This window comes from Aeromonas sp. s9, assembly GCF_040907765.1.
Lineage (GTDB): Bacteria > Pseudomonadota > Gammaproteobacteria > Enterobacterales > Aeromonadaceae > Aeromonas > Aeromonas caviae.
Genome location: NZ_JBFOCK010000031.1, coordinates 1 through 56,682, shown reverse-complemented (window position 1 = coordinate 56,682; position 56,682 = coordinate 1). Strand labels below are relative to the sequence as shown.

General features: G+C 61.2%; 56 protein-coding genes and 1 other RNA gene (1 of these 57 only partly in view). 32 read left to right on the top strand and 25 right to left on the bottom strand.

Annotated elements, in window-relative coordinates:
• The 12 genes from AB5Y54_RS05765 to AB5Y54_RS05710 form a co-directional block, all read right to left on the bottom strand.
• Positions 1-1,369, bottom strand: the 5' portion of a protein-coding gene (locus tag AB5Y54_RS05765) for a transcription antiterminator (RefSeq protein ID WP_368153362.1). It extends 536 nt beyond the left edge of the window; 1,369 of the gene's 1,905 nt are visible here — the first part of the coding sequence; the start codon lies at positions 1,367-1,369; the stop codon falls past the left edge of the window.
• Positions 1,370-1,473: 104 nt separating this feature from the next.
• Complete coding sequence (locus tag AB5Y54_RS05760; RefSeq protein ID WP_368153361.1) at positions 1,474-2,214, bottom strand: KDGP aldolase family protein; 741 nt, start codon at positions 2,212-2,214, stop codon at positions 1,474-1,476.
• Positions 2,214-3,329: a DgaE family pyridoxal phosphate-dependent ammonia lyase gene (locus tag AB5Y54_RS05755; protein ID WP_124812729.1), complete on the bottom strand. Its 1,116-nt coding sequence runs from the start codon at positions 3,327-3,329 to the stop codon at positions 2,214-2,216. The genes AB5Y54_RS05760 and AB5Y54_RS05755 overlap by 1 nt, the downstream gene beginning before the upstream one ends.
• Positions 3,313-4,452 carry an amidohydrolase/deacetylase family metallohydrolase gene (locus AB5Y54_RS05750; protein WP_324045149.1) on the bottom strand — a complete coding sequence of 380 codons (1,140 nt, stop codon included), beginning with the start codon at positions 4,450-4,452 and terminating at the stop codon, positions 3,313-3,315. Before AB5Y54_RS05750 ends, AB5Y54_RS05755 begins: the two co-directional genes overlap by 17 nt.
• Positions 4,453-4,594: 142 nt before the next feature.
• Entirely contained in the window at positions 4,595-5,245 is a 651-nt protein-coding gene (locus AB5Y54_RS05745) for a DUF4310 family protein (RefSeq protein WP_041211843.1), read from the bottom strand.
• A gap of 11 nt (positions 5,246-5,256) precedes the next feature.
• Positions 5,257-6,033, bottom strand: a complete 777-nt coding sequence (locus AB5Y54_RS05740) for a DUF4311 domain-containing protein (protein ID WP_368153360.1) — start codon at positions 6,031-6,033, stop codon at positions 5,257-5,259.
• A gap of 25 nt (positions 6,034-6,058) precedes the next feature.
• Positions 6,059-6,355, bottom strand: a complete 297-nt coding sequence (locus AB5Y54_RS05735; RefSeq protein WP_368153359.1) for a DUF4312 family protein — start codon at positions 6,353-6,355, stop codon at positions 6,059-6,061.
• Positions 6,355-6,720 carry an SFCGS family glycine-rich protein gene (locus AB5Y54_RS05730; protein ID WP_010675860.1) on the bottom strand — a complete coding sequence of 122 codons (366 nt, stop codon included), beginning with the start codon at positions 6,718-6,720 and terminating at the stop codon, positions 6,355-6,357. The genes AB5Y54_RS05735 and AB5Y54_RS05730 overlap by 1 nt, the downstream gene beginning before the upstream one ends.
• Positions 6,721-7,083 carry a transcriptional regulator gene (locus tag AB5Y54_RS05725; RefSeq protein ID WP_103259449.1) on the bottom strand — a complete coding sequence of 121 codons (363 nt, stop codon included), beginning with the start codon at positions 7,081-7,083 and terminating at the stop codon, positions 6,721-6,723.
• Between the two features lie 307 nt (positions 7,084-7,390).
• Positions 7,391-8,518 (bottom strand): outer membrane-stress sensor serine endopeptidase DegS, encoded by a 1,128-nt coding sequence (degS, locus tag AB5Y54_RS05720; protein ID WP_010675858.1) that lies wholly within the window; start codon positions 8,516-8,518, stop codon positions 7,391-7,393.
• Between the two features lie 89 nt (positions 8,519-8,607).
• Complete coding sequence (locus tag AB5Y54_RS05715) at positions 8,608-9,966, bottom strand: Do family serine endopeptidase (RefSeq protein ID WP_029314844.1); 1,359 nt, start codon at positions 9,964-9,966, stop codon at positions 8,608-8,610.
• Positions 9,967-10,047: 81 nt separating this feature from the next.
• Positions 10,048-10,428 carry a YhcB family protein gene (locus tag AB5Y54_RS05710; protein WP_010675856.1) on the bottom strand — a complete coding sequence of 127 codons (381 nt, stop codon included), beginning with the start codon at positions 10,426-10,428 and terminating at the stop codon, positions 10,048-10,050.
• 139 nt (positions 10,429-10,567) lie between these two features.
• On the opposite strand from AB5Y54_RS05710, the gene zapE reads away from it, so the two are divergent.
• From zapE to AB5Y54_RS05670, 8 genes are all read left to right on the top strand, one after another.
• Positions 10,568-11,662: a cell division protein ZapE gene (zapE, locus tag AB5Y54_RS05705; protein WP_039040483.1), complete on the top strand. Its 1,095-nt coding sequence runs from the start codon at positions 10,568-10,570 to the stop codon at positions 11,660-11,662.
• 266 nt (positions 11,663-11,928) lie between these two features.
• Positions 11,929-12,357: a 50S ribosomal protein L13 gene (gene rplM, locus AB5Y54_RS05700; protein WP_005336289.1), complete on the top strand. Its 429-nt coding sequence runs from the start codon at positions 11,929-11,931 to the stop codon at positions 12,355-12,357.
• A gap of 14 nt (positions 12,358-12,371) precedes the next feature.
• Complete coding sequence (gene rpsI / locus AB5Y54_RS05695; protein WP_005336286.1) at positions 12,372-12,764, top strand: 30S ribosomal protein S9; 393 nt, start codon at positions 12,372-12,374, stop codon at positions 12,762-12,764.
• Between the two features lie 299 nt (positions 12,765-13,063).
• The gene (gene petA / locus AB5Y54_RS05690; protein WP_010675854.1) at positions 13,064-13,654 is read left to right on the top strand and encodes a ubiquinol-cytochrome c reductase iron-sulfur subunit; all 591 of its coding nucleotides are present in this window, start codon (positions 13,064-13,066) and stop codon (positions 13,652-13,654) included.
• A gap of 2 nt (positions 13,655-13,656) precedes the next feature.
• Entirely contained in the window at positions 13,657-14,874 is a 1,218-nt protein-coding gene (locus tag AB5Y54_RS05685; protein WP_010675853.1) for a cytochrome bc complex cytochrome b subunit, read from the top strand.
• Entirely contained in the window at positions 14,871-15,605 is a 735-nt protein-coding gene (locus tag AB5Y54_RS05680; protein WP_039040484.1) for a cytochrome c1, read from the top strand. The genes AB5Y54_RS05685 and AB5Y54_RS05680 overlap by 4 nt, the downstream gene beginning before the upstream one ends.
• Before the next feature lie 87 nt (positions 15,606-15,692).
• Entirely contained in the window at positions 15,693-16,322 is a 630-nt protein-coding gene (sspA, locus tag AB5Y54_RS05675) for a stringent starvation protein SspA (protein WP_039040485.1), read from the top strand.
• Complete coding sequence (locus tag AB5Y54_RS05670; RefSeq protein WP_029314842.1) at positions 16,319-16,750, top strand: ClpXP protease specificity-enhancing factor; 432 nt, start codon at positions 16,319-16,321, stop codon at positions 16,748-16,750. The genes sspA and AB5Y54_RS05670 overlap by 4 nt, the downstream gene beginning before the upstream one ends.
• 43 nt (positions 16,751-16,793) lie before the next feature.
• Here the strand turns inward: AB5Y54_RS05670 and dolP are convergent, their stop codons facing one another.
• Genes dolP through AB5Y54_RS05650 form a run of 4 tightly spaced genes read right to left on the bottom strand, consistent with a single transcriptional unit; the run spans position 16,794 to position 20,080 of the window.
• Positions 16,794-17,372 carry a division/outer membrane stress-associated lipid-binding lipoprotein gene (dolP, locus tag AB5Y54_RS05665; RefSeq protein ID WP_010675849.1) on the bottom strand — a complete coding sequence of 193 codons (579 nt, stop codon included), beginning with the start codon at positions 17,370-17,372 and terminating at the stop codon, positions 16,794-16,796.
• Positions 17,373-17,376: 4 nt separating this feature from the next.
• A complete protein-coding gene (locus AB5Y54_RS05660) occupies positions 17,377-17,967 on the bottom strand; it encodes an SIS domain-containing protein (RefSeq protein WP_010675848.1) in 591 nt (196 codons plus the stop codon).
• A gap of 9 nt (positions 17,968-17,976) precedes the next feature.
• Positions 17,977-18,372 carry a YraN family protein gene (locus AB5Y54_RS05655; RefSeq protein ID WP_080770042.1) on the bottom strand — a complete coding sequence of 132 codons (396 nt, stop codon included), beginning with the start codon at positions 18,370-18,372 and terminating at the stop codon, positions 17,977-17,979.
• Positions 18,290-20,080: a penicillin-binding protein activator gene (locus tag AB5Y54_RS05650; RefSeq protein ID WP_233466711.1), complete on the bottom strand. Its 1,791-nt coding sequence runs from the start codon at positions 20,078-20,080 to the stop codon at positions 18,290-18,292. Before AB5Y54_RS05650 ends, AB5Y54_RS05655 begins: the two co-directional genes overlap by 83 nt.
• Positions 20,081-20,279: 199 nt before the next feature.
• Here AB5Y54_RS05650 and rsmI point away from each other — a divergent pair, with 199 nt between their 5' ends.
• The 21 genes from rsmI (at position 20,280) to mutT (ending at position 44,386) form a co-directional block, all read left to right on the top strand.
• Positions 20,280-21,113: a 16S rRNA (cytidine(1402)-2'-O)-methyltransferase gene (rsmI, locus tag AB5Y54_RS05645; protein WP_368153358.1), complete on the top strand. Its 834-nt coding sequence runs from the start codon at positions 20,280-20,282 to the stop codon at positions 21,111-21,113.
• Between the two features lie 62 nt (positions 21,114-21,175).
• Positions 21,176-21,562, top strand: an RNA gene (gene rnpB / locus AB5Y54_RS05640) — RNase P RNA component class A.
• 446 nt (positions 21,563-22,008) lie between these two features.
• Positions 22,009-22,467: a division/cell wall cluster transcriptional repressor MraZ gene (gene mraZ / locus AB5Y54_RS05635; protein WP_039040489.1), complete on the top strand. Its 459-nt coding sequence runs from the start codon at positions 22,009-22,011 to the stop codon at positions 22,465-22,467.
• Positions 22,468-23,406, top strand: coding sequence for a 16S rRNA (cytosine(1402)-N(4))-methyltransferase RsmH (rsmH, locus tag AB5Y54_RS05630; protein ID WP_143238144.1), 939 nt, complete (start codon positions 22,468-22,470; stop codon positions 23,404-23,406).
• 3 nt (positions 23,407-23,409) lie between these two features.
• Entirely contained in the window at positions 23,410-23,724 is a 315-nt protein-coding gene (gene ftsL, locus AB5Y54_RS05625; protein ID WP_010675842.1) for a cell division protein FtsL, read from the top strand.
• Positions 23,721-25,487, top strand: coding sequence for a penicillin-binding transpeptidase domain-containing protein (locus AB5Y54_RS05620; RefSeq protein WP_368153357.1), 1,767 nt, complete (start codon positions 23,721-23,723; stop codon positions 25,485-25,487). The genes ftsL and AB5Y54_RS05620 overlap by 4 nt, the downstream gene beginning before the upstream one ends.
• Before the next feature lie 95 nt (positions 25,488-25,582).
• Positions 25,583-27,067, top strand: a complete 1,485-nt coding sequence (gene murE / locus AB5Y54_RS05615) for a UDP-N-acetylmuramoyl-L-alanyl-D-glutamate--2,6-diaminopimelate ligase (RefSeq protein ID WP_325784687.1) — start codon at positions 25,583-25,585, stop codon at positions 27,065-27,067.
• Positions 27,064-28,419, top strand: coding sequence for a UDP-N-acetylmuramoyl-tripeptide--D-alanyl-D-alanine ligase (gene murF, locus AB5Y54_RS05610; protein ID WP_368153356.1), 1,356 nt, complete (start codon positions 27,064-27,066; stop codon positions 28,417-28,419). The genes murE and murF overlap by 4 nt, the downstream gene beginning before the upstream one ends.
• On the top strand, positions 28,413-29,495 hold the full coding sequence (gene mraY / locus AB5Y54_RS05605; protein ID WP_010675838.1) for a phospho-N-acetylmuramoyl-pentapeptide-transferase: 1,083 nt from the start codon (positions 28,413-28,415) through the stop codon (positions 29,493-29,495). Before murF ends, mraY begins: the two co-directional genes overlap by 7 nt.
• A gap of 3 nt (positions 29,496-29,498) precedes the next feature.
• The gene (gene murD, locus AB5Y54_RS05600) at positions 29,499-30,782 is read left to right on the top strand and encodes a UDP-N-acetylmuramoyl-L-alanine--D-glutamate ligase (protein WP_010675837.1); all 1,284 of its coding nucleotides are present in this window, start codon (positions 29,499-29,501) and stop codon (positions 30,780-30,782) included.
• Positions 30,779-31,963: a cell division protein FtsW gene (ftsW, locus tag AB5Y54_RS05595; protein ID WP_010675836.1), complete on the top strand. Its 1,185-nt coding sequence runs from the start codon at positions 30,779-30,781 to the stop codon at positions 31,961-31,963. Before murD ends, ftsW begins: the two co-directional genes overlap by 4 nt.
• Positions 31,960-33,027 (top strand): undecaprenyldiphospho-muramoylpentapeptide beta-N-acetylglucosaminyltransferase, encoded by a 1,068-nt coding sequence (gene murG, locus AB5Y54_RS05590; RefSeq protein ID WP_113978314.1) that lies wholly within the window; start codon positions 31,960-31,962, stop codon positions 33,025-33,027. The genes ftsW and murG overlap by 4 nt, the downstream gene beginning before the upstream one ends.
• A 110-nt stretch (positions 33,028-33,137) precedes the next feature.
• Positions 33,138-34,592, top strand: a complete 1,455-nt coding sequence (murC, locus tag AB5Y54_RS05585; protein ID WP_041211792.1) for a UDP-N-acetylmuramate--L-alanine ligase — start codon at positions 33,138-33,140, stop codon at positions 34,590-34,592.
• A 97-nt stretch (positions 34,593-34,689) separates the two neighbouring features.
• A complete protein-coding gene (locus AB5Y54_RS05580; RefSeq protein WP_257707083.1) occupies positions 34,690-35,442 on the top strand; it encodes a cell division protein FtsQ/DivIB in 753 nt (250 codons plus the stop codon).
• On the top strand, positions 35,423-36,682 hold the full coding sequence (gene ftsA, locus AB5Y54_RS05575) for a cell division protein FtsA (RefSeq protein WP_010675832.1): 1,260 nt from the start codon (positions 35,423-35,425) through the stop codon (positions 36,680-36,682). The genes AB5Y54_RS05580 and ftsA overlap by 20 nt, the downstream gene beginning before the upstream one ends.
• Before the next feature lie 39 nt (positions 36,683-36,721).
• Positions 36,722-37,873 carry a cell division protein FtsZ gene (gene ftsZ / locus AB5Y54_RS05570; protein ID WP_005305686.1) on the top strand — a complete coding sequence of 384 codons (1,152 nt, stop codon included), beginning with the start codon at positions 36,722-36,724 and terminating at the stop codon, positions 37,871-37,873.
• 102 nt (positions 37,874-37,975) lie between these two features.
• Positions 37,976-38,899, top strand: a complete 924-nt coding sequence (gene lpxC, locus AB5Y54_RS05565) for a UDP-3-O-acyl-N-acetylglucosamine deacetylase (RefSeq protein WP_010675831.1) — start codon at positions 37,976-37,978, stop codon at positions 38,897-38,899.
• A gap of 140 nt (positions 38,900-39,039) precedes the next feature.
• A complete protein-coding gene (locus AB5Y54_RS05560; RefSeq protein WP_039040495.1) occupies positions 39,040-39,945 on the top strand; it encodes a M23 family metallopeptidase in 906 nt (301 codons plus the stop codon).
• A 57-nt stretch (positions 39,946-40,002) separates the two neighbouring features.
• Positions 40,003-42,723 carry a preprotein translocase subunit SecA gene (gene secA, locus AB5Y54_RS05555; protein WP_041211791.1) on the top strand — a complete coding sequence of 907 codons (2,721 nt, stop codon included), beginning with the start codon at positions 40,003-40,005 and terminating at the stop codon, positions 42,721-42,723.
• A 65-nt stretch (positions 42,724-42,788) separates the two neighbouring features.
• Positions 42,789-43,973, top strand: a complete 1,185-nt coding sequence (locus tag AB5Y54_RS05550; protein WP_368153355.1) for a tetratricopeptide repeat protein — start codon at positions 42,789-42,791, stop codon at positions 43,971-43,973.
• 8 nt (positions 43,974-43,981) lie between these two features.
• Positions 43,982-44,386, top strand: a complete 405-nt coding sequence (gene mutT, locus AB5Y54_RS05545; protein ID WP_174213873.1) for an 8-oxo-dGTP diphosphatase MutT — start codon at positions 43,982-43,984, stop codon at positions 44,384-44,386.
• 57 nt (positions 44,387-44,443) lie between these two features.
• On the opposite strand, the gene yacG is transcribed toward mutT, so the two are convergent.
• The 9 genes from yacG to AB5Y54_RS05500 form a co-directional block, all read right to left on the bottom strand.
• Complete coding sequence (yacG, locus tag AB5Y54_RS05540) at positions 44,444-44,638, bottom strand: DNA gyrase inhibitor YacG (protein WP_039040499.1); 195 nt, start codon at positions 44,636-44,638, stop codon at positions 44,444-44,446.
• Positions 44,639-44,648: 10 nt separating this feature from the next.
• On the bottom strand, positions 44,649-45,371 hold the full coding sequence (zapD, locus tag AB5Y54_RS05535) for a cell division protein ZapD (protein ID WP_010675825.1): 723 nt from the start codon (positions 45,369-45,371) through the stop codon (positions 44,649-44,651).
• A gap of 37 nt (positions 45,372-45,408) precedes the next feature.
• Positions 45,409-46,023, bottom strand: coding sequence for a dephospho-CoA kinase (coaE, locus tag AB5Y54_RS05530; RefSeq protein WP_109111851.1), 615 nt, complete (start codon positions 46,021-46,023; stop codon positions 45,409-45,411).
• Between the two features lie 18 nt (positions 46,024-46,041).
• Positions 46,042-46,917 (bottom strand): A24 family peptidase, encoded by an 876-nt coding sequence (locus AB5Y54_RS05525; RefSeq protein ID WP_042880167.1) that lies wholly within the window; start codon positions 46,915-46,917, stop codon positions 46,042-46,044.
• Between the two features lie 77 nt (positions 46,918-46,994).
• On the bottom strand, positions 46,995-48,236 hold the full coding sequence (locus AB5Y54_RS05520) for a type II secretion system F family protein (protein ID WP_010675822.1): 1,242 nt from the start codon (positions 48,234-48,236) through the stop codon (positions 46,995-46,997).
• 127 nt (positions 48,237-48,363) lie between these two features.
• The gene (gene tapB / locus AB5Y54_RS05515) at positions 48,364-50,070 is read right to left on the bottom strand and encodes a PilB family type IVa pilus assembly ATPase TapB (protein WP_104454847.1); all 1,707 of its coding nucleotides are present in this window, start codon (positions 50,068-50,070) and stop codon (positions 48,364-48,366) included.
• A gap of 3 nt (positions 50,071-50,073) precedes the next feature.
• The gene (gene tapA, locus AB5Y54_RS05510) at positions 50,074-50,523 is read right to left on the bottom strand and encodes a type IVa pilus major pilin TapA (protein ID WP_324806168.1); all 450 of its coding nucleotides are present in this window, start codon (positions 50,521-50,523) and stop codon (positions 50,074-50,076) included.
• A 310-nt stretch (positions 50,524-50,833) separates the two neighbouring features.
• On the bottom strand, positions 50,834-51,697 hold the full coding sequence (gene nadC, locus AB5Y54_RS05505; RefSeq protein ID WP_041213995.1) for a carboxylating nicotinate-nucleotide diphosphorylase: 864 nt from the start codon (positions 51,695-51,697) through the stop codon (positions 50,834-50,836).
• A 3-nt stretch (positions 51,698-51,700) separates the two neighbouring features.
• Complete coding sequence (locus tag AB5Y54_RS05500; RefSeq protein WP_104454846.1) at positions 51,701-52,171, bottom strand: TIGR02281 family clan AA aspartic protease; 471 nt, start codon at positions 52,169-52,171, stop codon at positions 51,701-51,703.
• Positions 52,172-52,299: 128 nt separating this feature from the next.
• Between AB5Y54_RS05500 and ampD the strand changes: the two genes are divergently transcribed.
• From ampD to aceE, 3 genes are all read left to right on the top strand, one after another.
• Positions 52,300-52,872 carry a 1,6-anhydro-N-acetylmuramyl-L-alanine amidase AmpD gene (gene ampD / locus AB5Y54_RS05495; RefSeq protein WP_368153353.1) on the top strand — a complete coding sequence of 191 codons (573 nt, stop codon included), beginning with the start codon at positions 52,300-52,302 and terminating at the stop codon, positions 52,870-52,872.
• Between the two features lie 276 nt (positions 52,873-53,148).
• A complete protein-coding gene (pdhR, locus tag AB5Y54_RS05490) occupies positions 53,149-53,913 on the top strand; it encodes a pyruvate dehydrogenase complex transcriptional repressor PdhR (RefSeq protein ID WP_010675815.1) in 765 nt (254 codons plus the stop codon).
• 83 nt (positions 53,914-53,996) lie between these two features.
• The gene (gene aceE / locus AB5Y54_RS05485; protein ID WP_368153352.1) at positions 53,997-56,657 is read left to right on the top strand and encodes a pyruvate dehydrogenase (acetyl-transferring), homodimeric type; all 2,661 of its coding nucleotides are present in this window, start codon (positions 53,997-53,999) and stop codon (positions 56,655-56,657) included.
• Positions 56,658-56,682: the final 25 nt, after the last annotated feature.

Sequence of the window (56,682 nt, the reverse complement as noted above, 5' to 3'; positions counted from 1 at the left end):
CGGCCTTGACGGTGCTGATGACGAAGTCCTGCTCGATCCGCGCCAGCCCTTCGTAATCCCGCACCGACTCCAGCATGGTCAGCTGCAACTGGGGATACTCCCGCTTGATGCGGGCCTCCAGCACCCGGAAGGTGGCATTGCCCGCATCGCACAGCAGCAGCGCCTGGGGACGGCGGGTGTAACCGATGTCGTAGTGGCGCTCCAGTCCGACCCCGATGTGGATCACCAGATAGCCTATCTCGTGGTGGGTTAGCCGATAGGGAGTCTGCCTGATCCACTCCGAGATGGCCGCCAGCGTGATGTCGTAGGCGAGGGGATAGTACTGCTTGATGTGGTCCGCCAGCGGATTGTGGCTGCCGATCTGATATTTGACCCGCAGCAGCATGGCGCTGATATGGGTCTGCAGGTCGGCCCGCAGTTGCAGATCGCCGCGCAGGTCATAGGGGTAGTGCTGGTGGATGTAGGCCAGCAGATGTTCCACCAGCTGTTCGCTCTCGGCCGCCATGGCCGGGCTGAGCTGGGGGGCATCGGCGGTGAGGCGGGCCTGGATCTGGATGGCGAGACAGGCTATCTCCTCCTCCCCCGGCGGAGTCAGGGTCGGCAGCTCGCCATAGATGTCGCGGGCGACCACTGCCAGGGGCGGGGTGATGTCGTCGCTGGCAAACTGGCGCAACTCGTGGCCAGACGCCTGGCGAAGCAGGGCGACGGCACAGTAGACGGTGACTTGCTGCAGGCTCTCGTCGGCCAGGCGTAGCTGATGGCGACCGAGTTGCTCGTGAATGTGGTTGCCCACTACCTCCAGCGTCTTGCTGGGGCAGAGGGTGGGCAACAGGCTCTGGAGCGGATGCTGGTGCAGCAGCTCCTGGCAGAGCAGTTGGGTGAGGCAGGCGCGGATCGCCATCTCGCTTCCCGCAATGCGCATCCCCACCCTGGGTTTGCTGTCGATGGTGAGCCCGAAGTGGGCGAGCCGCTCCCGTACTTCCGCCATGTCCCCCTGCAATGCCGCCCGGCTCAGATACCAGGTGTCCGCCAGCTCGTCGAGTTTGATGCCCTGCTCTGCCGTCAACAGCAGGATCTGCAGGTGCAGCACCCGCTCGCGGCTGGTGCGGGGCAAGCCGCTCTCCTGCTCCTGGGCCGCCAGCAGCGCCTCGAACAGTTCCTGATTGTAGATCTTGAGCTGGTAGCCGCTGCCGCGCTGGTGGATCAGGTGGGCGCCCCGGGTGGTGATGAGTTCGTTCAGGGTCGCCACGTCGGTGCGCACGGTGCGGGTGGAGACATTGAGGCGGCGGGCCAGCTCCTCCTGCGGCAGCGGCTCGGCGTGGAGCAGGGTGAGCAGTTGATGGAGTCTGGGGTGGGGCAGCTTGATCATGAGGGGGGAACGGACTCCTGTCGCGGAATGAAAAATCGATGTTAACAAGCGGGTCATTAACAAGCCAGGCACCGGTGAGTGATCGGACCGGTGCCTGAGGGCTGTCAGGCCAGCAGCCGCTTCACCGTGGCCAGCAGGGTACGCACGTCCTCGGGACGGGTCTGACCGCTCGCGCTGTCGATGATGGAGCTGTAGATGTGGGGGATCACCTTCTCGATCCCGGCATCCAGCGCAATCCGCACTATCTCCTCGAAGTTGTCGAGATCGATGCCGCCGGTGGGCTCCAGCCAGAAACCGTGGCGAGCGCAGGCCTCGGCCACCGCCTGATATTCGGCGCGGCAGGTCAGCCCGCCCATGGGGAAGAACTTGACCGAGCTGCCGCCCATGTCCTTGAGCAGGGCGATGGCGGTGTCGATGGGGACGATGCCATCGGGCTGCTGACTACTGAGGTGGCCGGTGGAGATCTTCACCATCCCCGGGGTGCCGGTGGGAGAGACAAGTCCATTGACGAGGGTGTCAGACTGGCCGAGCAATGCCCGGCTGGCGCCGACGCCGGTGAATACCTGGTTGACGTGCTGGGGCTGCAGTTGGCGAGCCAGCTCGGCCACCATGGCGGACTGGCGCGGATCGCCGGCCCCCAGCCCGATGGAGAGGGCGTTATCGATAAGCTTGGCGTAGGCCTGCATGTCGGCGACGGCAGAGGGAATGTCCGGGTAGTTCTTGGAGAGCACACCGACCAGGACGTGGCCCTCGGCAGCCTCATAAATGTCGACGGCATTCTCTTTGGAACCTGCCAGCACGTTGAGGCAGACCCGATCGCGGTAGTAATTGGGGGTAAGAGACATCAGTTGTTCTCCTGAACGAGGTGGGCAATGGCGGAGTGGATCTGGTCGAGCTGGGGCAGGGTGACGCTGCGCACGTCTATCTCGATGTGCCCCTCGTTGGCCTTGTAGCCGCGGCAGTAGACGGCGGGGGTACCCTGTTGCAGACGAGAGACCACTTCCGCCGTGGTCATGCCGATCTGCTGGTGGTCGAAGGCGATGTCGGTGCGGGCGATGTCGCGCCCGGCGCTGTCCCACACCACCTTGGCGCTGACGCCGGGCAGCTGGTTGAGGCGCTCGATGAAGGGGGTCATCTTGGCGACCATGGCGGCGCCGCTCTCCTTCTCTTTGGCCAGGTAGCGCTCGATGGCGTGGGTCAGGCCGAGGATCCCCTCCTTGCCCACCTTCATGGCGCGGCCTATGCCGCCAGCCTGCTGCTTGACCCACTCCACATACTGACGTCTGCCGATCACCAGGCCGCTGGTGGGCCCTTCGATGGCCTTGGCGCCGCTGTAGATGACCAGATCCGCACCCTGGTTGTAGTAGAGACGCAGATCCTCTTCGGCCGCTGCATCGACGATGAGCGGGATCCCGTGGGCCTTGGCCACCTCGGCCGCCTCGGCCACCGACAGAATGCTCTTCTGCACGCAGTGGTGGGACTTGATGTAGAGGATGGCGGCGGTATTGGCATGGATGGCGGCGGCCAGCTGGGCGGGTGAGCACTCGTTGGCGTAGCCTGCCTCCACCACCCTGCCGCCCCCCAGGTTGACCATGGTGCCGACGGGGGCACCAAAGTTCACGTTGTGGCCCTTGGGCAGCACGATGTCGCTCGGCACGTCGTGGGCATGAGCATGCAACTGCTCGAGGCGATAGGGGTCGCCGCGCACTATCACGGCGGCCACCGACTGGGCGATGCCGGCGCTGGCGCAGGAGACCACCACCGCATCTTCAACGCCCAGCAGATCGGCCAGGTAGGCGCCGGTCTTGTTGACCAGATCCTTCACCTCGAAGTAGTGGCCGAGGCCGAAGTTGACCGCATCGACCACCTCCTGCTCGGGGGTGGAGACGCCGAGGATGGTCATGCGCCCGGAGGCGTTGATCACAGGTTTGAGCCGGTATTTCTCATACACAGAAGGCATGGTGTGATTTCCCGTAGTGAGTCAGAACCAGTTCGCCGCCCACCAGGGCGGCGAGAGGGAGCAGTTGCCGGTCACCGTTGCGGGTGCCGGCCTCGGTATCGGTAAAGAGAGTGGGGCCGCAGCTCACATCGAACAGGGTGATGTCTGCATCGGCGCCCACCTCGAGTCGCCCCTTGCCGGGCAGGCGCAGGGCATCGGCGGCCTGGTGAGTGACGCAGGCGAGCACCTGCTCCAGGGTCATGCCGATGGCGAAGAACTTCGACATCACGTGGGCAAGGCTGTAGACGGGCCCCTTGATGCGGTTCTTGCAGTAGATGTCTGAACTGATGGTGTGGGGCAGGATCCCCTGGGCAATGGCCAGCTCCGCCACTTCGAAGCTGAAGCTGGCGCCGCCGTGGCCGATGTCGAGCAAGAGTCCCCGCCACATCGCCTCGCGCACCGCCTGGCGCAGTTCACCCGCCGGGGTCAGGATGCGGTTGGGCTTGCCGTTGAAGCAGTGGGTCAGCAGATCGCCCTCCCCCAGCAGGGCGACGATCTCGTCCAGATCCGGCGGCGTGTTGCCCACGTGCACCATCAGTGGCAGGTTGCCATTGGCCTGCTGGATCTGCTTGGCCATGCGCAGGGGGAGCAGACCGTTCTCACCCACCACGCTGCCGCTCATGCGAGCCTTGATGCCGACGATGAAGCCGGGATGGCGCCGGATGGCCGCCTGGGCGAGGGCGGGATCGATGTCTGCCGGATCCGCCAGCTCGTTCTGGCGCAGCAGGCCGATGCGGGAGATGTTGAGCAGGGCGTGCACCCGGGTCTTGCAGGTGGCGGCTATGCGCTGGAAGTCGTCCACGTCGTCGGCCCCGGTACTGCCGGCGTCGATGACGGTGGTGACACCGGACGCCACCCCCACCTTGTCCGGCTCATCGTGATAGAGGGGGGAGGCGGGGTAGCAGTGGGTGTGGCCGTCGATCCAGCCGGCGCTCACATGGACCTGCCCGCCCAGAGTGAGGGTTTGCTTCGCCTCCGTGCTCTCTGGCAGCGAACCCAGCGCCGCTATCTTGCCATGCTTGATGGCGACGTCGACAAGCTGCCCGTTTCCCAGGCGTCCCGCCCTGATGATCATGTCGTACATGCTGATATCCCTCTTGGAACCTGCTTGCGCTCTTACTGCGAGGCCGCTTCCAAGGCTCATGTGCTGCTCTTCACCTTGCTGACGACCTCTCGCGACAGAGCGCAAACAGGTTCTTGAATGCCGCCCAAGAGACGGCCTTGGATTAAGCCAGGGCGATGGGGAAGAAGGTCCCGAACAGCATGGCCCCCAGAATGGCACCGCCCGTGATGGGCTTCTCCCAGATGTAGAACAGCAGGGCACCCAGCAGGGAGCCTATCCCGATGGGAATGGAGGCGCCCATGGCGGAGAGGATGATGAGGGGACCGAGGAAGCGGCCCGAGCTGTTGCCAGCCCCCATCATGACGTCTGCGCCGTAGGTGGAGTTGCTCTGGTTGATGGTGAACTTGCGCGCCAGGATGATCACGTAGCCGATGGCCATCCCAATCCCCATGCCGGTGATCAGGGAAGCGGTGAAATTTTCCACCGGATAGACGATGCCGGCCCCCAGCAGCAGGGCGGGCACCCCGAGGCCGACTCCGGTCTGGATGGCGCCGCCGATGTCGAGGATGCCCACCAGGGAGCCCTCGATGATGCGGGCGAACAGGAAGCTGGCACCGAAGGCGGCGACTGCACCATAGGCTCCCGTGTCCATGCCGGCTTTCAGCATGGCGACGAAGGCCACCTCGTTGAAGGCGCCGACCCCGTAGAGGTAGAACATGTGGGTACCGGCGAAGACGCCGGAAGAGAGCAGACCGACAAAGATGGGGAAGGACCAGTCGGCATACCAGAAGTTGTTTCTCAGTTTCTCATCCATGGTGTGCTTCCTTATTTGCCGCTCATGAGGTTGTGGACGTTTTCCAGCCACAGGGGAACGCCCAGGTGGAAGGATTCAATGAGTTTCATGTCAAAGCCGCGGAAGAAGCCGCTCAGCACGAACAGCAGGACGATGGCACTCATCATCACCTTGGTGACGTGGTTCCAGCCGCTCTCCTCCACCCCCTTGCCGATCAGGATGCCAAGCACCAGGCCTGGTACCGCGTTGCCCATGATGAGCTGGGCCAGACCGCCGAAGATGGTGGCCCAGAAGCCGGACTTCTTGCCTGCCTCGATGGCGGCCAGCCAGAAGATCACCGGCATGACGGTGTTGACCAGCAGGTTGGCGGCGGGCACCAGTACCTTGACCGCGGTGACCTGCAGGGCGGCTGGCACGGCGGCGGCCGTGCTGTTGAGGAAGGCGACCACGATGGCACCTATGATGCCGCAGGAGATGGCCATCTTCTTCGGGTCATGGAGGGTGGTGGCGAGATCCCGGTTCTTGATCATCAGGGCCGCTGCACCCCAGTTCGGCAGGATGCGGTGATCCACGTCCTGGGTGAAGGCGCCGGCCGCGACCGTGGAGGCCCAGGCGTTGAAGAAGAAGCCAAGGCCGAACGAGAAGTGGGAGGCGGGGTCCCCTTCGCAGGAGTTGAGCTCGCCCAGGGTACGGAACGCGCCCATCCCCTGCACGGTCGGGGCGTGGAACATCCGCGCCGCGCCAGCCCCCACCCCGACGCCTACCAGGCCGCCGATGATGAGTGACTTCATCAAAATGATTAGAAACATCCAACTTGTCCTTTTGGTTGTGGGGTCAGGCCCGGGTGAAATCCACCTTGTCGACATCCAGGCTGGTGACCTTGACGGTGATCGCCAGCTGGACCCGGAACTCATGGCGCTGGCGTGGCAGGAAGAAGAACAGGAACTTCTCCACCCGTACCGACTCTTCGGCCTCGAGCACCTCGACTTCGAGGGGTTCGAGGCGCAGCATCACCTTGGGGCTCTCCTTGAGCAGGCTGGGTTGCACCTGGCTGAGGGCGGCGGCGAACGCCTGCTGGCGAGTCGCCCCCTTGCCGTTGACCGTGATCCGAGTGGTGAAGTGTTCTTTCATCAGGCGCGTCCGTGTTTCTTGGCGAAGGCTTCGATCAGCTTCTGGCCCAGCTCTTCCTTGTCCATGAAGCCGAAGCCCAGTACCACGCACCCCTCGTTGATGGCGGTGACACCCTCCTCGATGGATCGCATGCCGTAGCGGCACTTGTAGCCGTACTTGGTCTGGGCCGTGATGGCGCCCGCGCCACCGCTGCCGCAGAAGGAGATGCCAAGGTCGGCCTGCTCCTTGTTCATCACATCACCGAGCTTCATGTCGGCGGCCATGCCGGGGATGACGGTCACGGTGGCGCCGGCGGCTTCTGCGCCCGCCCCCACTTTCTGACCCTTGCCGAGACGATCTCCAATCACGAGTTTGATGGCAGTCATTTAGCGTTCTCCTTTTACTGAGCTGAGTTCGTTTTCTTTGGCCACTTCAAAATGGACGGACAAGAGGTGTGCCTCCTCGTAGGCGAGGCGGTCGAGCCAGGCAACGACCTGCTCTGCCAGGCGCAGGGAGAGGGGGGAGATCTCCTCGAACAGGCTGAGGTCGACCTCCGGCAGGGATTCCCCGCTGTAGGAGCGCCACACCATGGCCTTGACGTGGGAGGCCAGCATCTGTTGCTGCACGTCGTTGGGGCATATGCCCTGATCCGCCAGCAGGTTGTGAATGCGGGCCAGGGTCAGGTCGGTCTTGCGCAGCAGTGCCGGGCTGTCCGGGGTCAGGGGGGCGTCATGGGTGTCGGTATTCAAGGTCTGCTCTCCAGGCTGGCAGAAAAGATGGGATCACCATAAAGCGGAGGAGAGTGCGGGAGGAGGCAGGTTTTTTCCGATTCGAAGTGGAAATCCGGAGGGAAAGGCATCAAAAGAAGCCCTTTTGGCGATCAAGAAGAGGAAAGGAGCGGACTGGCGGCAAGGGAGTGTGATCGGTGGCGGGTTTTGACGGCGCTTTCGCCCGATCGTTTATTGGCGCAATGTGTGAGCTGTCTCACGCACAAGCGGGGCCGGAGGAAAGCGGGCACAAAAAAGGGCCCTGTCGGGCCCTGCGAGGATCCGCCTCTCAGGTGGCGGGTGCCGCACTGCTGGTCGGCAGGGTCTGATTCTGGTAGCGCAGGTCCTCTTCGATGATGACATCGACGTCCAGCGGCTTGCCGTTGCGGATCACCGAGATGGTGAGCTTGGTGCCGGGGCGGCTCTCTACGATCTTGTCCATGACGGGACGCACGCCGGTGATGGCCTCTCCGTTGATCTTGAGCAGCACATCCCCACGTTTGAGACCGGCCTTGGTGGCTGGGCCATTGGGATCCAGGCTCTCCACCACCAACCCCTGCAAGTCCCCCAGGTTCAGCATGCGCGCGACGATGGGATTGATCTCGACGCTGGAGATGCCGAGGTAGCCGCGGATGACCCGACCGTTGGCGATCAGCTCGTCCATGATGCGCTTGGCCAGCTTGTAGGGGATGGCAAAACTGATGCCATAGCTCTCTTGATTGCCGTTGAGGTGGTAGGCGGCGGTATTGATACCCACCAGATCGCCACGGCCATTGACCAGGGCGCCTCCGGAGTTGCCCTCGTTGATGGCGGCATCGGTTTGCAGCAGATCCTGTCTGCCATTGCTGTCCGGCCCCATGCTGGAGAGGCCGATACGCCCGGTGGCGCTGATGATGCCCTGGGTGATGGTCTGGCCGACGTTGTAGGGGTTGCCGATGGCGAGCACCACGTCTCCCACGTCCGGCAGACGATCCGGGTCCTGAGGGATCACCGGCAGGTTGTCCGATTCGATGTAGAGCACCGCCAGATCGGTCAGTTTGTCGGTGCCGACCAGCTCTGCACTGAACACCCGACCATCTTGCAGGGCGACGATGATCTGGTCCGCATCGGCGATGACGTGATAGTTGGTGAGCACGTGACCGCGCTGGTTCATGATGACGCCGGACCCCAGCCCCTGGGGTCTGAGTTCGGCTTTTTCACCGCGATTGCCGGCGAAGCTGCGGGTGTAGATGTTGACGACGGCAGGGCCGGCGCGATGGGCCGCGTAGGAGAAGCTCAGCTCGCGGGCGTTGGTGATGAGGCCCGGCAGGGGAGCGCCGCCTCGAAAATTGGGAAACACCAGCAACAAAAGCGCAGCCATGGCGAGGCCAAAGCCGACGGACTTGCCCAAGTAGCTGATCAGAGGTGGGATTTTCATGTCTTTCTCGTCCGTACAGGCTGCGGGCAGAGAATAACATTATCGATGGATAAAAATCACCCGCGGCGGTTGCCGCGGGTGTGAGGGGCTTAACGGATCACCAAATAGAGCGAGGAGTCGCCGCGCTGAATGTTCAGCGCCAGGACTTCCGGCTTGTTTTTCAACACCTTGGTCAGTTCACCCATGGAGTTGATGCGCTGGCGGTTGACTCCGATGATGATGTCACCCTTCTGCAGGCCGGAGGCGGCTGCCGGTGAGCGGGGATCGATGTCGGAGACTGCCACGCCGGTCACGGGGTCCGTGATGGTGCTCAGCTTGGCCCCTTCCAGGGCCGGATGCAGGGCGCTGGCCAGGATCTCGCTGTCATCCGCCTTCTTCAGGGTGACCTTGACGGTCTGCTCCTTGCCGTCACGAATGAGGCCGAGCGAGACCTGCTTGTCGGCCCCCATGGTGGCGATTTTGGCACGCAGCTCGCCGAAGGAGCGGATGGGCTTGCCATCGATGCTGATGATGATGTCGCCTGCCTTGATGCCTGCCTTGGCGGCGGCGGAGTCAGGCATGACCTGGTTGACGAAGGCACCGTCCTTCTTGTTGTAGCCGAAGGTCTTGGCGATTTCGCTGGTGAGCTCGGTGCCGGTAATCCCCAGCTGGCCACGGCGCACTTCGCCGTATTTCACGATCTGCTCGGAGAGATCGCGCACCATGTTGGACGGGATGGCAAAGCCGATGCCGATGTTGCCGCCGTTGGGGCCCAGGATGGCGGTGTTGATGCCGATCAGCTCCCCGCGCAGGTTGAGCAGGGCGCCGCCCGAGTTGCCGGAGTTGATGGCCGCATCGGTCTGGATGAAGTTCTCCAGATTTTCGATGTTGAGGCCGCTGCGACCCAGGGCGCTGACAATGCCGGAGGTGACGGTCTGGCCCAGGCCGAACGGGTTGCCGATGGCCAGCGCGTAGTCACCGACTCTCAGCTCGTCGGAGTCGGCGAACTTGATCTGCACCAGATCCTCGGCCTTGATTTGCAGCAGGGCGATATCCGACTGTTTGTCTTCCCCTATTTTCTTGGCCGCATACTCACGGCCATCCTTCAGGTTGACCTTGATCTCGTCCGCCTCGTGGACCACGTGGGCGTTGGTGATCACGTAGCCTTTCTTGGCATCGATGATGACGCCGGAACCAAGCGCCTGGAAGGGCTGCTCGCTCACCTGCTCGTCAGGCATGTTGGGGCCGAAGAAGAAGCGGAATTGTTCCGGCAGGCGTTGGCGGGTGATCTTCTTGCCAGAGACGGAGATGTTGACCACGGCAGGGGTCACCTGCTCGAGGACGGGGGCCAGGCTCGGCATCTCCTGGTTGTTCGCCATCAGGGGCAGTGCGGCCTGCGCCGGTGCTGAGGACATGGCGATACCGACACTGAGGGCTAAGACACTGAATACAGAAAGAGATTTACGCATATGAGAAACAGCTCCCAGAAAAAGTTGCAGTGCAATCGTCAAGGTCTGACCACGATAAAGCGTAATTAGTTCAACCGACGATCAGCCCGGCTGCTTGAGCAGGCCGGACGCACCGGCGTAATCGCGGGGAGGAAGGCCCGGCTCCTCGCTGTTGGCGGCATCGCCTGTTTCTTCCACTTCGGGTTCGCGGAACAGTGGTTCCTGTACCTTGGCCAGGAACTTGCTCTGTTCCGCCATGTGGCGATAAAGGGTCTGGTACTGTTCGGCCAGTTGCTCCATCAGGGCGGCGCTGTCGGCGAAGTGGGTGGTGATCTGCCCCTGGTAGCTTTCCAGCTCCTTGTGGGCTTTTTTCAGCTCCTGTTCCAGGCGTCCGGCATCCCGGCTACGGACAGAGAAGCGGCCGATCAGCACGCCGATGATCAGGGCGGCGATCGCCAGCAGGATCCCGTTAAACAGAGTCATAGAAGCTCCTTGTTACAGCTAACACGATGAATTTGAAGCGGTCGGATGGACCGCAACGCCTCGTTGGCACTATACCGTGCCCCCCGAGAGCGTGATACCATTTTGTCCCTCATTCAGGGACTTGGAGGCGGTTTACAGGATGACCCCGCAGCAAAAATATCAGCAGGATTTGCAGCGCCCCGGCTTTGTGGCCGATCCGGCCCAGGCCATGGCAGTCGCCCGCCTGGAGCGACTCTATCAGGATCTGTGCGCAAGCCCGACTCCGACCAGATCCCGTGGCCTGCTAGGTTGGCTGCAAAAGCCGAAAACCCGTGACCCCGTCCAGGGGTTATATATGTGGGGCGGTGTGGGCAGAGGCAAGACCTGGCTGATGGATACTTTTTTTGAGAGCCTGCCGGGGGAGCGCAAACTGCGCATCCACTTCCACCGTTTCATGCACCGGGTGCACGATGAGCTCAAAGGGCTGACCGGTCAGTCCGATCCGCTCAAGCTGATCGCCCGCAAGCTGGCCGACGAGACCGACGTCATCTGCTTCGACGAGTTTTTCGTCTCGGATATCACGGATGCCATGCTGCTCGGCACTCTGTTCCAGGAACTCTTTGGCCATGGCGTGGTGCTGGTGGCCACATCCAACATCCCCCCTCAGGATCTCTACCGCAACGGGTTGCAGCGTGCTCGCTTCCTGCCTGCCATCGCGCTTATCGAGCGCCACTGCGAGGTGATCAATGTCGATGGCGGTGTCGATTACCGGCTGCGAACCCTGGAACAGGCAGAGATCTATCACTTCCCGCTGGATGATCAGGCCAGGAGCAACCTGGATCGTTATTTCAGCCAGTTGACCGGGATTGGGCAGGTGACTGCCGCCGCACTGGAAATCAACCATCGCCAACTGAGTGCACTGGGCGTGGGGGAAGGGGTGCTTTATATGGAGTTTGAACAGCTGTGCTGTACTCCACGCTCCCAGGGCGACTACATCGAATTGGCCCGTGAGTTCCACACTGTCCTGCTGGCCAATGTGCAACCCATGGGCAGCGGCACGGATGACGCGGCCCGCCGCTTCATCGCCATGGTGGACGAGTTTTATGAACGGCATGTAAAGCTCATCATATCGGCGGCGGTCCCCATGACCGGGCTCTATGGCGAAGGCTTGCTGAATTTCGAATTCAAGCGTTGCCTTTCACGGCTTCAGGAGATGCAATCGCACGAATACCTTGCCAGAGTGCACCTTCCTTAGTCACAATACCGCGCCTGCCAGTCGGATGGGCATCTGCGGCAGGTAGGGCCGGGCGACATTTGCTAGCTTCATGGCAGTGAAATTAGCAGGTGATATTTAAGGCAACTTCACTTATAATCGCCCGGCCCACGTTACAGCTGTCGATAAGACAGCAATACTTTAAGCTTTACTTGTATTCGAAGGGGTACAGGTAGGCCATCGTTTGTTGTTTGTGGGAGAGCCCCCATAAGCAATTGGGTCTGTAACAGGTAATTGGGTTTAACTTAATGAAAACTTTCGTTGCCAAGCCAGAAACCGTAAAACGTGACTGGTACATTGTGGACGCAGAAGGTAAAACTCTGGGTCGTATCGCAACCGAGATCGCTGCTCGTCTGCGTGGTAAGCACAAAGCCGAGTACACTCCGCACGTTGACACCGGTGACTACATCATCGTTGTAAACGCTGAGAAGGTACACGTAACCGGTAAGAAATTTACCGACAAAATGTACCACGCTCACTCCGGTTTCCCGGGTGGTATCAAGTCCATCAGCTTCGACAAGCTGATTCAGCGTAAGCCGGAAATGGTAATCGAAGCTGCCGTCAAGGGCATGCTGCCGAAGGGTCCGCTGGGCCGTGCCATGTTCCGTAAGCTGAAAGTTTACGCAGGCGCAGAGCACGCTCATGCTGCTCAGCAACCTCAAGTACTGGATATCTAACGGGAACTGGCAACATGGCAGAAAATCAATACTACGGTACCGGCCGTCGCAAAAGCTCCACTGCTCGCGTATTCATCAAAGCGGGTAGCGGTAAAATCGTAATCAACCAGCGCTCCCTGGAGCAATACTTCGGCCGTCCGACTGCCCGCATGGTAGTTCGTCAGCCGCTGGAACTGGTCGAGATGACCGAGAAACTGGATCTGTACATCACCGTTAACGGTGGTGGCATCTCCGGTCAAGCTGGTGCGATCCGCCACGGTATCACTCGTGCTCTGATGCAGTACGACGAGACCCTGCGTTCCGAACTGCGTAAAGCTGGCTTTGTTACTCGTGATGCCCGTAAGGTTGAGCGTAAGAAAGTCGGTCTGCACAAAGCGCGTAAGCGTCCGCAGTACTCCAAGCGTTAATTCGCTTTTGGTACGCACTCTCAGGAGTGTCAAAAAAGCCTGGCAATTTGCCAGGCTTTTTTTATTGGTAATGTTACATGTGACAATGCTAAGCATACGTCACAAAAGACAAAAAATTGTGTATTTATTGTTTTTGCCCATCGACTCCCTTTCTTGTCAAATTGTTATCTTTTCTTTAAAATTTCCATGGTCTTTCTGTGTCAATTGCCACTCCGCTTCCATCGCAGTTGTCAGAGGGAGAGGAGAAGTAAACAGGGACACTATAAGAATGAGCGGAGTCCACATGGGAGAGTTTTTGGATGAGCAATGCGCCAGTTGATACCGGTCGCCGCAGATTTCTTACCTGGTCAACGGTTGCCGTTGGCGGTGTAGGAGCTGCTTTTACCGCAGTGCCGTTTATTAAGTCATGGAATCCGAGTGCCAAAGCCAAGGCGGCAGGCGCCCCGGTTGAAGTGGATATCAGCAAGCTGGAGCCGGGTCAGCTAATCCGCGTCGAGTGGCGTGGTAAACCGGTCTGGGTGGTGAAGCGTACCAAGCAGACGCTGGATGCTCTGGCTGCACACGATGACAAGCTGCGGGATCCTGCGTCAGACGAGCCACAGCAACCGGACTATGCCCACAATGGCTACAGATCCATCAAACCGGAAATCTTCGTGGCCGTTGGCATCTGCACTCATCTGGGATGCTCCCCTTCCTATTTGCCCGACAGCTTCGGCGAGCAGGTTCAAGGGGTAACTTCCGGCTTCTTCTGCCCCTGCCATGGCTCCAAATTCGACATGGCTGGTCGAGTGTTCCAGGGCGTCCCCGCACCGCTGAACCTGGTCATTCCGCCATACCAATTTCTTAGCGACACCACCATTCTGGTCGGTGCCGACGGCAAGGAGGCCTGACCATGTTTGCCAAACTCATGGGCTGGATCGATGATCGTTTCCCGCTCACGGCCATGTACAACGACCATATGGCCAAGTATCCGGCGCCCAAGAACCTGAACTTCTGGTACTTCTTCGGCTCGCTTGCCATGTTGGTGCTGGTCAACCAGATCATCACCGGCATCTGGCTGACCATGAACTACAACCCTTCGGCGGAAGGTGCCTTCGCTTCCGTGGAATACATCATGCGGGATGTGGATTACGGCTGGCTGCTTCGCTACATGCACTCCACCGGGGCATCCGCCTTCTTCATCGTGGTCTACCTGCACATGTTCCGCGGCATGATCTACGGCTCTTACCAGAAGCCACGGGAACTGCTGTGGATCTTCGGCATGCTGATCTTCCTGGTGCTGATGGCCGAGGCCTTCATGGGTTACCTGCTGCCCTGGGGGCAGATGTCGTTCTGGGGGGCCCAGGTCATCATCTCGCTGTTCGGTGCCATCCCCGTTATCGGTGACGATCTGACCCTGTGGATCCGGGGGGACTATGTCATCTCGGGTGCGACCCTGAACCGCTTCTTTGCGCTGCACGTCATCGCTCTGCCGCTGGTACTGGTGATGCTGGTGGCCATGCATATCCTGGCGCTGCACGAGGTGGGCTCCAACAACCCAGATGGCATCGACATCAAGAAGCACAAGGACGAGAACGGCTGGCCACTGGATGCGGTCGCGTTCCACCCCTATTTCACCGTGAAGGACATGATCGGGGTAGCCGGTTTCCTGTTCTTCTTCTGTGCCATCATCTTCTTCAAGCCGGATATGTGGGGCTATTTCCTCGAGAAACCGAACTTTGAGGTGGCCAACGGCCTGAAGACACCGGCGCATATCGCTCCGGTCTGGTACTTCACCCCCTTCTACGCCATCCTGCGTGCGGTGCCGGACAAGCTGCTGGGGGTCATCATGATGGGCCTCTCCATCGTGGTGCTGTTCCTGTTGCCCTGGCTGGATCGTTGCAAGGTGCGCTCGGTGCGTTACCGCAGCACCCTGCACAAGCTGAACATCGCCCAGTTCGTGGTCTGCTTCATTATTCTGGGGGTGCTGGGTGTGCTGCCATCAACCCCGACCCTGACGCTGATTGCACAACTCTGTACTCTGGGTTATTTCGGGTTCTTCGTCCTGTTGTTCTTCTACAGCAAGAATGAAAACACCAAGCCGCTGCCGGAGAGGGTGACATTCAAATGAAAAGAATAATTTTTGCAGTGCTGGCCCTGCTGCCTGGTCTGGTGTTGGCCTCTGGCGGTGGCTTCCCCCTCGACAAGGCGGAGTACGATCTGAGTGACAAGGCATCCCTGCAACGGGGGGCCGCCACCTTCATGAACTACTGTGCCGGCTGTCACTCCACCCAGTACCAGCGTTATAACCGGGTGGCGGCCGATATTGGCATTCCGGACGATCTGATGAAGGAGAACCTGGTCTTCACCGGCGCCAAGATCGGCGATCTGATGAAGAGTGCCATGTCCGAGAAGGATGCTGCGCGCTGGTTCGGCGCGCCGCCCCCCGACCTGACCCTGGTTGCCCGGGTGCGTGGTGCAGACTGGATCTACACCTATCTGCGATCCTTCTACGTGGACGAGACCCGTCCATTCGGGGTGAACAACGCCGTCTTCCCGTCCGTGGGTATGCCCCATGTGCTGGAGCCGTTGCAGGGGACGCCCCGCGCCGAGTTCGAGACGCACACCCTGGATGGCGTGGAGATGCAGCAAGTCGTCAGCATCAAATCTGACGGCAACGGTGAAATGAACAACGAAGAATATGATCAGACGGTACTGGATCTGGTAAACTTCTTGGTCTACTCGGCTGAGCCGGTGCAGCAGGAGCGCGAACGCATGGGCTTCTGGGTACTCGGATTCATCGCTATCTTCTTCATCTTCACTGTGCTGTTGAAGAAGGAATTCTGGCGCGACGTTCACTAAGCGACCAGATCGGAGTAATATGACGCACGGCAATGAAGACAGACATGCTTCATTGCCGTTTCTGCTTTTTAATGACGGGAGGGTTCAATGGCTGTAGCTGCCAATAAGCGTTCGGTAATGACGCTGTTTTCCGGTGCCAACGATATGTTCAGCCATCAGGTGCGTATTGTCCTGGCGGAGAAGGGTGTTAGCGTGGATATCTGCCAGGTTGATCCTGCCAACCTGCCGGATGAGCTGGCCGAGCTGAACCCGTACAACACTGTACCGACTCTGGTGGATCGCGAGCTGGCGTTGTACACCTCGCGCATCATCATGGAGTATCTGGACGAGCGTTTCCCGCATCCGCCCCTGATGCCGGTTTATCCGGTCGCGCGCGGCAACAGCCGTCTGATGATGCACCGCATCGAGCTGGACTGGTACTCTCTGGCCGACAAGATCATGGCGGGCACCGATACCGAAGCCGCCCGTGCCGAGTTGCGCGACAACCTGCTGGCCATCGCCCCCATCTTCGGCGAGATGCCCTACTTCATGAGCGAAGAGTTCGGTCTGGTCGACTGCTACATGGCGCCGTTGCTGTGGCGTCTGCCGAGCCTGGGCATCGATTTCACCGGCCGTGGCGCCAAAGAGCTGAAGGCTTACATGGTGCGCCTGTTCGAGCGTGAATCCTTCCAGGCTTCCCTGACCGAGGCCGAGCGCGAGATCCGTGCCGGCGTATGAGCATGGAACCGACAATGACACCCAGTCGCCCGTATCTGCTGCGGGCGTTTTTTGACTGGTTGCTGGATAACGATCTGACCCCCCATCTTGTGGTCAATGCCAACATTCCCCATGTGATGGTACCGATGCAGTTCGTGCAGGATGGCCAGATTGTTCTGAACATCGCCCCCCGGGCCGTGGGCCAGTTCCACATGGACAATGACGCTGTCAGCTTCAGCGCCCGTTTCGGTGGCGTATCGCAGCAGGTCTATATCCCCATGGCGGCCGTACTGGCCATCCATGCCAGAGAGAACGGAGTGGGGACCCTGTTCCCGCCGGAGCCCGGGTATGACCTCTGGCTGGAACAGGCACAGACACCCACGTCGGTTGACCCCGAGCCGGAACCACCGCGCCCGAGCGGTCGCCCGACTCTGAAAGTCATCAAATAAAAAACGCAGCCTGAAGGCTGCGTTTTTTCATCCTGCCAGATGGTCAATTCTGGGCAAACTCGAAGGCTTTGATCACCTGCTTAACGCCGCTGACGTGGCGGGCGATTTCCACGGCTTGATCCCCTTCCTGGCGGGTGACCAACCCAATGAGGAACACCTCGCCATTCTCGGTGACAACCTTCACCTTGGCGCTATCGAAGTTCTTGGTGCCCAGCATGTCGGCCCGCACCTTGGAGGTGATCCAGGTGTCATTGCTGCGCACGCCGATACTGACTGGTTTGCCAAGGCGCAGCTCGTTGTAGACATGGCGAACCCCTTCAATCCGGCTCACGATTCTGCCCGCTTCCTGTTTGTAAGCGTCAGAGGGTGTCTGACCCACCAGCAGCACACGGCCGTTGTTGCTGTAGACACTGATCTTGCTGGCGGCGCTCAGGGGCTTGTTGTCGGCCAACAGGTTGGCGGCTTTCAGCTCTATGGTCTGATCGTCCCACTGGGCACCCAGGGTGCGGCGATCGCCGCTCGCCTTGGCGGTGCCAGCCGCGCCACCGACCACCACGGCAGCACAGCCTTGCAGCAGCAGGACGCCGGTCAGCAGGGCAAGAGCGAGAATAGGCTTCTTCATGGTTTCAGTCTTCCTGTTGCGGGAAAAGTGTCTGGTCGATGAGATCACAGAGACAGTGCAGGGTCAACAGGTTCACTTCCAGAATACGAGGACGGCGAGCGGAAGGAACGCGGATCTCCACGTCATTGGGGCCCAGCAGACCGGCGATCTCTCCCCCGTCTCCGCCACCGAGAACAATGATGGTCATGTCGCGGGAGAGGGCGGCCTCCGCAGCCTTGATGAGGCTGCGGCTGTTGCCTGTCGTGGTGATGACCACCAGGATGTCGCCTGGTTGTCCCAGAGCACGTATCTGTTTGGCATAGACCTCTTCGAAACCGTGATCCGTGGCGATGGCGCTGATGGTCGCCATGTCGGGCGTCAGGGCGAGACCGGGCAGGGAGGGGCGAGGAGTTTCATAGCAGTTCACCAGTTCGGAAATGAACAGCTGTGCCAATGCCGAGGAAGGACCATTGCCACATGCCATCACCTTGTGGCCATTGAGCAGGCAGATGGTCAGCATCTGGGCTGCCGTATGGATGGCATCCGGCAGTGCTTCGGCGGCAGCTATCTTGGTCTGGATGCTTTCGGTGTAATTCTCTTTGATGGGATCAGTCATGGGGTCCTCTTAAAACGCGTTCTGGATCCAGTCCGGCTGGTCGCCCTCGAACGCGATCACATCGAATCGACAGGCCTGGTTGGCCTCATTGATGGCATGTTGCTTGAAATAGTGGCGCGCGGCCAGCACGATCTTGTGCTGTTTGCGCCGGGTGACCGAGCTGGCTGCACCGCCATGGGTGGCGTTGGCGCGATATCTCACTTCAACGAACACCAGGGTCTCTCCCTGGCGCATGATGAGATCGATCTCGCCGCCACGGCAGCGGTAGTTGCGGGTCACGGGTTGCAGGCCGCGGGCCTGCAACCAGCGTTCCGCTATTTGCTCAAAGTGTTGTCCCTTGCTCGTCGCTGCCGACGGCAACAGGTTCAACCACTGCTGGTGAAGTTGTGTCAGTAGCCTCTTCATGAGTCGCATCCTCCAGCTGGGGGGCGGCGCTGTCGCTGACCAGCTTGCCATTCTGGTAGGTGGCCCAGTCCAGCATGCGCACTATGTTGCCCTGGGGATCCACGCTCAGCTGGCCACTCATGCCGGGTTGCTGCATGGCATTGACCTTGCGCATTTGCGGCAGGTTGCCTGCCAGGCTGACGGCATCGTAGCCGAGGGCGAACAAGCGCAGCAGGTCGCCCTGGGTCTGGGGCCAGAGCAGGGCAATCTGTTCACGCTGCGTCTCGAAGCCACCCAGCAGCAGTGGCATGTCGGAGATATGCATGCCGTTGAGCTCGGATGCTACCTCGGTCGTCCCGCCGTCGTATCCCCGCGAGCTGCTGTAGATGGGCAGGCTGCCCATGGGGTTGACCGAGATGTCCACATAGGGCTTGATCATCCGGGTCTCCAGGCTGTTGGCCACCACATAGACGGCGTCGATGCTGCGCGGCGCGGCATCGGACAGCTGGACAATCTCCCCGGCTCGTGCGGTGGAACGGCCGCTCAGAGCGTTCTTGACCATGCCCTGCACTTCGTTGCGCGCCCCGAAGGTGGCAACCACGGGCTTCTCCTGGCTGACGCCGGCCCAGGCCTGCTCAAACGCCTTGATACTGCTGTAGCCAATCCGGCCTTGTGCCGCGATCAGCAGCGGCTTGCGGTAGCCCTGACCATAGAGGTACTGGGCCGCCTGGCTCGCATCGGCAGCGGCGGAGAGCGAGAAATAGAAGGTGTTGTCGTTGACGATCGGCTTGTCCAGCTCGTTGAGCGCCAGCACCGGCACGGTCGGACTCGACTTGAGCAGCTCCTCCACCTGATCCTTGAGCAGGGGGCCGATGATCATGTTGGCCCCTTCCTGAATGGCCTGCTTGTAGAGGTCCCCCATCGCCTTGCCCTGGGTATCATAGAAGTTCAGGGTGAACTGGCTCTGATTTTCTTTGTAGGACATCAACATGCCGTTGCGGATGGCGGCGCCCTGGGCTTCCAGGTTGCCGGAGAGCGGCAGGAAGACGGCGATCTGCTGCAGCGAACCGTTGTCCGTAGTAGCGAGATCCCCAAGGCCGGCCGGCATGTCGCTCTGGGCAGGGTGGTTAGGGAAGCTCTGCTTCCAGCCGGCAAGCTGGCGGGCCAGCTGGCTCGGCTGTGCCCCGAACTCGTTCACCAGCGCCGCCAGTCGCAGCCAGCCGGTGGTGACATCGGGAGCTGGCTCCTCTTCGAGCGCCTGCAGGGTGGAGGGGGTCATGCTTTTCAGCAGTGACCAGATCTGCTGGTGATTGGTGGCCAGCTCATTCTTGGCCAGATAAGGTTCCAGCAGGATCAGCGACTTGGCCGCACCAAACTTGTTGTTGATGTCGAGCTGCAGCACCACGCGCTGGCGGTACCAGTCCTTCTGGGTATCGGCATCCAGCACCACATCCGGCTTGCCTTCCAGCAGGATCAGCGCCTGGTTGGCGTTGCCCTGGGCGAGCAGCAGGTGTGCCTGCAGCAGTTGCAACTGCGCCTGCTGCACCGGGCTCTTCGCCTGCTTCTGCAACTGCTGATACAGAGCGGCAGCCGGTTTGGCCTGGCCGAGCGCCAGATAGCTGCGCGCCGCCATCATCTGCCACACGAAGGCCTCTGCCGGTTTGGCGGGATCCACTTGCTCCAGATACCACTGGGCATTCTTGGTCAGATCCGAGAAGGCTGACGGCATGCCGGGTTGTCCGGAAGATTGATTGGGCTCCGACGCACAGGCGGCGAGCAGGACTGCCGCGAGTAGGATGCCGAAGAGTCGTGATACACTTAGCTGCTTTATAACCCGGTTCAAGTTCATTCCCCGACCAGTGTTGAAATTCTCCATAGTGTAAACGGGCCAATATGGTGACACAATTGTCGGGACACTCGGAGCTCCCATGAGTGACATCCCAACCCTGTATATAGTCCCCACTCCGATCGGCAATCTGGCCGACATCACCCAGCGAGCACTGGACGTGCTGCGCAGCGTCGATCTGGTGGCCGCCGAGGATACCCGGCATACCGGGATCCTGCTCAGCCACTACCAGATCTCGGTATCGACCTTTGCCCTGCACGATCACAACGAGCAGCAAAAGGCGGATGTGCTGATCGCCCGCATCAAGGAGGGCAAGAGCGTGGCCCTGGTCTCCGATGCGGGGACGCCGCTCATCAGCGACCCCGGTTATCACCTGGTCACCCGTTGTCGCGAAGCCGGGGTCAAGGTGGTGCCGCTGCCCGGTCCCTGCGCTGCCATCACGGCGCTGTCCGCCGCCGGGCTGCCCACCGACCGCTTCGCCTTCGAGGGTTTCCTGCCGGCCAAGGCCAAGGGGCGGGATGATCGCCTGCAAGCCGTCATCGAAGACACCCGCTCTCTGGTGTTCTACGAATCGCCGCGCCGGGTGCAGGATACCGTGGAAGCGATTGCTCGCATCCTTGGCGAGCGCCAGGTGGTGGTGTGCCGCGAGCTGACCAAGACCTTCGAGTCCATCCACGGTCTGCCCGCCTCCGAGATGCTGGCCTGGCTCGGAGAGGGCGATAACCGTTGCCGCGGGGAGATCGTGCTGGTGGTCGCCGGTGCCAGCAAGGTGGATGACGAGTTGCCTGCGGAGGCGATCCGCACCCTGGGCCTGCTGGTCGGCGAGCTGCCCCTCAAGAAGGCTGCAGCCCTCACCGCCGAGATCCACGGGGTGAAGAAGAACGCCCTCTACAAATACGGTCTTGAGCACTATTAATTGCCGTAAACCGGAATTGACGGTTTACCCCGTCCGTCTCGCGAGGCTATAATCCGCGCCTCGGAGTTGGCTGGGCAATCGCTGCTTCGTCGTTGTGTCCCTCGGGACAGACGGGCGGAGGGGAGGAAAGTCCGGGCTTCACAGGGCAGGGTGCCAGGTAACGCCTGGGGGGCGCGAGCCTACGACCAGTGCAACAGAGAGCAGACCGCCGATGGCCCGCAAGGGATCAGGTAAGGGTGAAAGGGTGCGGTAAGAGCGCACCGCGCGACTGGCAACAGTTCGTGGCACGGTAAACTCCACCCGAAGCAAGACCAAATAGGCCCCTATTGGCGCGGCCCGCGTTGGGGGCGGGTAGGTTGCTTGAGCCAGCGAGCGATTGCTGGCCTAGAGGAATGATTGCTACCCGGGGCAACCCGGTACAGAACCCGGCTTACAGGCCGACTCCGACCTCTTTCCTGAAGAGCCTTGCGATTTATCGCAAGGCTCTTTTTATTAACCATAAAGTACTGCCTCGGTTGACTCGTGATATTTACTGTTGGGCTAGCTATGTTTAACAAATGTATTTTATATCAATCTGTTATGTGGAATTTTTCCATGTTCTGAATATCGTGATGGCGCTGGAGAAGCGCGGCCTGTATGGCTGATGTTTATTCGTGCAATTTGTCAGTTTTTTAATTGCTGAAAATTAATCGAGTTGCGGGTAACACAAATAACTTGTGGAAAATCAATTCATTTAATCGGTAGTCCCATCACGCTGCGTCAATATGTTCCCCATGCCCGAGATCCTTGCTTGAAAAGCCCCCTGCTCGTCCTTAAACTTCATGGTGGAGAAAAGTGGATCAAAGTGGTTTTATTGGGCATCTAGCCCCCATAACTCACCTTCGGGGACTGCAATTTGTTGCGTGGCGCTCACGCCATCAGCCTGGACAGCAAGGGGCGGTTGGCGATTCCGACCAAATTTCGTGATTGGCTGCGCGACGAATGCGACGGCCAGCTGGTCTGCACCATCGACATCGCCCATCCCTGTCTGCTGCTTTATCCCCTGAATGAATGGGAAGAGGTGGAGCGTAAGCTGAAGACCCTTTCCAGCACCAACCCGGCGGAGCGCCGCCTGCAACGTCTGCTGCTCGGCCACGCGGCCGAATGCGAACTGGATGGCAATGGCCGTCTGCTGCTTAGCCAGCCGCTGCGCAGCCATGCCGGGCTGGACAAGAAAGTCATGCTGGTGGGCCAGCTCAACAAATTCGAGCTGTGGGATGAAGCCCGCTGGCAACAACAGATCAACGACGACATCCTGGGCCTGCCCGAGGACGACTGGGCAAGTTCACCACGACTACAGGATTTTTCTTTATAAATGACCCAAGCCGCTGAACACATCACAGTGCTGTTGCACGAAGCCGTCGAAGGGCTGGCCATCAAGCCGGACGGTATCTACGTCGACGGTACCTTTGGCCGGGGTGGTCACTCTCGTCTCATTCTCCAGCATCTGGGCCCGAACGGTCGTCTGATCGCCATCGACCGGGATCCCCAGGCCATTGCCGAGGCGGCCAAGATCCAGGATCCTCGTTTCGAGATCGTGCACGGTCCCTTCTCCGGCATCACCCGTTATCTGACCGAGCGCGGCCTGCTGGGCAAGGTCGATGGCTTCCTGCTGGATCTCGGTGTCTCCTCCCCCCAGCTTGACGATGCCGAACGTGGCTTCAGCTTCATGAAGGACGGCCCGCTCGACATGAGGATGGATCCCACCTCCGGTCAGAGCGCCGCCGAGTGGCTGGCCCGTGCCGATGTGGACGACATCGCCTGGGTGCTGAAAACCTTCGGTGAGGAGCGCTTCGCCAAGAAGATTGCTCGCGCCATCGTGCACGATCGGGTGACAGAGCCCTATGTGCGCACCCGCCAGCTGGCGGAGATGATTGCCCGGGTCAACCCGAGCAAGGAGAAGGGCAAGCACGCGGCGACCCGCAGCTTCCAGGCCATCCGCATCTATATCAACAGCGAGCTGGACGAGATCGAAATCGCCCTCAACGGCGCGCTGGACGTGCTGGCTCCTCACGGTCGTCTCTCCGTCATCAGCTTCCACTCTCTGGAAGATCGGCTGGTGAAGCATTTCATTCGAAAGCATGAGAAAGGTCCGGAAGTACCCCACGGCATCCCCCTGACCGAAGCCCAGCTTGCCGGTGGTCGCAAGCTGAAGTCGATCGGCAAGGCGCTCAAGCCTTCCGACCACGAGGTCAATGAAAACACCCGGTCCCGCAGCTCGGTGCTGCGGGTCGCAGAGCGTCTTGCGGAGTAAACGATGAGCGATGTGCGCGTTCACCTCGCCAGGGAGATCGTTGCGGATCTCTGGCGCCACAAGTTGCAGGTCCTGTTGACCGTCGCCGTGCTGGTCACCGCCTTTGCGGTGATCCTGGTGACCAACATGACCCGGGGTCTGACGGCCAAGCAGAACGATCTGATGGCGGAGGAGGACAGGCTCAACATCGAGTGGCGCCACCTCTTGCTGGAACAGGGCACACTGGCTGAGCACTCCCGGGTGGCGAGTCTGGCCATGGACAAGTTGCAGATGGCTCGTCCCCTGGTGACCACTGAAAAGGTAATTACACAACCATGACACGCAAGGCCGCCACCAAGGCTCCGGCAAAGGACAAAGCCAAGGCGAAAGCACCCTCACTCTACCCGTGGCGCTTTCGTACCCTGGTTTTCTTCATCGGCATCGCGTTTGCGGGGCTGATCCTGCGGCTGGCCTGGATCCAGGTGATCGATCCTGACAGACTGCGCCAGGAGGGGGACATGCGCTCCCTGCGCACCACCTCCACCCAGGCGGTGCGCGGCATGATCACGGACCGCAATGGCGAACAGTTGGCGGTATCCGTACCGGTCGAAGCGGTCTGGGCTGATCCCAAGACGGTGCATGAGTCCGGTGCCATCCACAACGAGCGTGCCTGGCTGGCACTCTCCGCCGTGCTCAAGCTCGACATCAACACCCTCAAGCATCGCATCGCCAACCCGAGCAAGCGCTTCGTCTATCTGCAGCGGCAGGTGACGCCTGCGGTGGCCGAGTACATCAAGGGGTTGAAGCTGGGGGGCATCTATCTGCGCCCCGAGGCGCGCCGTTTCTACCCGACCGGCGAGATAAGCTCCCACCTGGTGGGGGTGACCAACATCGATGGCAGCGGCATCGAGGGGATTGAGCGCAGCTACAACGAGTGGCTGACCGCAACCCCTGGCGAGATGCGAGTGCGCAAGGACAGGCAGGGCCGCGTCATCGAGCGCCTAGGCCTGGTGAAAGAGGGCAAGCACGCCAACGATCTGCAGCTGAGCATCGATCAGCGGGTGCAGGCGCTGGCCTATCGCGCCCTCAAGCGGGCCACCGACGAGAACAAGGCGACCTCCGGCTCCATGGTGATGCTGGACGTGAAGACCGGCGAGGTGCTCGCCATGGTCAACACCCCCTCCTACAACCCGAACAACCGCGGCCAGTACCAGAGTTTCCGGGTGCGCAACCGGGTGGTCACCGACACCTACGAGCCTGGTTCCACGGTCAAGCCTTTGATTTTGTTGAGCGCCCTGCAGGCCGGCGTCACCAGCTGGAAGGATTTCATCCCGGGTGGGCCGCTCTTTATCGGGGCCAAGCAAATCCGTGACGTGAGCATCCACAAGGCGACCAACCTTTACGACATCCTGCGCTACTCCTCCAACATCGGCATGTCGCGCATCGCGCTGCGGATGCCGGCCCAGGAGATGATCAACACCCTGAGCATGGTGGGCTTCGGCATGGACACCGGCAGCGGCCTGATGGGGGAGAGCAGCGGCATGCTGCCCCAGCGTCGCCGCTGGTCCGACATCGAGCGGGCCACCCTGTCGTTCGGCTACGGCCTGCGGGTGACCCCGCTGCAGCTCGCCTCCGCCTACGCCACCCTGGCCAACAAGGGCAAGCGGGTGCCACTCTCCATCATCAAGGTGACCAAGCCGCCCAAGGGCGAGCAGGTCATCGACCACAACAACGCGGCCGCCATGTTGCAGGCGCTGGAGTACGTGGTCAGCAACGCCATTCCCAAGGCCCAGATCCCGGGCTACCGGGTCGGCGGCAAGAGTGGTACCGCCAAGGTCGCCGTGGCGGGGGGCTATGGCAAGGATTACATGGCCTGGTTTGCCGGCTTCGCCCCGGCCAGCAATCCCCGCTTCGTCATGGTGGTGGTGATCAACGAGCCCAAGGGGGATGCCTACTACGGCGGCGCCGTGGCGACGCCGCCCTTTGCCGAGGCCATGGGGGGCGTGCTGCAGCTCTTCAACATCCGTCCCGACGCGATCCCGCCCGAGGTGCCCACCAAGCTTGCCCGCACGGAGGCCACCAATGGCGCACCGCGTACTTGACGGGCATCCGGCTTTTTCCATCGGCCCCGCCGCTGTCGGGGCATTTTCCATGGTGCCCGTGTGCGCCCGCATTCCCGCATTTTCGGAGGCTGCCCATGCCGTCCATCTCACTTGATCAACTGATGAGCCGCTTCGGCATCACTGCCCCGGCGCTTCCCCTCACCGACCTCCAGCTCGACAGCCGGCGGGTCGGTCCCGGCTCTCTCTTCGTGGCGATCCGAGGCCATCAGGTGGATGGCAGGCGTTTCATCGAACAGGCGGTGGCTCAGGGAGCGACCGCCGTGCTGTTTGAGGAGGATGGGGAATTCGTCCCTCCTGTGGCCCAGATCCCCTGCATCGGCATGCAGGATCTGCCCGCCCGCCTCTCCGAGCTGGCCGGCCACTTCTACGATCATCCGGGGCAGAAACTGCAACTGGTGGGTATCACGGGCACCAACGGCAAGAGCACCACGGCCCTGCTGGTGGCGAACTGGCGCACCCTGCTGGGAGGCAAGGCCGGGGTGATGGGCACCATAGGCAACGGCCTGTTCGGCGAGCTGGTGGAAGCAGAGAACACCACCGGCAGCGCCGTGCAGGTGCAGGCCAATCTGGCCGCCTTGCAGCAACAGGGGGCCGATCTGGTGGCCATGGAAGTCTCCAGCCACGGTCTGGTGCAGCACCGCGTCGCCGCCCTGCCATTTGCCGCAGCTGTCTTCACCAACCTGAGCCGGGATCACCTGGACTATCACGGTTCCATGGAGGCCTATGCTGCCGCCAAGGAGGAGCTGCTGAAGCTGGTTGACGAACCCTGCGCCGTCATCAATGCGGACGACCGCCTGGGGCGGCAGTGGCTGGCGGCCTATCCCGGTGCGGTGGCCTTCGGCGTCAATGGCCCGATTGAAAACCATGCCGGACGACAGCTGACGGCGCAGGATCCCCATTTCCATCAACAAGGTTTTGACACGCGCATTAACTCCAGTTGGGGGAATGGTGTATTATCCGCCCCCTTGCTCGGCCGCTTCAACGTCAGCAACGTGCTGGGCGCCATGGGGGCCATGCTGGTGCTCGGCTACGATTTCGACGCCCTGCTGGCCACCGCGCCTCAGCTGCAGCCGGTGACCGGTCGCATGGAGTGCTTCGGCGGAGGCGATGCGCCGCTCGCCGTGGTCGATTACGCCCATACCCCGGACGCGCTGGAGAAGGCGCTGCAGGCCCTGCGGGTGCACTGCCACGGTCGCCTCTGGTGCCTGGTGGGCTGCGGCGGCGATCGGGATCGCGGCAAGCGGCCCATGATGGCCGCCATGGCGGAGCTGCATGCGGACTGCGTGATCCTGACCGACGACAACCCCCGTACCGAGGAGCCGGCCCGGATCATGGCCGACATGGTGGCGGGGCTTCGCGATCCCGGCGCCGTGCAGATCGAGCACGACAGGGTCAAGGCGATCCGGCTGGCGCTGAGTCAGGCTAGTAAAGAGGACATCATCCTGGTGGCCGGCAAAGGCCACGAGGATTATCAGATCATTGGAACCGACAAGCGGCACTACAGCGACCGGGAAACCGTCGCGGCCGCCTTGCACACATTAATGGAGTCATTCAGATGATGACCCTCAGGCTTGCCGACCTGGCGCAGGTGCTCGATGCCCGTCTGATCGGGAGCGACCATGAGATCACGGCGGTCAGCACCGACACCCGTACCCTGGGCGAAGGGGCGCTGTTTGTCGCCCTGCGCGGCGAGCGTTTCGACGCCCACGATTTCTGCGACCAGGCGGTGGCCGCCGGCGCCAGTGCCCTGCTGGTGGAACGCGAGCTGCCCCTGGCCATACCGCAACTGGTGGTGGCCGACAGCCTCAAGGGGCTGGGGCGTCTGGGCCGGCTGGTGCGCGAGCGCATCAACCCGAAAGTGCTGGCCATCACCGGCAGCTGCGGCAAGACCACGGTGAAGGAGATGGCCACCGCCATCCTGCGCTGCGAGGGGGAGGTGCTGGCCACCGCTGGCAACTTCAACAACGAGGTGGGGGTGCCGCTCACCCTGCTGCGCCTCGAGCCGCAGCACCAGTTTGCGGTGATGGAGCTGGGGGCCAACCACCCGGGGGAGATCGCCTGGACCACGTCGCTGGCCAAGCCCGATGCCGCCATCATCAACAACGTGGCGGCGGCCCATCTGGAGGGCTTCGGCTCCCTGGAGGGGGTCTTCCATGCCAAGAGCGAAATCTTCGAAGGCCTGCGCGAGGGCGGCAGCGCCATCGTCAATGCCGACAACGAATTCTGGCCCAAGTGGCGTGAGCAGGGCATCCGCTGCGCCTTCTCCCTCGAGGATCAGAGCCAGCCGTTCCATGCCCGCGACATCGTGCTCAACGAGCAGGGCTGCGCCGGATTCGTGATGGTCACCCCGCAGGGTGAGGTGGCGTTGACCCTGGCCATTCCGGGCCGCCACAACGTGGCGAACGCTCTGGCCGCCGCCGCCGGGACTCTGGCGCTCGGTGCTTCTCTGGCCTCGGTCAAAGCCGGTCTGGAGCAGATGGCGCCGGTCAAGGGCCGCTTCTGCGTGCAGCGCTGGGGTGGTCTCACCCTGGTGGACGACACCTACAACGCCAGCGTGGAGTCCGTGCTGGCGGGTATCGATGCCCTGACCGCCATGAACGGCTACAAGGTGCTGATATTCGGTGACATGAAAGAGTTGGGTGAGGAGTCCGCCGCGCAGCATGCCCGGGTCGGACACCACGCCCGTGAGCAGGGCCTCGATGCCGTGCTGACCGTAGGGGAACAGAGTCGCCACACCGCAGATGCCGCGGCTGGCCGACATTTCGATAACAAGGCGTCGTTGTTTGAAGTGCTTGCGCAAATGATAAAGACACATCAGGAAATTTCGATTCTGGTCAAGGGCGCCCGTGGCTCCCGCATGGAAGATATCGTCGAGATGGTCAAGGGCCATCAGGAGTCAGCCACATGCTAGTCTGGCTGGCGGAACTGCTCACCCCGCACTTCACCTTCTTCAACGTCTTCTCCTACCTGACGTTTCGCGCCATCCTGTCGATTATCACCGGTCTGGTGGTGGCGCTCTGGATGGGGCCGCGCCTCATCCGTCGCCTGCAGATCATGAAGTTCGGCCAGGTGATCCGCAACGACGGTCCCGAATCCCACCTCAGCAAGAAGGGCACCCCGACCATGGGCGGCCTGATGATCATCGCCGCCATCTTCACTTCTGTGCTGCTCTGGTGTCGCCTCGACAACCCCTATGTCTGGCTGGTGCTGTTCGTGCTGGGGGCCTATGGCGCCATCGGCTTTGCCGATGACTATCTCAAGGTGGTGCGCAAGAACACCGACGGCCTCATCGCCCGCTGGAAGTACTTCTGGCAGTCCGCGGTCGCGCTGGGTGTGGCAGTCTTCCTCTACGCCACGGCCACCCACGATGGTCAGACCCAGCTGGTGGTCCCCTTCCTCAAGGATGTGATGCCCCAGCTCGGCCTGATGTTCATCCTGCTGACCTACTTCGTCATCGTCGGTACCTCCAACGCGGTCAACCTGACCGATGGCCTGGATGGCCTCGCCATCATGCCCACCGTGATGGTGGCGGGGGGCTTCGCCCTGATCGCCTGGGCGACCGGCAACGTCAACTTCGCGAACTACCTGCACATTCCCTACGTGCCCTACACCTCCGAACTGGTGATCGTCTGTACCGCCATCGTGGGCGCGGGCCTGGGCTTCCTCTGGTTCAACACCTACCCGGCCCAGGTCTTCATGGGGGACGTGGGTTCCCTGGCCCTGGGCGGCGCGCTCGGTACCATAGCCGTGCTGGTGCGCCAGGAGTTCCTGCTGGTGATCATGGGGGGCGTCTTCGTGATGGAGACCGTCTCGGTGATCCTGCAGGTCGGGTCCTACAAACTGCGCGGCGTGCGGATCTTCCGCATGGCCCCCATCCATCACCACTATGAGAAGAAGGGCTGGCCGGAGCCGCGCGTCATCGTGCGCTTCTGGATCATCACCCTCATGCTGGTGCTGCTTGGCCTCGCCACCCTGAAGGTGAGGTAAGCCATGGTCATCATCATCGGACTCGGCAAAACCGGACTCTCCTGCGTCGATTACTTCCTCGACCGCGGCGTCACGCCGCTGGTGATGGACACCCGTGCCAACCCGCCGGGCAAGGACGAGCTTCCCCCCGAGGTGGAGCTCATCCACGGGCTGGACGCGGAGCGGCTCAAGCAGGCGCACATGATAGTGGCGAGCCCGGGCATCGCCCTGGCGACCCCGGAGTTGAAGGCCGCCGCCGAGTTCGGGGTGCGCATCGTCGGTGACATCGAACTGTTCGTGCGTGAAACCCAGACGCCCGTCATCGCCATCACCGGCTCCAACGGCAAGAGCACGGTCACCACGCTAGTGGGTGAGATGATCGCCGAGGCGGGGCTCAAGGTCGGTGTGGGGGGCAATATCGGCACCCCGGCGCTGTCGCTCCTCAAGCAGCCCATGGATCTCTGCGTGCTGGAGCTCTCCAGCTTCCAGCTCGAGACCACCTGCAGCCTGCGGGCCGCCGCCTCCGTGGTCTTGAACCTCAGTGAAGATCATATGGATCGCTATGCCGGCATGGCGGATTACCGCGCCGCCAAGATGGAGATCCATCAGCACTCCCAGCACATCCTGATCAATCGCGACGATCCCCAGACCCTGCCCGATGTGGGTCAGGTGTGGCAGAGTTTCGGCCTCGACTGCAACGGCTACGGTCGCTGCGAGCTGGAGGGCCGTCACTGGCTGACCTTGCACGGCGAGCCGCTCCTGGCGGTGGACGAGATGAAGATAGTGGGTGCCCACAACCAGGCCAATGCCCTGGCGGCCATGGCCCTGTGCGATGCGGTGGGCATTCCCCGAGAGGCACAACTTGCCGTGCTGCGCCGCTTTGAAGGCCTGCCTCACCGTGCCCGCTTCGTGCGGGAGGTAAATGGGGTGCGCTGGATCAACGACTCCAAGGCCACCAACGTGGGGGCGACCCTGGCCGCCGTGGCCGGGGTGCGTGAAGCGGTCAAGGGCCGCCTGCTGCTGCTGGCCGGTGGCCAGGGCAAGGGGCAGGACTTCGGCCCGGTGCAGGCCCTGCTCGGCAGCCAGATCGATCACATGTACTGCTTTGGTCAGGATGCCGAGGTGCTGCTGGCCCTGGGCGAACAGACCGAGCGGGTTGCCGATCTTGACGCTGCTGTCGCCAAGGCGGCGGCCGACGCCAGGCCCGGAGACTGGGTGCTGCTGGCGCCGGCCTGCGCGAGCCTGGATCAGTTCAAATCCTTTGAAGCGCGCGGCGATCGCTTCACCGAACTGGTGATGGGCTTATGAACGCCCTGCGCGTGGTTGCGGGATTCTTGCAGCGCTGGTTGCTACCGGCGCGCCCCGCCGGTCTCTACGATCGGCAACTGGTGGTACTGGCCCTCGCACTGATGGGCGTCGGGCTGGTGATAGTGGCGTCCGCTTCCATTCCGGAGGGGATCGCCATCAACAACGATCCCTTCATGTTCGTGAAGCGCCACGGCATGTTCCTGGTGATGGCGCTGGGTATCTCCTGGTTCGTGTTGCAGGTGCCCATGGCACGCTGGCAGCACTACAACGGCCCCATGTTGTTGCTGGCCATCGTGCTGCTGGTGATGGTGCTGCTGGTGGGGCGCAGCGTCAACGGCTCGGTACGCTGGCTGCCGCTGGGCCCCTTCAACCTGCAGCCGGCCGAGTTCGGCAAGCTGGCGCTGTTCGTCTATCTGGCGGGTTATCTGGTGCGTCGCCAGAGCGAGGTGCGCGAACGCTTCATCGGTTTCATGAAACCCATGGCGGTGCTGTTCGTGGTGGCCATCCTGCTGCTGGCCCAGCCGGATCTCGGGTCAGTGGTGGTGATGTTCGTCACCTCCCTCGGGATGCTGTTCCTGGCCGGTGCCCGGCTGGTGCAGTTCATCGGTCTCATCCTGGTGGGGGTGAGCGCCGTGGTGACCCTGATCATCGCGGAGCCCTACCGGATGCGGCGGGTGACCTCCTTCCTCGACCCCTGGGCAGATCCCTTTGGCAGCGGCTATCAGCTGACCCAGTCCCTGATGGCCTTTGGTCGGGGGAGCTGGTTTGGCGAGGGGCTCGGCAACTCCATCCAGAAGATGGAGTACCTGCCGGAGGCCCACACCGACTTCGTGTTCGCCATTCTGGGCGAAGAGCTGGGCTACGTGGGGGTGCTTGGCGCACTCTTCCTGATTTTTGCGCTGGCGGTGAAGGCGCTCAAGCTGGGTCACCAGGCGCTGGTGGCCGAGCGGCTCTATGAAGGTTATCTGGCCATCGGCATCGGCATCTGGTTCAGCTTCCAGACTTTCGTCAACGTCGGTGCCGCCAGCGGCATGATGCCTACCAAGGGGCTGACCCTGCCACTGGTCAGTTATGGCGGCTCCAGTCTCATCATCATGATGGTGGCGGTGAGCATGTTGATTCGTATCGATTTCGAGTTGCGCCAGGCAAGTGCCCAGGCGCGCGTGCGGGAGGTTGCGTGAGCAAGACGTTACTGGTGATGGCGGGTGGTACCGGGGGCCATGTGTTCCCCGGCCTGGCCGTCGCCGATCGCCTCAAGGCCCAGGGCTGGACCATCCACTGGCTCGGCACTGCCGACCGGATGGAGGCGGAGCTGGTGCCTGCCCATGGTTATCCCATCTCCTTCATTGACATCCAGGGGGTGCGTGGCAACGGCATCAAGCGTCTGCTCGCGGCGCCCTACCGTGTCATCAAATCCGTGCTGCAGGCCCGCCAGGTGCTCAAGACCATCCAGCCCGATGTGGTGCTGGGCATGGGGGGCTTCGCCTCCGGCCCGGGTGGCGTGGCCGCCTGGCTGTCCGGCATTCCGCTGCTGCTGCACGAGCAGAATGCCGCCGCCGGCCTGACCAACAAGCTGCTGGCCCGTATCGCCAGGCGGGTACTGATGGCCTTCCCGGGTGCCTTCGCCCCCAATGCCCGTACCGCCGTGGTGGGCAACCCGGTGCGCCCCGAGGTGGTGGCGCTGCCGGATCCCCAACTGCGCAGCAGCAGCGATCCTCTGCGCCTGCTTGTGGTTGGTGGCAGCCTGGGGGCCCGGGTCCTCAACGAGCAGGTGCCTCCTGCGGTTGCAGCTGCCGGTGTGCCCATCGAGGTGCGTCACCAATGCGGCAAGGGCAACGAGGAGGCCGTGGCTGCTTCCTATGCCGGGCTGGGGGTCGAGGCCGAGGTGAGTGAATTTATCAAGGACATGGCGGATGCCTATGCCTGGGCGGACCTGGTGGTGTGCCGCGCCGGCGCATTGACCGTCTCCGAAGTGGCCGCTGCCGGTGTGGCCGCCATCTTCGTGCCCCTGCCCCATGCGGTGGACGATCACCAGACCCGCAACGCCTTGACCCTGGTCGACGGCGGTGCGGCCGAGTTCCTGCCCCAGTCCGAGCTGACGCCGGCGGCGCTGGCGTCGCGCCTATCCTGGCTCGCCGGGCGCAGGGAAACCCTGTTGAACATGGCCCAGGCCGCGCGCCGGGTCGCCATCATCGATGCTGCCGAACGGGTTGCCGATGAGTGCAAACGGCTCGCCACCGGCTGAGCCAAACGAGATGGAAGGCCCAGATGTGCCGCCAAGGCCCCGCTTCTGTCTTCGAACTGATGAATGTCGCCGAATGAAAATGGCCTGTGGCCGCGAATTGAGAAAGAACTATGACCAAGGTTGAACTGGCAAAACTGCGTACCGTTATCCCCGAAATGCGCCGCGTGCGTCGCATCCACTTCATCGGCATCGGTGGCGCCGGTATGGGCGGTATTGCGGAAGTGCTTGCCAATGAAGGGTATCAGGTGACCGGCTCGGATCTGGCCCGCAACGGGGTGACCGAACGCCTGGCCTCTTTGGGCGCACACATCTTTGTCGGTCACAGTGCCGAGCATGTAGACGGTGCCAGCGTGGTGGTGGTTTCCACCGCCATCAAGCAGGACAACCCCGAGCTGCTGGCTGCCCGCGAGCTGCGTATTCCCGTGGTGCGCCGCGCCGAAATGCTGGCTGAGCTGATGCGCTTTCGTCACGGCATCGCCATTGCCGGGACCCACGGCAAGACCACCACCACCAGTCTGGTGGCGAGCATCTATGCCGAGGCGGATCGCGACCCCACCTTCGTCATCGGCGGTCTGCTTAACAGCGCCGGCACCAATGCCCGCCTGGGCAGCAGCCGTTATCTGATTGCCGAGGCGGACGAGAGCGACGCCTCCTTCCTGCATCTGCAACCCATGGTCTCCATCGTGACCAATATCGAAGCGGATCACATGGACACCTATGGTGGCGATTTCTCCCGGTTGAAGGCCACCTTCATCGATTTCCTGCACAACCTGCCGTTCTACGGCCTGGCTGTAGTGTGCGTGGATGACCCGGTGATCCGCGGCATGCTGCCGGAGATCGCCCGTCCTACCCTCACCTACGGTCTGAGCGATGATGCCGATGTGCAGGTGCTGGACTTCGTGCAGACCAGCAATCGCAGCCGTTTCCGGGTGCGCCGTGCGGGGGCGGGTGAGCTGGAGGTGACCCTGAATCTGCCGGGCATCCACAACGCCCTCAACGCCGCCGCCGCCATCGCGGTGGCAACCGAAGACGGCATCGGCGACGAGGCCATCATCCAGGCACTTTCCAAGTTTGAAGGGGTGGGGCGCCGCTTCCAGCAATATGGCGAGTTTGAAACCGGCCGTGGCAAGGCCATGCTGGTGGACGATTACGGTCATCACCCGAGCGAAGTGAAGGTGACCATCAACGCCGCTCGCGCCGGCTGGCCCGAGAAGCGGCTGGTGATGGTGTTCCAGCCGCACCGCTACAGCCGGACCCGGGATCTCTACGAAGATTTCGCGGATGTGCTTTCCAAGGTGGACGTGCTGGTGATGCTGGAGGTCTATGCCGCCGGTGAAGAGCCCATTCCCGGTGCCGATGGCCGTGCCTTGTGCCGTTCCATCCGCTCCCGCGGCACCCTGGAGCCCATCTTTGTCGCAACGCCGGACGATGTGCCCGCGGTGCTGGCCGACCTGATTGGCGAGGGGGATCTGGTATTGACCCAGGGGGCGGGTAACGTCGGTGCGCTGGCCCGTCGTCTCGGCGAGATGAAATTGAGCGTGGATAGCATGAAATCCGGTGCCTGAGGGCCCAATGAGTATTTTGACCGCCAAGCCGAGGCCTATATAATGGCGAACCGGTCTGCAAGTGGCCGGCATGGCGCGTTTTACGGGGATCGATCGGGTGGAGGCAAGGGCACAAGGGCGCACCAAGGGGGGCTTCATCGCCGGGGTGGCATTTTTCATCCTGGTCATGTGGGGGCTCTACCAGACTGCGCTGGATGTTAAAGACTGGCTGACGGATGCCAGTCGGTTGCCCATGAGCGAGCTGTTGCTGCAGGGGCAACACGAATATTTGAAGGCCGATGAGTTGCGTGCTGCCGTGCTGGATGGTGCCGAACTTCGCAACTTCTTCGAGCTGGATGTGAACGAATTGCAGGCGCGTCTGAACGCGCTGCCCTGGGTGGCCCAGGTCTCGGTGCGAAAGAAGTGGCCGAACAAGATCAAGGTCTTTCTCACGGAACAGGATGTGGCGGCTCGCTGGAACGGCAACCGCTTTGTCAACACCAAGGGTGAGGTATTCAGTGCCCCGGACAGGGTGAAGAAGCCCCTGATGCAGTTGTCCGGGCCCGATGATCAGGCCGCCAAGGTGCTGGAAGCCAGCCATCAGTACGAAACGCTGCTGGCGGCCAAGGGATACAAGTTGCTGGGGGTGAATCTGACCCCCCGCCATGCCTGGGAACTGACCCTGGATGGCAACATTCAGCTGTTTGTGGGGCGCTCGGATATCGCGCTTCGTCTGCAGCGGTTTATCGATGCCTTTCCGGTCATCGAGCCCCGTGAGCGGGTTGCTTACGTGGATCTTCGATACGACACCGGGATGGCAGTTGGCTGGAAGAAAAGCGAAGAGAAAGTGAATGACCAACACCGCAGATAGAAATTTGATTGTCGGACTGGATATCGGCACGACCAAGGTGGCGGTACTGGTTGGCGAAGTATTGCCTGATGGCGAACTCAATGTCATCGGCATGGGCAGCCACGCTTCTCGCGGGATGGAGAAGGGCGGGGTCAATGACCTCGACTCCGTGGTCAAGTCCCTGCGCCGCGCGGTGGAAGAGGCCGAGATGATGGCAGACTGCCAGATCAGTTCCGTCTATCTGGGGCTGTCCGGCAAGCACATCGATTGCCGCAACGAGACCGGCATGGTGCCCATCTCCGACGAAGAGGTGACCCAGGAGGATGTGGACAACGTCATCCACACCGCCAAGTCGGTGCGGTTGTCTGACGAGCTGCGGGTGCTGCACGTGCTGCCTCAGGAGTTCGCCATCGACTATCAGGAAGGGATCAAGAACCCGGTCGGCCTCTCCGGCGTGCGGATGGCAGCCAAGGTGCATCTCATCACCTGCCACAACGACATGGCGCGCAACATCGAGAAGTGTGTGGAGAAGGTGGGTCTGCGGGTGGATCAGCTGATCTTCTCCGCCCTGGCCTCCAGCTACGCCGTGCTGACCGAAGACGAGAAGGAGCTGGGTGTCTGCGTGGTGGACATCGGTGGCGGCACCATGGACATGTCGCTCTTTACCGGCGGCGCCCTGCGCCACACCAAGGTGATTCCCTATGCGGGCAGCACGGTGACCAGCGACATCGCCTATGCCTTCGGCACGCCGCCGCTGGATGCGGAGGCGATCAAGGTGCGCTATGGCTGTGCCCTCGGCCGCCTGGTCAGCAAGGAAGACAATATCGAAGTGCCCAGTGTCGGCGGTCGCCCGGCACGCAGCCTGCAACGGCAGACACTGGCGGAAGTGATTGAACCCCGTTACACCGAGTTGCTCTCCATGGTGAATGACGAGCTGGTGCGGGTGCAGAGCGAATTGAAGGCACAGGGGGTCAAGCATCAGCTGGCCGCCGGTGTGGTCTTGACCGGTGGCGCGGCCCAGATCGAAGGCATTGTGGAGTGCGCAGAGCAGATCTTCCAGAGCCAGGTCCGGGTAGGCGAGCCCATGAATATCCGGGGATTGAGTGACTACGTACAGGCACCGGTGTACTCGACTGCGGTCGGGTTGTTGCAGTACGGCCGCACCAACCAATCCACCGGCAGTAACAAGGAATATGCCGCCAAGGCAAGCGTAGGTGGGCTGGTCAAACGGGTCAGCAACTGGTTGCGTGGCGAGTTCTAAAGATTTTGCTGAGTCAGGCAAATAAAGCGGAGAGACAACATGTTTGAATTTATGGATAGCCACACTGACGAAGCCGTCATCAAGGTGATAGGTGTGGGTGGCGGCGGCGGCAACGCAGTCGAGCACATGGTTCGTCAAAACATCGAGGGTGTCGAGTTCATCACCGTGAACACCGACGCCCAGGCACTGCGCAACTCCAGTGCCAATACCACCTTGCAGATCGGCGGTGGCATCACCAAGGGTCTGGGTGCCGGGGCCAACCCGGAAGTGGGTCGTGACGCCGCCATGGAAGACAGGGAAGCGCTGCGCGAGCTGCTGACCGGTTCCGACATGGTGTTCATCGCTGCCGGCATGGGTGGTGGTACTGGTACAGGTGCTGCCCCGATCGTGGCCGAAGTGGCCCGCGAGATGGGTATCCTGACCGTTGCCGTCGTGACCAAACCGTTCTCCTTCGAAGGGAAGAAGCGGATGGGCTTCGCCGCTCACGGCATCGAAGAGCTCTCCAAGAACGTCGACTCCCTGATCACCATCCCCAACGATAAGTTGCTGAAGGTGCTGGGTCGCGGCATCTCCCTGCTGGACGCCTTCAAGGCGGCCAACGACGTGCTGCTGGGTGCAGTACAGGGCATCGCCGAGCTGATCACCCGCCCGGGCCTCATCAACGTCGACTTCGCGGACGTACGTACCGTGATGCGCGAGATGGGTACCGCCATGATGGGTACCGGCTCCGCCTCCGGTGACGACCGTGCCGAAGAAGCGGCCGAGAAGGCCATCTCCAGCCCGCTGCTGGAAGACGTGGATCTGGCCGGTGCCCGCGGCATCCTGGTCAACATCACTGCTGGCATGGACATGACCATCGAAGAGTTCGAGACCGTGGGTAACGCGGTCAAGGCCTTCGCGTCCGAGAACGCTACCGTGGTGGTGGGTACCGTAATCGACCCGGAAATGCACGACGAACTGCGCGTTACCGTAGTGGCGACCGGTATCGGTGCCGAGCGCAAGCCCGACATCACTCTGGTCAAGAACAACATGGTTCAAGAGCGTCCGGCCCGTCAGCCCCTGATCAGCGAAGCCCTGCAGTCTCGCGTGATGGAAGAGGCCCCGGCCAAGGTGGTGAACGCCGAACCGCAAGCTCGTCGCGAACCGGATTATCTCGATATTCCTGCGTTCCTGCGCAAGCAGGCAGACTAAGCCTCTGATGGCTCTGGTTTGTTTGTTGCTTAAGGATTGTGCTAAGATGGCCCGGCAACGACCATCTGGTCAGGAATTTGAGCTGTTAAAGCGGATACGCCCATGATTAGACAAAGAACCTTGAAAACGAGTGTCCAGGCCACCGGTGTGGGCCTGCATTCGGGCCGGAAAGTCACTATGACGTTCCGTCCGGCGCCTGTTAACACAGGGATCGTTTACTTGCGTACCGATCTGAATCCTGTGGTCGCGCTGCCAGCCAACGCCGATCAGGTGCGTGATACTGTGCTTTGTACCGCTCTGGTGAACGAAGCCGGTGTTCGCGTGTCGACCATTGAACATCTGTCTGCCGCTCTGGCCGGGATGGGGATCGACAACCTCTATGTCGAGGTTGATGCCCCCGAGATCCCGGTAATGGACGGCAGTGCGCATCCGTTCATCTATCTGCTGCAGGAAGTGGGTATTCGTGAACAGAACGCGCCCAAGCAGTTCGTGCGGATCAAGCAGAGCATCCGGGTTGAAGACGGCGACAAGTGGGCGGAATTCCACCCCTATCGCAACGGCTTCAAGATGGATCTCGAGATCGATTTCCAGCATCCGGTGTTTGAAGGCCGCAACCAGCGTTGCGTGCTGGACTTCTCCGGCAGCTCCTTCGTGAAAGAGATCAGCCGTGCCCGTACCTTCGGCTTCATGCGTGATATCGAGTACCTGCGTTCCCAGAACCTGGCACTGGGCGGCAGCCTGGAAAACGCCGTGGTGCTGGATGACTACCGGGTGCTGAACGAAGATGGTCTGCGCTACGAAGACGAGTTCGTGAAGCACAAGATGCTGGATGCCATCGGCGATCTGTACATGTGCAATCGCAGTATCATCGGTGAATTCCGTGCCTACAAGACGGGCCATGCCCTGAACAACAAGCTGCTGCGTGCCCTGCTGGCCCAGCAGGAGGCCTGGGAACTGGTGACCTTCGAGGGTGAGGGCGACAAAGCGCCTATCGCTTACTACGACAACGGTCTGGTTCTGGCCTGATAGCTGTGCAACAGGACGTCGGTCATCTCTCCGCACCGACGTCCTGTCATTTGTTTATTCCATCCTTTAATACCGATTATCTCCCGGTTTTATTGCCCGTGCAGGCCCTTGGCCTCACCTGACCGAGAAGACAGATTTCTATGAGTATTACCCTGATCCTCCACGGTAAGCAGCGCCGCAGGTTGCACTTACCCAAACAACGTCTGGCCTGGGTCGGCGGTATTCTCTTCACTGTATTGGCCTTGGGGGGCGGCTGGCTCTGGCAGAGCTGGCAGCAGAAAATGGAGGCGCTGGAAGTGGCGCTGACCCTGGCGCAGCAGCAAAAATCCACGCAAGGGGCCGATGAAGCCCGCGAACAGCTTGCCATGCTGGCCGCCCAGGTGGGCACCATGCAGGGACAACTGGGTCGCCTCAACGCCCTCGGCGAGCGCCTGACCGAGAAGGCGGACCTCGATCCCGAGGAGTTCAACTTCAAGGAGCTGCCCCCGATGGGCGGCCCTTCCTACGATGCAGACCTGGAAGTCAGCCTGGGTGAACTGCAAGATTCCATGGAACACCTCAGCCGTCAGCTCAGCAGCCGCGAAGAACAGCTGTCGGTACTTGAATCCTTCATCATGAACCACCATATCACCGATGCGGGTTTCATCCCCGGCTCACCAGTCAAGCAGGAGCGTGTCTGGATCTCCTCCGGTTTCGGTGGGCGGGTCGATCCGTTCAACGGTCGCGCCAAGATGCACAAAGGGGTGGATTTCCGCGGCAGGCCCGGCACCCCCATCCTGGCGACAGGCAAGGGGATTGTCAGCTGGGCGGGGCGCCATCCGGAGTTTGGCAACATGGTGGAGATTGACCATGGCAATGGTCTGGTCACCCGCTATGCCCACAATTCCAAGTTACTGGTGGATGTGGGCACCCTGGTCGATGAGGGCCAGAAGATTGCCCTGATGGGGCGAACCGGTCGTGCAACCGGAGTTCATTTGCATTACGAAGTGTTGAAAGATGGTCGTCAGGTCAACCCCGCGCGCTTTCTGAATGCCAGACGGGGTTAGGTTTTTTCTTCAGGTTCCAGTGACGGAACGCTTATATAACCAAAACAGTTGGTACCCATGATTAGCACACTGCTCACCAAGATTATCGGCAGCCGGAACGACAGAACGCTCAAGGCTTTGCGCAAAATTGTAAAACAAATCAATGCGATGGAACCTCAATTCGAGGCACTGTCCGATCAGGAACTGCAGGCGAAGACCGCCGAGTACCGTCAACGTCTGGAGCAGGGCGAAACACTGGAGCAGTTGCTGCCGGAAGCGTTCGCCACCGTCCGTGAAGCCTCCCGCCGTGTGTTCGGCATGCGTCACTTCGACGTCCAGCTGATCGGCGGCATGGTATTGAACTCCAACCGCATCGCCGAAATGAAGACAGGTGAAGGTAAAACCCTGACGGCCACGCTGCCGGCCTACCTGAACGCCCTGACCGGCCGCGGTGTGCACGTCGTGACGGTGAACGACTATCTGGCCAAGCGTGATGCGGAAGCCAACCGCCCGCTGTTCGCCTTCCTCGGCATGACGGTGGACTGCAACGTGCCCGGCATGGATGCATCCCAGAAGCGCGATGCCTACGCTGCCGACATCACCTACGGTACCAACAACGAATTCGGTTTCGACTACCTGCGCGACAACATGGCATTCTCGCCGGAGCAGCGCGTACAGCGTCCGCTCAACTACGCGCTGGTGGATGAGGTGGACTCGGTGCTCATCGATGAAGCCCGCACCCCGCTCATCATCTCCGGTCCGGCGGAAGACAGCTCCGCCATGTACACCCAGATCAACAAGTTGATCCCGCTGCTGGTCAAGCAGGACAAGGAAGACTCCGAGGAGTACACCGGCGACGGTCACTACACGGTGGACGAGAAGAACCGCCAGGCGCTGCTGACCGAAAACGGCCAGATCTTCGTGGAAGAGCTGCTCAAGAAAGAGGGACTGCTGGCCGAGGATGACTCCCTGTTCTCCGCCACCAATATCAGCCTGCTGCATCACGTCAATGCCGGCCTGCGCGCGCACACCCTGTTCGAGCGCAACGTCGACTATATCGTCCAGAAGGACGAGATCGTCATCGTCGACGAGCACACCGGCCGCACCATGCCGGGTCGTCGCTGGTCAGACGGTCTGCACCAGGCGGTCGAGGCGAAGGAAGGGGTCAAGATCCAGAACGAGAACCAGACCCTGGCCTCCATCACCTTCCAGAACTACTTCCGTCTGTACGACAAGCTGGCGGGCATGACCGGTACTGCGGATACCGAAGCCTTTGAATTCCAGCAGATCTATGGCCTGGATACCGTGGTCATCCCGACCAACAAGCCGATGGTGCGCAAGGACATGGGCGATCTCGTCTACCTGACCGCCCAGGAGAAATACGCGGCCATCGTGCAGGACATTCGCGAGTGCGTGAAGCGCGGCCAGCCCGTGCTGGTCGGTACCGTCTCCATCGAGAACTCCGAGCTGCTCTCCGGCATCCTGACCAAGGAAAATATCCCGCACAAGGTACTGAACGCCAAGTTCCATGCCATGGAAGCGGAGATCGTCGCCCAGGCCGGCCAGACCGGCGCTGTCACCATCGCCACCAACATGGCCGGTCGTGGTACCGACATCGTGCTGGGTGGCAACTGGCAGGCGGAGATCGCCCAGCTGGAAAACCCGTCAAGCGAGCAGATTGCCGAGCTGAAAGCGGCCTGGCAGGTGCGTCATGACGAAGTACTGGCGGCCGGTGGTCTGCATATCATCGGTACCGAGCGTCACGAATCCCGCCGTATCGACAACCAGCTGCGCGGCCGTTCCGGTCGTCAGGGTGATCCGGGTTCCTCCCGCTTCTACCTCTCCATGGAAGATACCCTGATGCGGATCTTCGCCTCCGACCGCGTGACCGGCATGATGAAGAAGCTGGGTATGGAAGAGGGCGAGGCCATCGAGCATCCCTGGGTGACCAAGGCCATCGAGAATGCCCAGCGCAAGGTGGAAGGTCGCAACTTCGACATCCGTAAAAACCTGCTCGAGTTCGACGACGTGGCCAACGATCAGCGCAAGGTGGTCTACGAGCAGCGCAACGAACTGCTGGACACCAACGACATCTCCGAGACCATTCACGTCATCCGTGACGACGTCTACGGCGCCATCATCGACGAGTACATCCCGCCCCAGTCCCTGGAAGAAATGTGGGACGTGCCGGGTCTGGAAGCGCGTCTGAAGTCCGATTTCGCCCTGGATCTGCCGCTGCAGCAGTGGCTGGCGGAAGACGACAAGCTGTATGAAGAGAAGCTGCGCGAACGCATCCTGGATGAAGCCACCAAGCTCTATGCCCACAAGGAAGAGCTGGTCGGCAAGGAGGTGCTGCGCAACTTCGAGAAGGCTGTGATGCTGCAAACCCTGGACGGCCTGTGGAAGGAGCACCTGGCGGCCATGGATCACCTGCGTCAGGGCATCCATCTGCGCGGCTACGCCCAGAAGAACCCCAAGCAGGAGTACAAGCGCGAATCCTTCGATCTGTTCACCCAGATGCTGGAGACCCTCAAGCGCGACGTGGTCAGCATCCTGAGCCGGGTACAGGTGCAGGAGCGGGATGTGGAGGCGATGGAAGAGCAGCAGCGCCAGCAGGCCGAAGCCGCTCCCCGTACCTACACCCATGCCACGGCCGAAAACCAGCTGGCTGACGAGGATACGGGTGGGGCCGAGGGCCATACCACCTTCGTGCGCGACGAGCAGAAGATCGGGCGCAACGATCCCTGCCCCTGTGGTTCGGGTAAAAAATACAAGCACTGTCACGGTCAGCTGACCTGACACCCTGCCATGATGAATACACCGCCTCCGGGCGGTGTATTCATTTTCGGACCAAGGAGGGGACGATGAGCAGATTGCCTGCGGGATGGGATGGGGAGGCACATGGGCACTGGCTGCAGGAGAGACGCCAGGAGGCGATCAGTTGTGTGCTGAGCAGACTGAATGCAGAGACGAACAAATCTGTTCCCCTGCAACTGCAGTTTGCCTATTACCTCTTTTTGTCCGGCGATCCCGCCTCGGCGGCACAGGTGCTGACGCTGGCGTACCGGTCCGCGCCCGATAACACTGAGGTGCTGCGCAATCTCTGTGTCTGCCTCTCGCGCTCCGATCAACATGAGCGGGCCGTGACGCACCTGGTCGAACTGGTGCGGCGCGAGCCGGATGATTATCTGGTCCATGACGGGCTTTGCACTTCCCTTGCCAAGCTAGGACGTCATGAAGAAGCGGCACAAGCAGGAACCCGTGCCCTGACTCTCAAGGATGAGGCCGTCTCGCAGCCCGTCGCGGGGTGGGTACTGCCGGCAGAGGGGCCGGATGACTGGCTCGCGGAGCAGGGGGAGAAGCAGGCAGTCATCGCCTTCTCCTTGTGGGGAGCACAGCCCCGCTATTTGCGGGGAGCACTCGACAATGTGCTGGCCGCAGCTTACCTCTATCCTGGCTGGCGGGTGCGCTTCTATGTGGATGGCAGTGTCCCTCAGGGGTTTCTGGCCTGCCTGCAGGTACATGGCGCCGAGATAAAGGTGCAGCCCGATGGCCAATCCCAGCGTCAGCGCCTCTGCTGGCGCTTCCAGGTCGCCAATGATCCCGGCGTGGGGCGCTTTCTTGTGCGCGATGCGGACTCCGTGCTGAATCTGCGGGAGCGGCTGGCCGTCGATGACTGGCTTGCATCGGGGCGCTGGTTCCATATCATGCGTGACTGGTGGAGCCACACCGATCTGGTGCTGGCCGGCATGTGGGGCGGTGTGGCCGGAGTGCTGCCTCCCCTTGCGCCGCTGATGGCGAGCTATCAGCCCAGTACCATGGAAACACCGAACATCGACCAGTGGTTCTTGCGAGACTGTTTATGGCGCTATCTGCGCCAGAGCGCGCGGGTACACGATCGTTGTTTCACTCCGCCCGGTGCGGTGCCCTGGCCGCAGGTTGCGCCGCCGGGCAATGAGCATGTCGGGCAGGATCTCTTCAGGGCCCGGGGGGATCAGCAGGCCATTCGGCTTGCCCCCTGGATCGCCCGTTTGCCGTGTTTACGCTGAGGACAATGATGGAACAGAAGAAACGGATCTGGGTGGCGGTGGGCGTCATCGAGAACGAACGGGGCGATATCTTCATCGCCAAACGCTCAGCCGATCGCCATCAGGGGGATCGCTGGGAGTTTCCCGGTGGCAAGGTGGAGTCGGGGGAGGATCTGCTCACCGCGCTGGACAGGGAATTGTGGGAAGAGATCGGGATCCGGGTGCAGGATTGTGCCCCCTTCATGGAGCTGCACCACGACTACCCCGACAAGCAGGTCTTGCTGGATATCTGGAAGGTGACCCGCTTCCACGGCGAGCCCTTTGGCAAGGAGGGACAGGAGTGCCGCTGGGTACCACTGGCCTCGCTGCACGAATACCACTTCCCGGATGCCAACGGCCCCATCGTCGCGCGGTTGCAGGCCTCGCTTGCCTGAAAGGGAATCGATACCAACGAAAAAGGGCCTGAGGGCCCTTTTTTGATCGTGAAGTGTTTATTGCCAGGGATCGCCCTGTTCCGGATCGGGCAGCAGATCCGGGTTGATCTCGCCCGGGATACGCTTCTGTTCATCCGCCCACTCGCCGAGGTCGATCAGCTGGCAGCGCTTGCTGCAGAAGGGGCGAAACGGGCTCTGCGGACCCCATTCGATCTCGCTCTGACAGGTCGGGCACTTTACCTTGGTCACCATGGGGGGCTCCTCAACAACAGGCGAGCTGGAAGGAGACGTCGCCGATCTGCTGTTCCGTCGTCGGCAGGAAGCGCAGGGCGAAGCGGTTCTTGTGGCCGCTCAGGGTCGGATAGCAGGGCTGGGTGCCCGCCAGACGGATGCGGATCAGTTCAGCCCCTTCGGCGGTATCCTGGAAGAAGCCGTTGGTGGCTACCTGGTCGCTGAAGTTGCCCGACTCGCGCCACAGGCGCAGCAACAGGGAGATGGCGTTCATCAGCAGGGTGATGTCACTCAGCCATTGCTGCATCTGCTGGTGGCGGGTGACGGCCGGGGTCGCCAGCCAGTGGTGCAGTTGCGGCACATCGAAGGCGCACAGACCACCCGGAATGGAGAAGCGCTGACGAATGGAGCCGAGCAGGCGATCCTCTTTCAGACGGGCGCCGGGGCGCGGGGAGTTCAGCAGGTTGCGGGAGAGCTGGGTACTCTCCTGCTGCATCCGCTGGATCTGCTCGAGATCGACGTCAGGTAGACTGGCCCAGTGGCTCAGGCGTTGGCCGAGGCGCTCCAGATCCTTGATGAGATCGGCACGCAGGTCACCACGCTCTAGCAACTCCTGCAAATCGAACAACCCCTTGAAGAAGGCGATATGTGCCCAGGACTGGTCACTCTCCAGATTGTCGCGGATCTGGGAAAACAGGGACTCCAGACGAAGATAGGTCCGGCTTTTTTCATTGAGGGGAAAATCGTAAATCATGCCTAATCCTGGCCAGCCATAAACCGGCCTAGTGTACTCACAGTTGGTGGGCTTGTTGAGAGGCAAATGCCAGATATGTCTGGTGCAGGGCGAAAATTCGCTGCCCGATGGTCTCACTCGTGCCACTCTGGTTGTCCAGGACGTCGTCGGCCATCGCCAGGCGCTCGCTGCGGCTCGCCTGGGACGCCAGTATCGCCTGGGCCTGTTCCCGACTGACGCCATCGCGGCGGCAGGTACGCTCGATTTGTGTCGCTTCGTCCACATCGATCACCAGTACCCGATCGGCGAGGGAAGTGAGCCTGTTTTCCACCAGCAAGGGGACGACCAGCAGGCAATAGGGGGAGCGGGTTGCCGCACACTGGCGCAGCATCTCGCTGCGGATGAGGGGATGGAGCAGGGCATTGAGCCACTCCTTGGCCTGCGAGTCGGTGAAGATCCGCTCTCGCAGCCGGCGGCGATCGAGCTGGCCATCGGGGGCAACGACATCCGGGCCAAAATGGGCGGCGATGGCAGCCAGAGCAGGGGTGCCGGGCTCCACCACCTCGCGGGCGATGATGTCCGCATCCACCACCTCGATGCCCAGCTCGGCAAAGCGGTTGGCAACCGTGGTCTTGCCGCTGCCGATTCCCCCTGTGATTGCGACTACATACATGGGTCAGAGATCCTTTTGCTAGAGCACGACATCAAGATACCAGCGGGTGATGCTATCGCCCCACAGCAGCGTTATCCAGCCCGCGATGGCGAGATAGGGGCCAAAGGGAATGGGTTTGCCCTGGTGGTGATTGCGCAGCAGGATGAGACCGATGCCGATGATGGCGCCTGCCAGCGAGGAAAGCAGCAGCACGATGGGCAAGGCTTGCCAGCCGAGCCAGGCGCCCAGCGCCGCCAGCAGTTTGAAGTCGCCATAGCCCATCCCTTCCTTGCCGGTCAGCAGCTTGAAGGCCCAGTAGAGGCTCCAGAGCACCAGATAGCCCGCCATGGTACCGATCACCGCATCGGCCAGGGGCACGAAACCGCCCGCCAGATTGAACAGCAAGCCACCCCAGAGCAGGGGCAGGGTGAGCTGATCCGGCAAGAGCATCTTGTCCAGGTCGATGAAGGTCAGTGCGACCAATGTCCAGGTGAGCAGCAGAGCGGCAAGGGTGCCCCAGCCAGGGGCAAGCGCGGCTGCTACCGAGACCGACAGCAAGGCGGTGAGCAGCTCGACCAGGGGATAGCGAGCCGAAATGGGGGCGTGGCAGTTGCGGCAGCGCCCCCTGAGCCATAGCCAGCTCAGCAGGGGAATGTTCTCCAGCGCCCCTATGGGGTGGTCGCAGTGGGGGCAGCGGGAGCGGGGCACCATGAGGTTGTATCGTCCGGTTGCAGGAGGAGTTGCTTCACCGTCACCGAAATAGTCGCTGTATTCGGCATGCCAGGCCCGCTCCATCATGATGGGCAGACGATGGATAACGACGTTCAGGAAGCTGCCCACCATCAGGGAGAAAAGGAAAATCAAGGAGAGATAGAGCCAGGGCAAGCCCTGGGCCAGTTCGATCAAAGGCACCATAGATCAATCGCTTGTGTCGGGAACGGGGATGACAGATGGCCGGGGGAAATGCACCGCCCGGCCCTCCGTCGAGGGGGTCAGTGTATCACAGAGCCCAGCTTGAAGATGGGGAGGTACATGGCCACGACCATGCCGCCGACCAGCACCCCGAGCACCACCATGATGATGGGTTCGAGCAGGCTGGTGAGGCCGTCGACCATGTCGTCCACCTCCTGTTCGAAAATGGCGGCGACCTTGGAGAGCATGTCGTCGATGGCGCCGGATTCCTCACCGATCATCACCATCTGGGTCACCATGTCGGGGAAAAGATCCACGGTGCGCATGGCGACGTTGATCTGCATGCCGGCCACCACCTCGTTGCGAATGGCCATGGTCGCAGTGCGATAGACATAGTTGCCCGATGCTCCGGCCGCCGAGACCAGGGCATCCACCAGCGGGATACCGGCGGAGAAGGTGGTGGAGAGGGTGCGGGCAAAACGGGCCATGGCCGCCTTGTGCAGTATGTTGCCCACCACGGGAATGGTGAGGATGAACTTGTCCGTGTTGTCCCTGACCTTCTGGGATTTTCGCCAGGCCCGCACATAGAGGAAGACGGCGAGAGCAGCGCCGCCAAAGATGGCGTACCACCACTCCTGCATAAAGCGGGAGATGGCGATGACGAACCGGGTAAAGGCAGGCAGCTCGGCACCGAAGCTCTTGAAGATATCCTCGAACTGGGGAATGACGAAGAGCAGCAGGATGGAGGTGACGACGATGGCCACCAGAATGACCATGGATGGATAGAACATGGCCTTCTTGATCTTGGATTTGAGGGCTTCGTTCTTCTCGCGGTAGATGGCGATACGGTCGTAGATGGTCTCCAGGGCACCGGATTGCTCCCCGGCCTCGACCAGATCGCAATAGAGGTCGTCGAAGTGGCGGGGATGGCGGCGCAACGCCTCCGAGAGCGGGGTGCCCGTTTCCACATCGGCGGCGATCTGGCCGATGAGCTCGCGCACCGCCGCTTTCTCGTGGCCGCGGGCAATGATCTGAAGACTCTGCACCAGAGGCACGCCGGCGGAGAGCATGGTGGTGATCTGGCGGGAGATGACGGCGATGTCCATCGGCTTGATCTTGGCGCCGCCCTTGGAGAAGAGCCCCTGGCTCTGCTTGCTGACCCTGGTGACGTTGACGCCCTGCTTGCGCAGCTCGGCCTTGACGGTGGTGATGCTGTCGGCTTGCAGCTCGCCGGAGACCTTCTGTCCCTTGCGGTTGACGCCGTGCCAGCGGTAGGAGAAGACTTTTTTCGGTGCGTTGCGTTTTTGAGCTAATGTGGCCATCACTGCATCCTGCAATTGGGCGACGGTGGCCGGATGCTGCTGCCTGTCCGGCTCATCTTGGCTTGAAGAAGGTCATCGGGGTGATTACAGCGGCTTCACCCGGCGAGATGACTCGGGCACTGCGAACTTAGTTGGTGGTGATCCTGTTGATTTCGGCCAGGCTGGTGACTCCCAGGCGGGCTTTTTCAAGGCCGGAGGTGCGCAGGGTGCGCATCCCTTCCTTCTGGGCGATGGCCGCGATTTGCAGCGAGTTGGCGCCCTGCATGATGAGTTTGGCGATGTTGTCGGACATCAGCATGATCTCATAGATGCCGACCCGGCCTCTGTAGCCTCCCGAGCACTCCTTGCATCCCACGGGCTTGAACAGCCGCAACCCGGCGGCCAGTTGCTGCTGGGTGAAGCCCAGCTCCAGCAACTCGGCTTCCGGCACCACTTCCGGCGCCTTGCAGTGATCGCAGAGTTTGCGGGCAAGGCGCTGGGCCATGATGAGGGTGACCGAAGAGGCGATGTTGAAGGCCGGCACCCCCATGTTCATCATCCGGGTGAGCGTTTCTGCCGCCGAGTTGGTGTGCAGGGTGGAGAGCACCAGGTGACCGGTCTGGGCGGCCTTGATGGCGATCTCGGCGGTTTCCAGATCCCGTATCTCCCCCACCATGACGATGTCGGGATCCTGGCGCAGGAAGGAGCGCAGGGCGCTGGCGAAGGTGAGCCCTGCTTTGGGATTGATCTGCACCTGGTTGACGCCGGGCAGGTTTATCTCAACCGGATCTTCGGCGGTGGAGATATTGACCTCGCTGGTGTTGAGAATGTTGAGGCCGGTATAGAGTGAGACCGTCTTGCCAGACCCCGTGGGACCGGTGACCAGGATCATGCCCTGAGGTTTGGAGAGGGCGTGCAGGTATTGCGTCTTCTGCCGGTCGTCAAAGCCGAGCTGATCGATATTGAGTCGGGCGGCCGAGGAGTCCAGCAGCCGGATCACGATCTTTTCGCCCCACATGGTGGGCAGGGTGTTGACCCGCATGTCCATGGATCTGTTGCGCGAGATCTTGAGCTTGATGCGGCCATCCTGGGGCAGGCGCCGTTCGGCAATGTCGAGCCGCGCCATCACCTTGAGGCGAGCCGCGAAGCGGTTGGCCAGGTTGACCGGCGGCGTGGCGACTTCGTGCAGTATGCCGTCTACCCGAAAGCGGATTCGGTACTTGGTCTCGTAGGGTTCGAAATGCAGGTCGGAGGCCCCGCGCTTGATGGCATCCATCATGATCTTGTGGATGTATTTGACGATGGGGGCGTCATCGTCCGCGGTGTTGACGCTCTCGTCGAGGCGGGAACTCTCGTCGGAGACCTCGAGTTCGGAGATCTCGGCCTCGTCGATATGATCCATGCCCAGGGTATCCTGCTCGCTCTCCATCAGCTTGCCGATGGCGGCGGTCAGCTTGCTCTCTTCGACCAGCAGGGCTTCCGTATGCAGGCCGAAGCTGAAGCCAAAATCCTCCAGAGCCGACACATTGGTCGGATCGGACATGGCGATATAGAGAGTATGCCCCTGGGTGTAGATGGGCAGGACATGGTGCTTTTCAATCAGCTTTTGATTGAGGTATTTCTGCGGGATCTCGGCGAGATCAAAGGCCGCCAGATCCAGCAGAGGTACCCCATATTCCAGCTCGCAGAAATCGGCGAGGGCTTTGCTGTCGAGGATGTCGTTTTCAATCAGGAAGGTGACAAAGGGCTTGCGCTGCGCCTTGGCCTGGCTCAGATAGCGCTGTGAGTCCGGCTCACTGAGGAGGGAAGAAGCGGCCAGGCTGGTGGCCAGGCCGCTATTGGGACTTGAGGTCATGCGTTAGCAGATACCGGCCGCTACACAAGAACCCACTGCACCAGATGGGTTGGCAGCCCAATTAACTTTCCCGCTCTGAACTGTTGGGAGCAGAATATATGTTTCACCACTCAGTCCGTTGGTGTTGACGGCTGTTGCCGTAATCCGGTTGTTAGCTGCATCAACTGTGACTGATGCGACATTTCCATTCGCGGCTGAAATATTGGCAGGAACACCATTTGTACCTGCATCACAAGTGGATAAGGTTCCGTTAGCGGCCGCTGTGGTTTGAGCACACACTTCAATAGCTGATTTAAATGAGCCAGTTGAAGCGACAACCTCCGAGAACTTCGCTTTCTTGGTGTAGGTCTGATACGCCGGCAGGGCGATAGCGGCCAGTATGGCGACGATAGCGACCACTATCATCAATTCAATAAGGGTAAAGCCCGACTGTTTGTTCATGACGCTTTTCATGTCAAATATCCTTTTTTCCATGTTTCCTGATAAGCACCGGTGGAATGCTATCCACGCTGGTATCTTATCCGAGCGCTTCGGGTTGGCAACAGAGGCGGGGACCTTGTTCGCCGCTTTTATGTCATTTAGTGAAATGTGTAGAAAAATCAAAGATTAAATGGCTTCCATTGGCACTTGTCATGAGGCGGGAGGGCCCATCTTCACACTCCTTATGTCGTGGGATCCTGCATAAAGAAAAGGCGCCGATGGCGCCTTTTGCAAGTTTCGAGCCCTGTAATATTTTTGGGCACGAGCAACGGATGGGGCTTGCTCAAGCCGCGACAAAGCGCATGGAGAGATCCAGTGCCCGCACATGCTTGGTCAGCGCTCCCACCGAGATGAAGTCGATCCCGGTCGCGGCGTATCCGGCAAGGGTATCGAGGGTGACGTTGCCGGAGACCTCCAGCTTGGCTCTGCCCTGATTGAGGCGAACGGCCTCCTGCATCATGGGGATGTCGAAGTTGTCCAGCATCACGATGTCGGCCCGTGCGGCCAGGGCCTGCTCCAGCTCGGCCAGGGATTCGACCTCGACTTCCACCGGTTTGTCCGGATTGAGACGGCGCGCTTCGCTGATTGCTTCAGCGATGCCGCCGCAGGCGAGAATGTGGTTCTCCTTGATGAGGTAGGCATCAAACAGACCGATGCGGTGGTTTTTGCCGCCGCCGCAGGTGACCGCATACTTCTGGGCGCTGCGAAGGCCTGGCAGGGTCTTGCGGGTATCGAGCAGGCGGCAGTCAGTGCCTTCCAGCTCGGCTACATAACGGGCGGTCAGGGTGGCGACCCCGGAAAGGGTCTGCACGAAGTTCAGCGCATTGCGCTCGCCGGTCAGCAGCACGCGGGCGGGGCCATGGAGGCGGAACAGCTCCTGATTGGGGGCAAGGCGTTCACCATCTTGCACTTTCCACTCGACCTTCACTTCGCCACCGAGCTGGGCAAACACCTCGTCGACCCAGGGCTGGCCGCAGAAGACGCCCGCCTCGCGGGTGATGACTCGCGCGGTCGAGATGCGATCGGCCGGGATCAGCTGGGCCGTGATGTCGGCGCTGGCATCCGGTTGATCCAGCGCGGTGAGGGCATCGCCCAAGTCTTCGAGAAGTGCGGCGCGCACGGCGCGGCGGATGTCCTGTTGTAACATGCCTTATTCCTGCAAGGGTCTGAGAAGCAATTGCCTGTCTTTCTGGCGCAATTCCAGCCTGCCCAGGGCATTCATGCCCACCAGGATCTCCTCCCCGTCGGCAGCCGGATTGATAAAGACGGACAAATCGTACAGGGTCAGCGGACCCATCGCCAGACTTTCGATCCGGCTGGTTTCGACCTGGATCTCTCCGGCCGCCGTGTTGACACGGCTGCGGCCCGTGGCGACGAGGCCGAGCCGGGCGGCCACCTGGCTCGGTATGGTCACCCGGGTTGCTCCTGTGTCCAGCAGCAGTTGCACCGGTTGGTCGTTGATGGCACCCTCCAGACGATAATGGCCGCTGGCATCGGCCCTGAGCAATAGATCGCCGCTGGCGGTCACCGACGGTTGTTCACGACCATGAAAGTAGAAGGTCAGCAGACCCAGCAGCGAGAGCCAGGCGAGCAGCCAGAGACGGCGTGCCATCGGGTGCATAGTGTGTCCCATATCGCGCGAGTGAATGGCTTAGCCTAACATAGCGTTATCCATGAATTCAGAGACTTGTTCCCAGTTTTCCCATCCCGCCAGAGGCACATCGCTTCCATTTGTGAGTCGAGCAGACGATGACACAACCCACAACCCTGTTTTCCATCGATCGAGAAGGGTGGTGCGAGCAGGCCCGCAAGGTGCCTTCCCCCCATCACAATGAGAGGCTCAGCCCGGAGGATGTCTCCTTGCTGGTGATACACGGCATCAGCCTGCCCCCTGGGCAGTTTGGTGGCCCCTTTATCGACGATCTGTTTCTGGGGCGCCTCGATCCCGGTGCTCACCCCTATTTCGCCGGTATTCATCAACTGAGGGTCTCGGCCCACTGCCTGATCCGCCGCGATGGGGAACTGGTTCAGTACGTGCCTTTTGGCGCCAGGGCATGGCATGCGGGAGTTTCGAGCTGGGAGGGGAGGGAGGCGTGCAACGATTTTTCCATCGGGATCGAACTGGAAGGAACCGACGAGCTTCCCTACAGCGACAAGCAATACGAGGTGCTGTCGGACCTCAGCCGGGCGATTGTTCACCGTTATCCCGCCATCACGGCGGACCGTATCGTCGGCCACTGCGACATCGCGCCGGGCCGCAAGACGGATCCGGGTGAGAGTTTCGAATGGCCTCGCTATCGGGAAAAGCTTCACTTTGAGTGAAAAATCTAAAAATTATTTTGTGTTTTTAGAATCAATGGCTTGCCTTGTCTGGCAAGCCATTTTTCATGTTGTTGGCCAAATGTTATCGGTGAGCAAGTTCACAAATATTGGTCAGACCATTTTCTATGAGCTATGTCATGATTCCGCGTTTTCACCCCCAAAGTGGCAACCGAGCTTCTTGATTCAGATCATCTTTTGGGTGGACTTTTTTCAAGCCCTCTGCTAATTTTCGCCCCAACCATAAAATTGGTAATACCAATTTAACAAAGTAGCCTCATGCCCTATATCAAGATAACTCAGCCCAAGCTGGCCGACGCCATTGTCGCCGAGCTGGAAAGCATGATTCTGGAAGGCAGCCTGCAGCCGGGCCAGAAGTTGCCGCCCGAGCGGGAACTCGCCATCCAGTTTCAGGTGTCGCGCCCTTCCTTGCGCGAAGCCATCCAGCGCCTGGAAGCGAGAGGACTCTTGTATCGTCGTCAGGGCGGTGGCACTTACGTACAAAATGCCCTGAGCAAGGGGATCGCCGACCCTCTGTTCGAACTGCTCAGCACTCACCCGGAAGCCCAGTACGACCTGCTGGAGTTTCGTCACGCGCTGGAAGGCATCTGTGCCTACTATGCGGCGCTGCGGGGCACCGAGGCTGATTTCGAACGGATTCGCCTGGCGCAAGCCGCCATCGAAGAAGCCGGTCAGCAAGGGTCGCTGGTGGTCGAATCGGCCGCCGTGACCCAGTTCTATCTGGCCGTGGCCGAGGCCTCCCACAACGTGGTGCTGCTGCACCTGTTGCGGGCCATGGGCCCCATGCTCGAGCAGAACATTTTACGCAATAACGAAATTTTGAATCGCCGTCCGGGAGTGGTCGCCAAGATCCGTCGCCATCGTGCGAGCCTGATCGAGGCTATCCTGTCGGGGGCTCCGGAGCGGGCCAGGGCTGCTTGTCATGAGCACCTGGCCTTTATCGAGGACACCTTGTTGGATATGCAGAGGGAAGACAGCCGGATCCAGCGATCCATGCGTCGGATCCGTCAGCAGGAAAACTAATCCCACAAGGCTTTCTTAATTGTCGAATGCTTGCGCCCTTCGCCGTGCAATGCCGTGCAATCACAACAACATAGGAACCAGCCATGTCTGATATCCTGAAGAACGATGTGGACCCGATAGAAACGCTGGAGTGGCTTGCCTCTCTGGAATCCCTGCTGCGTGAAGAGGGTCCGCAACGCGCTCAGTTCATCCTTGAACAGTTGGCCGAGAAAGCCCGCGCAAGCGGTGTGGACGTGGCTGCCAAGGCAAACCGCGACTACATCAACACCATCCCGTCCAGCGACGAGCCGGCTTACCCGGGCGACCTGGAAATGGAACGCCGCATTCGCGCCATCATCCGCTGGAACGCCATGATGATCGTGCTGCGCGCTTCCAAGAAGGACCTGGACCTGGGTGGTCACATGTCTTCCTTCGCCTCTTCCGCGACCATCTACGAAGTCTGCTACAACCACTTCTTCCGTGCCCGCAACGAGAAGGACGGTGGCGATCTGGTCTACTTCCAGGGTCACATCTCCCCGGGCATCTACGCCCGTGCATTCGCCGAAGGTCGCCTGACCGAAGAGCAGCTGGACAACTTCCGTCAGGAAGTGGATGGCAAGGGTATCCCTTCCTACCCGCACCCGAAACTGATGCCGGAATTCTGGCAGTTCCCGACCGTTTCCATGGGTCTGGGCCCCATCGCCGCCATCTATCAGGCGCGTTTCCTGAAGTACCTGACCGACCGTGGCATCAAGGATTGCTCCGAGCAGACCGTTTACGCCTTCCTGGGTGACGGCGAGATGGACGAGCCGGAAGCCAAGGGTGCCCTGACCGTTGCCGTGCGTGAAAAGCTCGACAACCTGGTGTTCGTGGTCAACTGCAACCTGCAGCGTCTGGATGGTCCGGTTGTCGGCAACGGCAAGGTCATCAACGAGCTGGAAGGTCTGTTCGCCGGCGCTGGCTGGGACGTGACCAAGGTCATCTGGGGTCGCAAGTGGGATGAGCTGCTGAAGAAAGACACTTCCGGCAAGCTGATCCAGCTGATGAACGAGACCGTGGACGGTGACTACCAGACCATGAAGTCCCGTGACGGTGCCTACGTGCGCGAGCACTTCTTCAACCGTTACCCGGAAACCGCTGCGCTGGTCAAAGACATGACCGACGAGGAGATCTTCGCCCTGAACCGCGGTGGTCACGACCCCCGCAAACTGTTCGCCGCCTTCTCCAAGGCTGCACAGACCAAGGGCAAGCCGACCGTGATCCTGGCCAAGACCATCAAGGGCTATGGCATGGGCGAAGCGGCCGAAGGCAAGAACATCGCTCACCAGGTCAAGAAGATGGATCTGGGCTCCGTGCGTCACCTGCGCGATCGTTTCAACCTGCCGGTCACCGACGAGCAGCTGGAAAACCTGCCGTACCTGAAGATCGAAGAGGGTACCGAAGAGCACAAGTACCTGCACGCCCGCCGTGCCGCACTGAAGGGCTATGTACCGACCCGTCTGCGCGAGAGCACCACCAAGCTGGAAATCCCGGCGCTGGATGCCTTCGGTCCGCTGCTGGGTGAACAGGCGCGCGAAATCTCCACCACCATGGCGTTCGTGCGTTCCCTGAACGTGATGCTGAAAGACAAGTCCATCGGCAAGCGCATCGTCCCGATCCTGGCTGACGAAGCCCGTACCTTCGGTATGGAAGGCCTGTTCCGCCAGATCGGTATCTACAGCCCGCACGGTCAGCAGTACACCCCGCAAGACCGCGACATCGTCTCCTACTACAAGGAAGACAAGCAGGGTCAGGTTCTGCAAGACGGTATCAACGAGCTGGGCGCCATGTCCTCCTGGCTGGCTGCTGCGACCTCTTACAGCACCAACGACTGCCCGATGATCCCGTTCTACATCTACTACTCCATGTTCGGCTTCCAGCGGATCGGCGACATGGCGTGGGCAGCCGGTGACCAGCAAGCCCGTGGCTTCCTGCTGGGCGCGACCTCCGGTCGTACCACTCTTAACGGAGAGGGCTTGCAGCACGAAGATGGTCACAGCCACATCCTGGCCAACACTATCCCGAACTGCATCTCCTACGACCCGTCCTACGCCTATGAAGTGGCGGTGATCGTACAGGACGGCCTGCGCCGCATGTACGGTGAGAACCCGGAGAACGTGTTCTACTACATCACTACTCTGAACGAGAACTATGCCATGCCGGCCATGCCGGAAGGCGCCGAGGAAGGCATCCGCAAGGGTATCTACAAGCTGGAAACCGTGGCCGGCACCAAGGCCAAGGTACAGCTGCTGGGTTGTGGTTCCATCTTGGGTCACGTGCGCACTGCCGCCCAGATCCTGGCCAGCGAGTACGGCGTGGGTTCCGACGTGTTCAGCGTCACCTCCTTCAACGAGCTGGCTCGTGACGGTCAGGACGCGGATCGCTGGAACATGCTGCACCCGACCGCCGAAGCGCGTGTGCCCTACATCGCTCAGGTGCTGGGTTCCGAAGCCACCATCGCCGCGACCGACTACATGAAGTCCTTCGCCGATCAGGTGCGTGCCTTCGTTCCGACCGAGAACTACCGTGTACTGGGTACCGACGGTTACGGCCGTTCCGACAGCCGTGCCAACCTGCGTCGTCACTTCGAAGTGAACGAGTTCTACGTGGTGGTTGCTGCCCTGACCGAACTGGCCAAGCGCGGCGAGCTCGACAAGCAGGTTGTGGCCGACGCCATCGCCAAGTACGGCATCGATGCCGACAAGGTGAACCCGCTGTACGCGTAAGAGGAACGAGTGTCGCGCCGGGTAT

Coding starts and splice junctions, on each gene's coding strand:
- murC (WP_041211792.1), top strand. CDS start 33,138: ATGACCAAGGTTGAACTGGCAAAACTGCGTACCGTTATCCCCGAAATG.
- rplM (WP_005336289.1), top strand. CDS start 11,929: ATGAAAACTTTCGTTGCCAAGCCAGAAACCGTAAAACGTGACTGGTAC.
- murE (WP_325784687.1), top strand. CDS start 25,583: ATGCCGTCCATCTCACTTGATCAACTGATGAGCCGCTTCGGCATCACT.
- murF (WP_368153356.1), top strand. CDS start 27,064: ATGATGACCCTCAGGCTTGCCGACCTGGCGCAGGTGCTCGATGCCCGT.
- AB5Y54_RS05730 (WP_010675860.1), bottom strand. CDS start 6,720: ATGACTGCCATCAAACTCGTGATTGGAGATCGTCTCGGCAAGGGTCAG.
- rpsI (WP_005336286.1), top strand. CDS start 12,372: ATGGCAGAAAATCAATACTACGGTACCGGCCGTCGCAAAAGCTCCACT.
- lpxC (WP_010675831.1), top strand. CDS start 37,976: ATGATTAGACAAAGAACCTTGAAAACGAGTGTCCAGGCCACCGGTGTG.
- AB5Y54_RS05755 (WP_124812729.1), bottom strand. CDS start 3,329: ATGCCTTCTGTGTATGAGAAATACCGGCTCAAACCTGTGATCAACGCC.
- tapB (WP_104454847.1), bottom strand. CDS start 50,070: ATGACCTCAAGTCCCAATAGCGGCCTGGCCACCAGCCTGGCCGCTTCT.
- AB5Y54_RS05655 (WP_080770042.1), bottom strand. CDS start 18,372: ATGAAGAGGCTACTGACACAACTTCACCAGCAGTGGTTGAACCTGTTG.
- yacG (WP_039040499.1), bottom strand. CDS start 44,638: ATGGTGACCAAGGTAAAGTGCCCGACCTGTCAGAGCGAGATCGAATGG.
- AB5Y54_RS05740 (WP_368153360.1), bottom strand. CDS start 6,033: ATGTTTCTAATCATTTTGATGAAGTCACTCATCATCGGCGGCCTGGTA.
- murD (WP_010675837.1), top strand. CDS start 29,499: ATGGTCATCATCATCGGACTCGGCAAAACCGGACTCTCCTGCGTCGAT.
- degS (WP_010675858.1), bottom strand. CDS start 8,518: ATGAAAATCCCACCTCTGATCAGCTACTTGGGCAAGTCCGTCGGCTTT.
- AB5Y54_RS05735 (WP_368153359.1), bottom strand. CDS start 6,355: ATGAAAGAACACTTCACCACTCGGATCACGGTCAACGGCAAGGGGGCG.
- AB5Y54_RS05710 (WP_010675856.1), bottom strand. CDS start 10,428: ATGACTCTGTTTAACGGGATCCTGCTGGCGATCGCCGCCCTGATCATC.
- tapA (WP_324806168.1), bottom strand. CDS start 50,523: ATGAAAAGCGTCATGAACAAACAGTCGGGCTTTACCCTTATTGAATTG.
- mraY (WP_010675838.1), top strand. CDS start 28,413: ATGCTAGTCTGGCTGGCGGAACTGCTCACCCCGCACTTCACCTTCTTC.
- ftsZ (WP_005305686.1), top strand. CDS start 36,722: ATGTTTGAATTTATGGATAGCCACACTGACGAAGCCGTCATCAAGGTG.
- petA (WP_010675854.1), top strand. CDS start 13,064: ATGAGCAATGCGCCAGTTGATACCGGTCGCCGCAGATTTCTTACCTGG.
- ampD (WP_368153353.1), top strand. CDS start 52,300: ATGACACAACCCACAACCCTGTTTTCCATCGATCGAGAAGGGTGGTGC.
- AB5Y54_RS05670 (WP_029314842.1), top strand. CDS start 16,319: ATGAGCATGGAACCGACAATGACACCCAGTCGCCCGTATCTGCTGCGG.
- AB5Y54_RS05550 (WP_368153355.1), top strand. CDS start 42,789: ATGAGCAGATTGCCTGCGGGATGGGATGGGGAGGCACATGGGCACTGG.
- AB5Y54_RS05715 (WP_029314844.1), bottom strand. CDS start 9,966: ATGCGTAAATCTCTTTCTGTATTCAGTGTCTTAGCCCTCAGTGTCGGT.
- rsmI (WP_368153358.1), top strand. CDS start 20,280: ATGAGTGACATCCCAACCCTGTATATAGTCCCCACTCCGATCGGCAAT.
- AB5Y54_RS05525 (WP_042880167.1), bottom strand. CDS start 46,917: ATGGTGCCTTTGATCGAACTGGCCCAGGGCTTGCCCTGGCTCTATCTC.
- AB5Y54_RS05520 (WP_010675822.1), bottom strand. CDS start 48,236: ATGGCCACATTAGCTCAAAAACGCAACGCACCGAAAAAAGTCTTCTCC.
- ftsA (WP_010675832.1), top strand. CDS start 35,423: ATGACCAACACCGCAGATAGAAATTTGATTGTCGGACTGGATATCGGC.
- AB5Y54_RS05560 (WP_039040495.1), top strand. CDS start 39,040: ATGAGTATTACCCTGATCCTCCACGGTAAGCAGCGCCGCAGGTTGCAC.
- AB5Y54_RS05745 (WP_041211843.1), bottom strand. CDS start 5,245: ATGGATGAGAAACTGAGAAACAACTTCTGGTATGCCGACTGGTCCTTC.
- coaE (WP_109111851.1), bottom strand. CDS start 46,023: ATGTATGTAGTCGCAATCACAGGGGGAATCGGCAGCGGCAAGACCACG.
- sspA (WP_039040485.1), top strand. CDS start 15,693: ATGGCTGTAGCTGCCAATAAGCGTTCGGTAATGACGCTGTTTTCCGGT.
- AB5Y54_RS05685 (WP_010675853.1), top strand. CDS start 13,657: ATGTTTGCCAAACTCATGGGCTGGATCGATGATCGTTTCCCGCTCACG.
- dolP (WP_010675849.1), bottom strand. CDS start 17,372: ATGAAGAAGCCTATTCTCGCTCTTGCCCTGCTGACCGGCGTCCTGCTG.
- secA (WP_041211791.1), top strand. CDS start 40,003: ATGATTAGCACACTGCTCACCAAGATTATCGGCAGCCGGAACGACAGA.
- mutT (WP_174213873.1), top strand. CDS start 43,982: ATGGAACAGAAGAAACGGATCTGGGTGGCGGTGGGCGTCATCGAGAAC.
- aceE (WP_368153352.1), top strand. CDS start 53,997: ATGTCTGATATCCTGAAGAACGATGTGGACCCGATAGAAACGCTGGAG.
- AB5Y54_RS05760 (WP_368153361.1), bottom strand. CDS start 2,214: ATGTCTCTTACCCCCAATTACTACCGCGATCGGGTCTGCCTCAACGTG.
- AB5Y54_RS05660 (WP_010675848.1), bottom strand. CDS start 17,967: ATGACTGATCCCATCAAAGAGAATTACACCGAAAGCATCCAGACCAAG.
- AB5Y54_RS05620 (WP_368153357.1), top strand. CDS start 23,721: ATGACACGCAAGGCCGCCACCAAGGCTCCGGCAAAGGACAAAGCCAAG.
- ftsW (WP_010675836.1), top strand. CDS start 30,779: ATGAACGCCCTGCGCGTGGTTGCGGGATTCTTGCAGCGCTGGTTGCTA.
- nadC (WP_041213995.1), bottom strand. CDS start 51,697: ATGTTACAACAGGACATCCGCCGCGCCGTGCGCGCCGCACTTCTCGAA.
- zapD (WP_010675825.1), bottom strand. CDS start 45,371: ATGATTTACGATTTTCCCCTCAATGAAAAAAGCCGGACCTATCTTCGT.
- ftsL (WP_010675842.1), top strand. CDS start 23,410: ATGAGCGATGTGCGCGTTCACCTCGCCAGGGAGATCGTTGCGGATCTC.
- AB5Y54_RS05680 (WP_039040484.1), top strand. CDS start 14,871: ATGAAAAGAATAATTTTTGCAGTGCTGGCCCTGCTGCCTGGTCTGGTG.
- rsmH (WP_143238144.1), top strand. CDS start 22,468: ATGACCCAAGCCGCTGAACACATCACAGTGCTGTTGCACGAAGCCGTC.
- AB5Y54_RS05650 (WP_233466711.1), bottom strand. CDS start 20,080: ATGCCGTCAGCCTTCTCGGATCTGACCAAGAATGCCCAGTGGTATCTG.
- pdhR (WP_010675815.1), top strand. CDS start 53,149: ATGCCCTATATCAAGATAACTCAGCCCAAGCTGGCCGACGCCATTGTC.
- AB5Y54_RS05750 (WP_324045149.1), bottom strand. CDS start 4,452: ATGTACGACATGATCATCAGGGCGGGACGCCTGGGAAACGGGCAGCTT.
- zapE (WP_039040483.1), top strand. CDS start 10,568: ATGACCCCGCAGCAAAAATATCAGCAGGATTTGCAGCGCCCCGGCTTT.
- AB5Y54_RS05500 (WP_104454846.1), bottom strand. CDS start 52,171: ATGCACCCGATGGCACGCCGTCTCTGGCTGCTCGCCTGGCTCTCGCTG.